Origin of the sequence: Pseudonocardia sp. EV170527-09, from assembly GCF_008369905.1 — a bacterium.
Taxonomy (GTDB): Bacteria; Actinomycetota; Actinomycetes; order Mycobacteriales; family Pseudonocardiaceae; genus Pseudonocardia.
Map to the genome: position 1 here is coordinate 1 of NZ_VRMC01000018.1, position 55,944 is coordinate 55,944.

The following is a 55,944-nucleotide window of genomic DNA, read 5'->3' on the forward strand; positions in this document are numbered from 1 at the left end:
TCCGCGGGAACTGCGCCAACAGAGCCCGCACCTGCGGCTCGACCGCATCAGCCAGCGAACCCCGCGGGCCCCGTTCCCGCCGCGGTGGGCCCGGCGCCCGCAGCGCCGAACGCACCGTGTTCCGCGCGACTCCCAGCCGGCGGGAGATCTCCTTGATCGGGACACCCTCCGCCCGATGCAGACGACGGATCTCGGACCAGTCCTCCACCGACAACACCCCCTCAGCGTCGCCCAGAAGGGGTCAATCCCAATCCGACGTCAGGGGGTCAGTCTCAGGCCGTCGTCGACAACCGCCCACTGCACCCCGACCACCACAGCCGCGGTCATCACGATCCGGGCGGCGTTGTTGCCGGTACGGCCGGCGTGGTGGATCGACTTCTGCACCTTGCGTCCGGCGCGGGCGCCGGCCGCCCATGACCACATCAGGACGAGCCCGGCCAGGACGCCGAGCGCGACGGCGATCGTCTGCCCGTTCACCGCTGCTCACCCCCGGCCGGGGTGGCGGGCCGGGGCCCGTTCGGCTCTACCATCGCGGACTCCTCACGTGCGTTCTGCTGGTGGGGGAGAGCCAGCCCGGCGGCTACATCCGCCAAGATCCCGTCGCCGGGCTGGTGCTCACTGCGGTTTCCGTTGCGGCGTGCCGGCTGCGGGCGCAGCTCGCCACGTTCGAGCGCGGCGATGTAGGCGTCCGCCGCGCGCTCATCGGCTCGTCTCGATGCCGCGTCCGCCTGGGCCACGTGCCGGTCGTCGACGTGGTCGCAGCGCCGGCACGTCCGCCACTCCCACCCGCAGCCCTCCCACGAGGACGGGTCCTGCCACGGCTCGCAGGTCGAGTGCTCCCACAACGACCCGTCGCAGGCGCACGCCCGCCACACCGGGGCGGGGCCGAAGTCGTGACCGAGCAGCCGGCACAGCGCCGGGTCGGCACACGCCGGGCACAGCAGCCGGCCGGACAGCCGGACCACCCAGCCGGCGGCGCGGGCCGCCGCCAGTCCGTCGGTCGTCGTCCGCACCTGGTCGGTGCCGGCCAGGGCCATCGCGCAGTCGTCGCAGCCGACGGTGATCCGCAGCGCGATCACGCCGCCTCACCCCCGTAGCTCGGCGCGGGCGCGGTGACCTGTGCAGCGCGGACCATCCGGGTCATGGCCCGGCGGGTGCTGCGCCGGCGCCGACGCTCGGCCAGCTCCACCAACGCCCCGTCCACCGGCGCCGGCCGCGGGATCGGGGCCGGACCCCACTCCTCGGCGATGACGCGGTCCCAGAACTCGTGCAGCGCCTCGCGCTGCTCGTCGGCCAGGGGCGCGGTGCAGTCGTCCAGTCCGGCGGTGTCGTGTCGATCCGTGTGCATGACGCTCCGATCCGTCTTAATACGGTTGATGTGGTTGCGACGGTAGAGCTGGACCGTCGCAACGTCAACCGCCGTCTTGAGACGGCGAGTAGCCTCGCCGGCATGGCTGCGCCCGACTCCGAGCCCGACGACGCCGAGCCGCGCCACGCGAGCCACCGCGTCGCCGAGCTGCTCGCCCGTGACATCGACGCCGGCACCTACGGGCCGGGGGAGCGGCTGCCCTCCTACCGGCAGATCGCGACCGACCACGACATCGCCGTGAACACCGCACAGGCGGCGGTGCGGCTCCTCGTCGCGTCCGGCCGGGCCGTCGTGCGCCCCAGCAGCGGCGCGTTCGTCGCCGACGAGCCGGCCGGGGCGACCCGAACCACCGCGGCGGACCGGCTCGAACTCGCCGCGCTGCGCGACCAGGTCCGCCGGGCCAAGGCCACGCTCAACGACGTCGAACGGGCCATCGGCGAGATGCTCGACCGGGCGCCGGCGTCGGGTTCGGACTCGGGTTCGTAGTGCTCGTCTCGGTGCCATGAACCGAGAATCGAGTCTCAGGACAAATGAGTCCAAGGACCCTCTGACCTACCCCGTGACCTGCTAGGACTACCAGGCATAAGCACTGGTCGGAGCCCGCGTCCGCGGGGCCGGCGCCCGAGAGGAAGGCGGAGAATTCTCGTGCCAGACGAGCCGTGGCTGTCGTCCCCCGCGTCATCGGAGCTGGAACTGAACACCGACCTGCTCGGCGAAGTCCTGCGCGAGTACCGCCGCACCAACAAGATCAACCAAGCTGATCTGGCCCAACTGCTGCACCTGGACCAGTCCTACGTCTCCAAGATCGAGACGGGCAAGCGTCGGGTTACCGACATCGAGATGCTGCTCCGCATCGCCCAGCAGCTCAACATCTCACCGGCCCGCCTCGGACTGTCGGACGAGCTGCTGCGGCCCGTGGCCGAGCCGTCGGACTCCCGGTTGGTCGGCGACGTCGACCCGGTCGCGGTGAGCCAGGAGAAGTGGCGCCGAACGCGCCGTGCGCTCAACCGGTCCCGCCGGGAGCTGGCCCAGCGGGCGGCCGACCTCTACCAACCCGACGTCCGGGTCGGGGATCTGACGTTCCTGGCGCTGCCGCAGTGGACGCCGAAGCGGCCGATTCCGCTCGACGACATCCGCCTGGAGTGGAGCGACACCCCGCCCCCAGTCAGCATCACCGGCAGCGAGCCGGAGGCAGCGGCCACGCTGCCGCTGAGGGCGCCGGGGAAGTCGTTCCCGCGCTACACCTCGGCCGTGCGCTACCTCGACCCGCCGAAGCTCTTCGAGAACCGCACCAGCTACCGCCTGCTCGACGTCGACCTGCGCGACGACCCGCGGATGACGTTCGGGCTCGCGGCCTACTTCGACAAGCTCGACCTCGCCGAAGCGATCGCGCACGAGATGGCCATTGCTGCCGAGCGAGCCGGGAAGAAGCTCGACTGGAGCGAGCTGCCGTTGCGGGGGCTCATCGGCGATCCGTTCGACATGGAACGGCGCTACATCATCCCGGCCATCGAGACGCTCACACTGCGTCGAAACCGGGAGACTGGTGAGGCGACGTTCCTGCTGCACTGGCGTGATCCGGCGAAGGTCGCGACCTCGGCTGGGATCTATGGGCTCATCCCGGCCGGAGAGTTCCAGCCGTCGACAGTCGCCACCCACGACCGTGAGAACGACTTCAGCCTGTGGCGCAGCATGGTGCGTGAGTACAGCGAGGAAGTTCTGGGGGATCCGGAGCGAGACGGCAGCTCAGGCGAACCGCTCATCTACGAGGACTGGCAGCTATATAGGGATCTCAAGCGCGCACGAACCGACCGGCGTGTCACGCCGTACTGCCTCGGGATTGGTCTAGACACCCTCACATTAACCGCCACCATCCTGACAGCCGTCGTGTTCGACCATGACGCGTTCGATGAGCTGTTCGGCGACGCCGTCTCAGTCAACTCCGAGGGCTCGCTCGTCAGCTCTTCGGAGGTCGTCAACGTGACCGACGGCCTAAGGTTCACTAAGGAGAACGTGACTCGGCTACTGCAAGACGAGCCGGTTGCGTCGCCAGGTGCCTGTATCCTGTGGCGGGCGTTCGAGTGGCGCGAGGCGCTACTTCGGTAGCCGACAAAGTCGCAAACCGTCGGGGCCTCCTCCTGCACTCAAGCGTGCACGACCAGAACACCGATCCTCTTTACCGAGGCTCTACGGTCGATGTGATCTGCTGTGCCTCAACACCCCTACCTAGCAGGCACCGGCGCCCAACGGGACGCCCGAAGGAGTAGTTCGAGCCATGTCGTTCGCGCACCCACTAGCGCTCTTGGGTATGGGCGTACCGCTTGTGCTAGCAATAGTCTATGCGGTAGTCGTTCGACGCCGTCGTAAGGACACACTTAGATTCACAGCGCTCGAAACCCTCGAATCAATTCTTCCGAAGAGGCGGACGCGGCTAGCAAGACATGCCCCAGCTGCCCTGTTGGTTACTTCACTCGCGATATTCTCAATTGCACTTGCCGGACCAACGGGGCAGGTCCAGGTACCGCGTAACAGCTCAGCGGTGGTACTTGTACTGGATGTTTCGTTGTCGATGAACGCGAAGGACGTCAAGCCAAGCAGAATTGAGGCCGCCAAAGTTGCAGCTAAGTCTTTCGTTGACCAGCTTCCCGCGGAGACCAATGTAGGACTAGTCTCCTTCGCTGGTTCAGCCGCAGTTCTCGTATCGCCCGGCACCGACCGATCAAGTATAATTCAAGCAATCGATAACCTGAGAACCTTAGAGGCTACTGCAACTGGTGAGGCGATATTTGCAAGCCTGCAATCTATCGAGGCATTCCGGCGATCTATTAAGTTCGCCGGAGATGCCCCCCCAGAGGGTGGTCGGATCGTTCTAATGAGCGATGGGGCCCTGACCGTACCGAGAATCGGAGGGGAGTCGGACCCAAGAGGCTCCTTCACGGCAGCACGTGAAGCTGCCCACCAGAACGTGCCAGTCGATACGATATCCTTCGGCACGAACTACGGCTCGATATCTTTGGATGGTCAAGAGCAGCCCGTTCCGGTCGACGATGCGTCAATGGAAGTGATCGCTCAACTATCGGGTGGAAAGTTCGCAACTGCTGGGAGCCTTGAAGAGCTACAGAAGGCGTACACAGCCCTGGTCGGCGAGGTTGGCTACGAAACCAAAATTCGAGATAGAAGCTACCCTTGGTTCGTAGGCGGAATTCTAGCCGTCGCTCTCGCGCTCGCCTTCGGGCTGCTTGCTAATCGCCGTATTCCGTGACGAGGTCAGCTTCCCGAAGTCCTTCCGCACTGCTCCAGAATGGATCTTATCTATGCAGATGGTTTACTTTCTGAAAGTGAAGACGTCTTCCGTGGCCGTGGCGCTGTGCCTTATAGCAGTGTTAGCTTCTGGTTGCACGTCCAGCGCAGTGCAGGGTGAGGCGCAGGTAGAACTCTCGCAAAGTAGCTGTGGAGCCAACGAACGAGGGGTCTCGCTATTTGAAGGTCGTGACAAGACCGGAGATTCCCTCTGTCTGGTGACGCAAGTGTATGACTACGATGGCTTGACTTTTAGAGGTTCCGGGAAGGCTGCGTCTTCTGCGTCATCCGCAACAAACAACTCACGTTACAGAGTTGCCCTGTGTGCGCGGGAAGATTTTGGTGCACCTTGTCTTGAGTTAGCACCAGGGGAGAGTCGTGATCTTCCTGCTGGTATCGAGGGGACGGTGAGGTCGCACCAGAATCTTGATCTGTAGCACCGCTCAAAGCGGCAAGGGAAATCTTGGTCTGCCTTGCCGTCAGCAAATGGGGCAGTATTCGCTAACATTCAAGAACCAGATCCCGTTAACGTTCTGGCAGTAGTAGCTGTCCCAGCTTCCATGCTGCAGTCCTTGCTTGCCGCGCGCTTCGCACAGAGCGGCTGTCGGGTGATGACTATGAACATAAGTGCCCTGGGCCATCGCCACGGATGATCCGATGAGCATTGCGGGGATCGTCAAGAAGCCCGCAAGGAGAACTGCAAGAATTCGTCGCATTTTTCCTCCGTTTTGATTCTGTCGAGAATGGGTAGATCATCCCATTCCACTAGTTTCGAGTCGCTTGGTCAAGAGGTTATCTCGTCGCTTCGGGGCCAGGCTGATCTTGTCTGCCTCATCGTCCACTTGGTCCGTCAGTACTGATGACCTGCAAGAACTCGCCGGATTTAGTGGAGCGACCAAGATCAAAATGTTGCTCCGAGGTCCGGCTGCATCATCGATTGTTGACCCATTTGGCCTAACGTCGCGTTGCTCGGGCTGTCGCTCATAGACGCTGATCATTGGGGCACCCGGCGACGAACCGACGATGGCGGCTCCCCAGACATCACATCTAGGGCGTGTCGCCTAACGGTCGGAGCCAGGTGGATCGCCTTCAGCGCGACCCCGCCGCGGTAGGTCAGAGCGAGCAGTCGTAACGGGTAGCCAGGCCGCGCCACTGCTTGACCTGGCAGAACCCGCGTTCGACGACGTTGCGGCCGCGGTAGGCGACCCGGCTGAACACCGGTGGTCGCCCGCCGCGGGAGCCGCGTCGTTTCCGGTGCCCCTGCTGGTCAGACGGTTCCAGGATGACCGCGACGATCCCACGCTGGCGCAGGTGGCCCCGGATGGCGCGGGAGGAGTAGGTCTTGTCGCCGCGGACCCGGTCGGGGCGGGTTCGTGGCCGTCCTGGGCCGGTGCGGTCGATCCGTAGACGACTCGTCAGGTGTCCGAGCATCGGGGCGTCACCGGCCTGGCCGGGGCCGACGAGGACGACCAGCGGGCGGCCGTGGCCGTCAACGAGCTGGTGGATCTTCGTGGACAGTCCGCCGCAGGAGCGGCCCAAGGCGTGATCGGGCGGCTCGGCGCGCAGATTCTTGTAGCTCGACCCTGCCCCCCTGCGTCCTGTTTTAGGGTCGCCGCGTGTTGGTGGGCACGGATGATCGTCGAGTCGACCGACACCGCCCAGTCCACCAGGCCCGCGGAGTCGGCATCGGCCAGCAGAACTGCGAGAACGTGGCCCCAGGTGCCGTCACCGACATAGCGGCGGTGGCGTTTCCACAGGGTCTGCCAGGGCCCGAACTCGGCTGGGACATCGCGCCAGGCCAGACCGCAGCGGTACCGTAGATGATCCCCTCGACCACCCGCCGGTGATCAGCGAACGGCCGCCCAGGCATCCCGTCCGACGAGGGCAACAACGGCTCTAGCCTGGCCCACTGGGCATCGGTCAAGACCGCACGACGCGACACCCGCAGATCATCCCGCAGCCCCGATCCACCCGATTAAGAGACACGCTCTAGCCCTCAGATAGGTCGGGCATGACCCCATCAATGGTTGCAGTCGTGGTTGCAGTCGGCAACGTCCCGCCGCTGCCGGGAGCTGCGCTAGAGTGGTACTGCCAGCACTTTTCTACGTGCGCGACCGTTCTTGAACCCGTATGTCCCGTCCTTGAAAGCGGGCGTCCGAAAGGACCGGGGGTTCGAATCCCCCCGCTTCCGCCACAGGTCAGACGATCACGACCGGTTCGCCCGGGCGGCGTCGCTGCCGTCCGCCTCCTGCCTCCCGCCCGTGGACCGCCGCGCGACCTGCCGCGGTACCGAGCCGCCCGGCGAAGTATCGGCAACGATGAGCGGATGAGGTACGGGACGCCGGGGAACGTGTTTCCGGACGGCGAAGTCGTGCGCCACGTCGAGCAGCTCCCGCACCAGCGGCCAGCTCGTCACCGGCTCCACCACCGCCACCCAGTGGTAGGCGGCGTAGACCGGGTGCGGGAACAGTACGTCGCGCGACGTCGGGTCGGTGCCCGGATCGGTCGGGAACAGCTCTCGGTAGCGGGCGGTCGGCAGCCCGATGTTGAGCCGGAACGCGCCGGGTCGGTCGAGGTCGGAGGCGGTGTCGTTCACGTCCGACCGCACGACGGTCGCCCAGCCCTGGCGGGGGCGCTGCTCGTAGTCGTGATCCGGGTCGTGGATCGCGAACGCGTCCCCGTTCCCCTCCACGATCCGGGTGCCGGGGAACCCGGCGAGTACGGCGATGACCTGGTCGGCGTCCATGCCGCCAGATGAGCACCTTTCCATGATCGTTCGTCCGGAAACAGTGTCCCAGGTCACACCTTCTCGGCGACGGTGGCGAGCAGGTCCAGTGACGCCCGCAGCCGGTCCGCGGTGGTGGCGCGGGCGCGCTTCTGGCGGAACGCGTCGTCCGGGTCGAGCCCGGTCCAGTCGTAGGTGCAGGTCACGCGGGTCGTGTCGTCGCCGACGGGCTCCAGCTCCCAGCGCCACAGGTGCCCGGGCGGCGGCTTCCCCGGCTCCGACGGCAGCCACGCGACCAGCCGCCCCTCGACGAACTCCACGATCCGGTTCTCCCGCATCGCGCCCTGGGTGAGCACCATGGAGAAGACGTCGCCGACGGCGCGGACCCGCTGCCCGTCCGCGGCCTCGGCGAGGTTGTCGTTGCCGTCCCAGGACGGCTGACGGGCGGGGTCGGCGATGAGCTCGAAGATCGTCGCGGGGTCGGCGGCGACGGTCCGGCTGCTGCGCACCACGGTGGGCGGGATGTCGTTCACGACCGCAGTGGACCACCGCCCGGCCGGGATCGGAAGATGTCGGACCCCGCTGTCACGATCGCGGACATGACCGACCGCGCCCACCCCCCGATGCAGGCCGACGCCCTCACCACGCTCACGGCCTGGCTCGACTTCTACCGCGCCACCCTGATCGGCAAGGTCGAGGGACTGACCGGCGAGCAGGTGCGGGAGGCGTCGGTGCCGCCGTCGTCGCTCACGCTGCTGGGGCTGGTCCGGCACCTGGCGTCCGTCGAGCGGAACTGGTTCCGCCAGGTCCTGGGCGGTGAGGATGTGCCGTTGCTGTACCCGCGGGAGCCCGGAACCGGCCATGACGGTGGCTTCGAGCTCGGGAGCGCGGACCTCCCCGAGGCCCGCGCGGCCTGGGAGGCCGAGGTCGCCCGGGCCCGCCGGGTCGTCGAGGAGGCCGGGCCGGACGGCACCGGGTCCCTCGGTGGGAACGCGGTGTCGGTGGTGTGGATCCTGACCCACGTGATCGCCGAGTACGCGCGCCACGTCGGGCACGCCGACCTGCTGCGGGAGCGGATCGACGGCAGCACCGGCGTATGAGGCCGCGTTCCGCGGAACGCGGGTCGTCGTAGGGCGGGGCCGTCGGACGGTGGAGTTCACCGTCCGACGGTGGCGATCGTCAGCAGAAGCCGCGGAACACCCGGTCGGGCTGCAGCTGCGCGTGATCGGCGAAGTCGGCGAACTCCATGTTCGCGGTCGACACGTTGTTCTCCACCGACCACAGATCCGCTGCGGCGATCCGGAGCGTTCGGCCGGGATCCTGCCGCAGGTCGGCCGCGACGATCGGGAAGCCGTCGTCGTGCAGGGTCCGCTCGTCGACGACGAACAGCAGCGGATGGTGGGCGGCGAGCCCGTCGTCGAGCGCGAACCCGACGACGCGGTCGGCGGTCCAGCCGCCGAAGAGATCCTCGGTGACGACGTCGAACGCGGCGAGGAAGGTCTCCTCGTCCGGATCCCGGGGCGCGATGATCCCGAGCAGCTCGTTCCAGGGGCCCTCACCCGAGTCGGTGCAGGTCCGCACCAGTGGCGGGAGGAACGTCACGGGGAACTCCACCCCGCCATCCTCCCGTGGTCGGATCAGGACGTGAGCACCGCACCCAGCGTCGATGGCCGCCGGTTCGCCGGCGTCAGCAACTCCGGCGACGGCGAGGTCGGCCGGGCCACCGTGTTCGACTACCACGAGTCCGACGGCCTGGTGTGGGCCGAGTACTCCGGTGGCGACGTCCGGCTCGGCCGCCTGGCCGGCACCCGCGAGGGCGACCGGCTGAGCTTCCGCTACGTGCACGTGTCCGTCGACGGCGCGTCCAGCTCGGGGCGGTGCGAGGCCCGCATCGAGGTCCTCGACGACGGCCGGCTCCGCTCGCACGAGAGCTGGGCCTGGGAGTCCCGGCCGGGCACGGGGGAGAGCGTCGTCGAGGAGGTCACGGGGCGAACGTGAGGGCATACCGCCCCACCGGGAACCGGGGTCGGCCTCCGGAACATCCCGGAGGGGGGAACCGGACACCTCGGGCATGCTGGACCCATGCTCCGCCTCATCCTGAACGTGGTCTGGCTGGTCCTCTCCGGCTTCTGGCTGTTCCTCGCCTACACGGCCGCCGGGATCGTCGCCTGCCTGCTGATCGTGACGATCCCGTTCGGCATCGCCTCGTTCCGGATCGGGCTCTACGCGCTGTGGCCGTTCGGCCGTGAGGCCGTGCGCGACCCGCGGGCCGGCGCGGCATCGGCGATCGGGAACGTCCTGTGGATCCTGCTGTTCGGCTGGTGGCTGGTGCTCGGCCACGTCGCGACCGCGATCGCGCTGGCCATCACGATCATCGGGCTGCCGCTGGCCTGGGCGAACCTGAAGCTGATCCCGGTGTCGCTGCTGCCGCTCGGGTCGCGGATCGTCGACACCGACGCCTACGTGCCCGGCTCCCGGGTCGCCGCGCAGGTCTAGCCGGCGTCGGTCAGGAACTCCACACCCGCCCGGGCCAGCAGACCGGGGTCGTGCACCCCGCACAGCTCGCGCGCGGAGTGCATCGACAGCACCGGGATGCCGACGTCGACCGTCCGGATGCCCAGCCGGGTCGCCATGATCGGCCCGACGGTCGACCCGCACGGCACCGTGTTCTTCGAGACGAACACCTGGCTCGGCACGTCCGCGGTGCGGCAGGCCCGCTTCCAGGCGGCTGCGCCCGGCGCGTCGGTGGCGTAGCGCTGAACCGCGTTGACCTTCAGCGACGGCCCCCGGTTCGGCACCGACAGGTGGTCCGGGTCGTGCTTGTCCAGGTGGTTGGGGTGCGCGGCGTGCGTGACGTCCACCGACAGGCAGCGCGACCGCGAGAACACCGCATGCCGCTCGTCGAACCCCCCGGCCAGCCGGGTCAGCACCGTCTCCAGCAGCGGTCCGGCGGCGCCGGTCGCACTGGCCGAGCCGATCTCCTCGTGGTCGAACCCGACGAACACCGGGACGGTGCCCGGGTCCCGCTCGACCGCGGTGAGCAGCGCGCTGATCCCGGCGTGCACCGAGGCCAGGTTGTCCAGCCGCGGGGCGGCGAGCAGCTCGTCGTCGCGACCCAGGGTGGCGGGCGGGGTGAGGTCGTAGGTGAACAGGTCGTGCGCCGCGACGTCCTCCGGGTCCTCGCCGACCCGCACGGCGAGGAACTCGACCAGGTCGCCGCCGTCCGGGTCGCCGAGACCCCAGATCGGGAGCAGGTGCCGCTGCGGGTCCAGGGTCAGGCCCTGGTTCACGCCGCGGTCGAGGTGGATCGCCAGCTGCGGGATGCGCAGCAGCGGCCGGTCCACCCGGACCGGGACGACGCGGCCGTCGTAGAGCGCCAGGCGCCCGGCGAGGCCGAGGTCGCGGTCGAGCCAGGAGTTCCACAGCGCGCCGCCGTAGACCTCCACCCCGACCTGGCGCCATCCGGCCACGCCGACGTCGGGGTTCGGCTTGACCTTGAACCCGGGCGAGTCGGTGTGCGCGGCGAAGATCCGCAGCGGGGCGCCCGGCCCGGACGCGGGCTGCCACCACGCCAGGATCGTGCCGTCGCGCACCAGGTAGCGCCCGCCCGGCCCGTCGGCCCACGGCTCGTCCTCGCGCTGCTCGGTGAAGCCCGCGGCGGACAGCCGGCGGACGGCCTCGGCCACCGCGTGGTACGGCGACGGGCTCGCGGTGAGGAACGAGGCGAGGTCACGTGCAGCGTCGGTCACGTGAGGCATCCTGGCAGTAATGACCAACGGGTTCGACGTGGTGGTGGTGGGCGCGGGATCCGCGGGGTGCACCCTCGCGGGCCGGCTCGCCGAGCGCGGGGTGCGCACGGCCCTGGTCGAGGCGGGTGCCGTCGTCGTCCCACCGGACTCGATCCCGATCGCGTCGCTCGCCGCGACCGCGCCCGGCCACGTCCTCAACTGGGCCTACCGGGCGACGCTGTGCCAGGGGCGGGAGTGCACCGTGCCGCGGGGACGCGTGCTGGGCGGCTCCGGTGCGATCAACGGTGGTTACTTCGTGCGCGCCGTCCCGGCGGACTTCGCGGACTGGGGCGTCCCCGGCTGGTCCTACGACGACGTCCTGCCGTACTACCGGCGGCTGGAGCGCGACGTCGACTTCTGCACTCCCGACCGGCACGGCGACGCGGGCCCACTGCGCATCTCGCGCCCCTCGGGCCGGCGCCGCGCCGCGACGACCGACCCGTTCCTGGCCGCCTGCCTCGCGCTCGGCCATCCCGAGGAGCCGGACAAGAACGCCGGCGGCCCGCCCGGCGCGGGCCCGATCCCGACCAACGCCGTCGACGGGCGCCGGGTCAGCGCCGCTGCCGCCTACCTGCCTCCGCCGTGGGGGTACGCGGAGTCGGCCGGGAGGAGCGCAGGCGCAGCGAGCGGCGGCACGGACACGCTGACCGTGTTCGGCGGAGCCCCGGCCGAGACCCTGGTGATCGAGGGTGGCCGGGTCACCGGGGTGCGCGTCGGCGGGCGCACCCTGCACGCCGCCGAGACCGTCGTGACCGCGGGCGCGGTCGGCACCCCGGCGCTGCTGCAGCGCTCCGGGATCGGCCCGGAGGACACACTGCGGGCCGCGGGTGTCGCCGTGGTGCACGAGCTGCCCGGGGTCGGACGCGGCTGGTCGGACCATCCCGCGGTGTTCCTGCCACTGCGCAGCGGCCTGCCCGACCCGCCCGCCGACGCCGTCGCCGCGCAGGCCGCGCTCCACCTCGACTCCGGTACCGACCCGGCCGGTGACCTGGAGATCCTGCTGTTCGCGCACCCGTTCGCGCCCGGCGGGCCCGCGCACCTGATGTGCGCGGTGCAGCGCCCGGACAGCCGCGGGATGCTCGCCATCACCTCCCCGGACCACGACGACCCGCCCCGGCTGGACTTCCGCTACCTGCGCACCACCTCCGACCGGCACCGGATGCGGGCCGCGGTGCGGATCGCCGCGGACATCCTGCGTGCCGCGGGCTGGGACCGAGCCGGCCCCGACGACGGCGGCCCCGCCGGCTGGGAGCTCGGCAACGACACCCGGCTCGACGGCTGGATCCGCGACCACCTGACGACCTCGGTGCACCTGTCCGGCAGCGCCCCGGCGGGTACCGGACCGGACGCCGTCGTCGACTCCGACCTGCGGGTGCACGGCCTGGGCGGGCTCCGGGTGGCGGACACCTCCGTCCTGCCCCGCGTGCCGCGGCGCGGGCCGGCCGCGACCGCGATCATGATCGGGGAGCGCGCCGCCGACCTGGTGTGCGGCACCGTGGGGGAACGCCGTGCATGACGAGGTCACCGTCCACATGACGGCACCGCCCGAGCGGATCTGGGAGCTGGTCTCCGACATCCGCAACACCGGCCGGTTCTCACCCGAGACCGTCGACGCGCAGTGGCTGGACGGCGAGACCGGCCCGGCCGTCGGCGTCCGGTTCCGCGGCAAGGTCGTCCGCAACGGCCGCGGACCGACCTACTGGTCGACGTGCGAGATCACCGCCTGCGAGCCGGGCCGCGAGTTCGGCTTCGTCGTGCTCCTGCCCGGTGACCGGCGGGTCATCCACTGGCACTACCGGTTCACCCCGGCCACCGCTCCGGACGGCACCGAGGGAACCGAGGTCACCGAGTCCTTCCGGATGGAGCCCTCGCCCGCCACCCGGGTCTACTGGGCGCTGCTGGGGTGGGCCCGCGGGCGCACCAACCGTGCGGGGATGCGGACGACCCTGGAACGGATCCGCGCGGTGGTGGAGGGTCCGCAGGCGTGATCCGTGTCGCCCGCGTCGCCGACGTCCCCGCCCTGCGTGAGATCGAGCGCGCGGCGGGGGAGCCGTTCCGGGCGATCGGGCTCGACGTCGTCGCCGACGACGATCCGCCACCGGCTGCGGTGCTGGCTGCCTACGTGGTGGCGGGGCGGGCCTGGGTGGCCCAGAGGAGCGCAGGCGGAACCGGGGACGGAGGGCCGCTGGTCGGCTACCTCATCGCCGATCTCGTCGACGGCTGCGCGCACGTCGAGCAGGTGTCGGTGCTGCCGTCGCAGCGCGGACGGCGGATCGGGGAGGGGCTGGTCGAGCACCTCGCCGGCTGGGCCCGGGACCGTGGGCTGCCCGCGCTGACCCTGACCACCTACCGGGACGTGCCGTGGAACGGCCCGTACTGGGCGCGGCTCGGCTTCCGTGAGCTGATCGCGCCCGGCCCGGAGCTGCGGGCGATCCGGGAGCACGAGGCCGCGCGCGGTCTCGACGTGTGGCCGCGGCTCGCGATGCGTCGCGAACTGGCCGGTTCCTGACGGTCCCCGGCCGTAGGGTCGGCTCCATGAGCAACCCGTTCCTCGCCCCGAGCGCGCTGCCGTGGGGTCTGCCCGACACCTCCCGGATCACCGACGAGCACTACCTGCCCGCGTTCGAGGCCGGGACGGCCGAGCAGCGCGGAGGTGGCGGCGATCGTCGCGGGAGAGGGCGAGCCCACCTTCGACGACACGATCGTCGCCCTGGAACGCTCCGGCGCCACGCTGGACCGGGTGGCGCGGTTGTTCTACACGCGTGTCTCGGCGGACTCCTCGCCCGCGGTGCGCGAGATCGAGGCCCACGTCGCGCCGATGCTCGCCGCGCACGCCGACGCGATCGCGCTGGACCCGGGGCTGTTCGCCCGGATCGACGCGTTGCACTCCCGTCGTCACGACCTCGGTCTCGACGCCGAGTCACTGCGGCTGCTGGAGCGCCACCACCGTGACATGGTGCGCGCCGGGGCCCGGCTCGGTCCCGACGAGCAGGCTCGGCTGCGGGAGCTGAACGCGGAGCTGTCCGGGCTGACGACCCGGTTCGGTGCGGCGCTGCTGGCGGGGGCGAACGCCGCAGCCGTGCACGTCACCGACCGGTCCCGGCTCGACGGCCTGTCCGAGGATGCGATCGCCGCCGCCGCGTCCGCCGCGGCCGAGCGCGACCACGCCGACGGCTGGCTGATCACCCTGGTCCTGCCGACCGCGCAGCCCGCGCTCGCGGTCCTGACCGACCGGTCGCTGCGCGAGGAGCTGTTCCGCGCCTCGACGACCCGCGGACAGGCCGGGGAGCACGACACCCGCGCCATCGTGCTGGCGATCGTGCGGCTGCGCGCCGAGCGGGCCGCGCTGCTCGGGTACCCCGACCACGCGTCGTACGTGATCGACGATGCCACCGCGGGGACGGCGGAGGCCGCGGTCGCGATGCTGGAGTCGCTGGTCCCCGCGGCGGTCGCCAACGCCGACCGGGAGGCCGCGGAGCTGGCCGGCGGCGTCGAGGGCGACCTGGAGCCGTGGGACTGGGCGTTCGAGGCGGAGCGGGTGCGCCGCGAGCGCTACGCCGTCGACGACGCGGCGCTGCGCCCGTACCTGGAGCTCGACCGGGTGCTCACCGACGGCGTGTTCCGCGCCGCGTCCGAGCTGTACGGGATCTCCTTCACCGAGCGCACCGACCTGCCCGCCTACCACCCGGACGTGCGGTGGTGGGAGGTCCGCGAGAGCAGCGCAGGCGGAACGAACGGCGACGGTGACGGCGAGCCGCTCGGGCTGTTCGGCGCCGACCTGTGGGCACGGCCGTCGAAGCGGGGCGGTGCGTGGATGAACTCGCTGGTCGACCAGTCGTCGCTGCTCGGGACGCGGCCGGTGGTGCTGAACACGCTGAACCTGAACAAGCCCCCGGCCGGGGAGCCCGCGCTGCTCACCCTCGACGAGGTCCGCACCCTGTTCCACGAGTTCGGGCACGCCCTGCACGGGCTGTTCTCCGAGGTCGAGTACCCGACGTTCTCCGGGACCTCGGTGCCGCGCGACTTCGTCGAGTTCCCCAGCCAGGTGAACGAGATGTGGCTGGAGGACCCGCAGGTCCTCACCTCGTTCGCCCGCCACCACGTGACCGGTGAGCCGCTGCCCGACGAGCTGCTGGCCGCGTCGCAGGCCGCGCGCGGGTACGGCGAGGGCTTCGCGACGACGGAGTACCTGGCCGCGTCGCTGCTGGACCAGGCGTGGCACCGGCTGTCCCCGGCCGAGGCCGCCGGGATCACCGACGTGCTCGCGTTCGAGCAGCAGGCGCTGGAGGCGGCCGGGGCCGCGCACCCGCTGGTCCCGCCGCGCTACCGCAGCACGTACTTCAACCACGTGTTCGGCGGCAGCGGGTACGCGGCGGCGTACTACTCCTACATCTGGGCCGAGGTGCTCGACGCCGACACCGTCGCCTGGTTCGGCGAGCACGGCGGCCTGCGCCGGGAGAACGGCGACCGGTTCCGTCGCGAGGTGTTGTCGCGTGGCGGCGCCGTCGACGCGATGGAGGCCTACCGCTCGTTCCGTGGCCGCGACCTGGAGATCGCGCCGCTGCTGGCGCGCCGCGGCCTGGCCGGCTGACCCGGCACACACGACCGCCCGCCGTCCGGTGGGGAGCGCCGGGCGGCGGGCGGTCGTGTGGGGAGTGCTACTTGTACTGACGCATCCAGGCGACGCGCATCTCCGACGGCTCCGGCGAGCCCCCGTCGGGGAAGTAGTCGAGCTGGATCGTGGCGTGCATCGGACCCGGGGGGAACGTGCTGGGGTCCTCGGAGCGGAACCATTCGACGCCGTCGATGTAGCCGACGATCGCGTCCGGGGTCCACTCCACGGCGTAGTTGTGCCACTGGGTGATGTCGATCTGCTTCTTGGCGTCCTTCTGCGAGTTCGAGCTGCCGTAGTGCAGGAAGAAGGACACGTCGTCGCTGGCGCTGGTGGTCTCGGCGAAGTCGATCTCGCCACCCTCCGGCCAGGACACCTCGCTCGGCCACAGCAGCAGCACCGGGTGGTACTGCTTGTCGCCCTTGGGGAACTGGGCGCGCATCTCCCACTTGCCGTACTTCTGCGGGGTGCCCCAGGCCATGCCGCCGGTGTTGCCCTGCGAGTCGCCGCGGATGACCAGGTTGCCGTTCTCCACCGAGATCGCGTCGGAGGTGCGCTTGCCCTGGCCGTCGTGGCCTTCGCCGTTGTAGGGCGACCAGTTGCTCCCGAGGGTGGACCCGAGGAACTCGTCGCCGCCGATGGCCTGCCAGCCCATCTTCAGCGCGGCCTGGATGCCGTCGCTGGCGACCTGGACGGCGCCGCCGATCGGACCGGCGGGGGCACCACCGGAACCGCCGGAGCTCGCGGCGGCCCGTGCCCGTTCGGCGGCCTCGCGACGGCGCTGTTCGGCACGACGCTCGGCGGCCTCCTGCGCGGCCAGTGCCTGGCCGATCTGGCCGGACGCGCCCTGCGCGGCGTCGCCGAGTGCGGAGCCGCCCCCGTTGGCCAGCACCGGTCCGGCCGACAGCGTGGTGTCCGACGCCGACCGGCGCGACGAGTCGTTGACCATCGCCGCGGACAGCGACGGGTCCTCGGTACCGGGCTGCAGCAGTGTCAGCACCATCGTCGCGGCGAGTACCGCGGCGGCGCCGACGCCCAGCGGGGCGAACCGGCGGATGCGGGAGCGGGTGGGACGTGAGCGGTCGATCGCGACGACCGAGCCCGTCCCCGACAACGAACCGGAGCCGTCCGGCTCGTGCAGCCCGGCGATGACCCCGCCGTCGACCTCGGTGCGTGGCGCGGGCACCTCGGCCTGCAGGGTCTCGGGCCCGCCGGGAACGAGAGAGGTCGAGGGGGAGGGGGCCCCGCCGAACAGCTCCACGCCGGACAGCCCCGCCGCCGACGACGACGCGACCCGCCGTGCGCGACGGCCCGGCGTCCGGGTGGCGGGCACGGCGTGCGCGCCCGTCCCGGTGGCCGTCGGGTCCACGGCGGCCGTCGCGTCCCCGGCCACCGCGGTGTCCCCGGTCGCCGCGTGCGCCCCGGTCCCGGTGACTGCGTGCGGCCCGGTCCTGGTGGCAGCGTGCGCCCCGGTTCCGGTGGCCGCGTGGGACCCGGTGCCGGTCGCGCGGCTACGCGGCGCCCACGGGCCGGGGTCGGCCGTGTCGGCCCAGGTGATCCGCCCGGCATCCGTCGCCGCGGCACCGGTGGGGGAGTCCGCCGTGACGGCGGCACCGGTGTCGTCGGAGTCGGAGCCGGAGCGGGCGTCGCGGTCGTCGTCGAGGACGCGGTGCCGCCCGGAGGCGCTCACCCGGTCCATGAGCTGAGTGGCCGCGGGTACGGCCGATCGGGCCGTGTCGTCCGCCGGGGCGGAGGACGCGGCATGCCTGCCCCGGGGAGACGGCACAGAGGGGGAGCTGTGCTCGGCGGCGAGTCGCGCGATCAGGTCGCGGGGGTCGACCTGATCAGCCGCAGCGGAACTCTTCCGTCGCATGAGGGGAGACTCTAGGTAGGGTGACCGAGTGTGAACACCCTCGCTGAGAAGGGTGGTTGCGTCTCCGCGCCGACAGGTCGCCGGAGAGCGCCGAAGAGCAAGATCCCGCCATTTCGGCAGTATTGCTGGGCCGAACAGAGCAACCACACTCTCAGCTTCACCCGTTCGGGCTACATGGTCACGGTATGTCGCACCGTTAGCCGATTGTGACGGGCTACCGGTCGCGGAACAGTGGCCGTGCCTCCCCGGTGCTCCCCGCACGACCTCCCCGCTCCCCGACCTCCGCAGGATCTGTGAACGATCACGCTCCCCCCGTCTCGCCGTCCCTCCCGATCCCCGCACCGCGTTCCGAGATGCGCGCGCTCTGCGTGCTGCTGGCGCTGCCGCCCTCGGCGGGCACCGCCTCGCTCGGCCGCGGGCTGCGTCAGGACCTCGCCGCGGAGGGCGTGGACCTCGTCGTCGTCGCCGACGGCATCGAGCTGCTGGACACCCTGCGCTCCCGCGGCGCGGACCTGCTCGTGCTCGACATGGAGCTGCCCGGCCCCGAACCCTCGGTGCTGCTGGGCGCCGTCCAGTCCGAGTCGCCACCGACCCCGGTGATCACCGTCGTGCCGCGCGACCGGCGGGCCGGGGTGATCGGCATGCTGCGCGGCGACCGCGACGACTTCCTGATCCGGCCGTTCGTCCCGGACGAGCTCGCGTCCCGGATCCGGCTCCGGCTGCGTGCCGCCGCGGGCCTGCCGGCGCCGACGGTGCTCGGGCACGGCGGCCTGTCCGTCGACGTCGACGCCGGACAGGTCTTCGTCGACGGCCGCCGGGTCGCGCTGTCGCCGACCGAGTACGCGCTGCTGCTCGCGCTGGCCGAACGGGCGGGCGAGCCGGTCGCGCTCGACGATCTGGGCCGGCGGGCCTGGACCGAACCGGTGTCGGCCAACCTGGTGCAGGTCTACGTGTCTACCTGCGGCGCAAGATCGGTCCCGAACGGATCAGGACCATCCGGGGGCTGGGCTACCAGCTGGACGGCTGAGCACCGGCTCTCAGGACCCGAAGGACGACGCGACGTCGAGGAGCATGTCGTTCTCCTCCGGCGTGGACACGGTGACCCGCACCCCGTCGTCGGCGAACGGGCGCACGATCACCTTCCGCTCGCCGCAGTGCGCCGCGAACGCCGCGGTCCGGTCCCCGAGCGGCAGCCACACGAAGTTGGCCTGGCTCTCCGGGACGGTGAACCCGGACCCACGCAGCCCGGCGGCCACCCGGTCCCGCTCCGCGACGACGGCGGCGCAGTCGGCGAGGATCTCCTCCCGGTGCTCCAGCGCGGCAACGGCACCCGCCTGGGCGATCGAGCTGACCCCGAACGGCGGCGCCACCTTGCGCAGCGCGGTCGCGATCTCGGTGGAGGTCAGGGCGTAGCCGACCCGCAGTCCCGCCAGCCGGTAGGCCTTGGAGAAGGTGCGCAGCACGACCAGGTTCGGGTGCTCGTCGAGCAGCGGCCGGCCGCTGACGGCGTCGGGGTCGGTGACGAACTCGGCGTAGGCCTCGTCGAGCGCCACCAGCACGTCCGGCGGCACGGCGCCCAGGAAGCGGACGAACTCGTCGCGGTGCACGGCCGGGCCGGTCGGGTTGTTCGGGCTGCACACGAACACCACCCGGGTCCGCTCGGTGACGGCGGCGGCCATCGCGTCGAGGTCGTGCCGGTAGGCGGCGTCCAGCGGGACGGTGCGGATCTCCGCCCCGCCGATCTGGGTCACGATCGGGTACGCCTCGAACGAACGCCAGGCGAACAGCACCTCGTCGCCGGGGCCCAGGCAGCCGATCTGCACGAGCTGCTGGCACAGCGTCACCGAGCCGCAGCCGACCGCGACCCGCTCCGGCGCGAGGTCGTACAGGTCGGCGATGCGGCCGGTCAGCTCGACGACGCCGAGGTCCGGATACCGGTTGCCACCTGCGGCGGCACGGGCCACGGCCGCCAGCACCGCCGGAGCGGGCGGCGCGGCCACCTCGTTGCTGGCGAGCTTGACCGCCCCGGGGACGGTGCGGCCCGGCACGTAGGCGGGCAGGGTGTCCAGATCGGGGCGGATGAGCGTCATGACGGCAACGGTATCCGTCGGGGGTCGAAACGCGGGCCGGTGCTCTGGTTGAGTGACGACATGACGACCACCGCTGTCCGGACCGAGGGCGTGCCGCTGACCGACGGGGGCGAGCTGCGCCTGACCGTGGCCGAACCCGACGGTGCCGCCCGCGGCGGGATCGTGGTGCTGCAGGAGGCGCGCGGGGTCACCGACTCGATCCGGCTGCTGGTCACCGGGCTCGCCGCGGACGGCTGGCTGGCCGTCGCGCCGCACCTCTACCGCGACGCGGACGCCGGTGGCGACCTCGCCGACGGCTCGGAGGCCGCGGTGGCCGAGCACGTCGGCAGCCTGGACCCGCGCCAGGTCATGGACGACTGCGACACAGCCTTCGGCTGGCTCGGCGACCAGGGCTTCGAGGCCGACCGGATGGGAGTGCTCGGCTTCGACCTCGGCGGCACGGTCGCGTTGCACGTGGCGGCGAACCGCACCCTCGGCGCGGCGATCACCGTCGCCGGCAGCGGGATCGAGTCCTCGCCGTGGTCCAGCCTGCCCGCGCTGGTGGAGACCGCGCCGGAGCTGACCTGCCCCTGGCTGGGCATCTACTCCGAGGCGTCGGACACCGACGCCGTCGCCCGGCTGCGCGACGCCGCCGCGTCCTCGGGGAAGGCGACCGACGTCGTCGTCTACCCGAGCACCGGCTACCGCTTCGACGACGACCCGGAGTCGGCCGCCGAGGCGTGGCAGCGGGTCCTCAACTGGTTCGACGCGCACCTGCGCTGACGAACGCCCCGGCCCGCGCGGCCACCCCGGCGACGACCGCGGCCCGCCGCGCGTCGTCGGCGTCCGGGAGTGTGCCGCGGGTCAGGAGCAGGTGGTAGAGCGGGGCGGAGACCGCCCGCACCACGGCGGCCGGATCGGTGCCGTCGGGCACCTCGCCGCGGGTCACGGCGTCGGTGACGCACGGCTCCCAGGCTGCGGTGCGGGCGTCGTAGAAGCCGCGCAGCGCCCGCGCCGTCCCCGCGTCGCCGACGGCGGCGCAGATCAGCGCGGTCAGCAGCCTGCCCTGCCGTGGGTCGGCCAGCGTGGCGCGGACGAGCTCGGCGTTGGCGAGCAGGTCGCCGTCGAGCGAGCCGGTGTCCGCGCGCGGTGCGGAGGTCTCGACCATGTCCGACACCATGTCCTCGAGCACCGCCGCGACGCTGCCCCAGCGCCGGTAGACCGTCGTCTTGCCGACCCCGGCCCGCCGCGCGAGCTCGGCCAGGTCCAGCCCGGTCGGCCCGAGCTCGATCAGTGCGTCGCCCGCCGCCGCCAGCACGGCCGACCGGACCCGCGCGGTCCGGCCCCCCGGTCTGCTCATCTCCGGTGCCACGGCGCCCACCCTAGCCCTTGACGGAACCAGAGTCCCGTTTGGCGTGCTAGGTTCAAACGGAACCACAGTTCCTTTAGAGGGGAGACGGTCATGGAGTACCGACGGTTGGGACGCAGTGGGCTGCAGGTCCCGGTGCTGAGCCTCGGCGCGGGCACCTTCGGCGGGAGCGGCGAGCTGTTCGGGGCGTGGGGATCGGTCGACGTCGCCGGCGCGCGCCGGATGGTCGACCGCTGCCTCGACGCCGGGGTGACCCTGTTCGACACCGCGGACGTCTACTCCGCGGGAGCCTCGGAGGAGGTGCTCGGCGCGGCCGTCGCGCACCGCCGCGACGAGGTGCTGATCTCGACCAAGGCGGGGCTGCCCACCGGCCCCGGCCCCAACGACGCCGGCACCTCCCGGCCGCGCCTGGTCCGGGCCGTCGAGGACGCCCTGCGCCGGCTGCGGACCGACCACATCGACCTGTTCCAGCTGCACGCCTACGACGCGGGCACCCCGCCCGAGGAGGTGCTCTCCACCCTCGACGAGCTGGTCCGCGCGGGGAAGGTGCGCTACACCGGCGTCTCCAACTTCCCCGGGCGACGGCTCGTGCGGGCCCTGGACCTCGCCGACCGGCACGGGTGGGCACGGCCCGTCGCCCACCAGGTCTACTACTCGCTGGTCGGGCGCGACTACGAGTGGGACCTGATGCCGCTGGGCCACGAGGAGGGGGTCGGCGCGCTGGTCTGGAGCCCGCTGGGCTGGGGGCGGCTGACCGGCCGGATCCGCCGGGGCGCCCCGCTGCCCGCGGGCAGCCGCCTGCACGCCACCGCCGAGGCGGGGCCGCCGGTGCCCGACGACCTGCTCCACGACGTCGTCGACGTGCTCGACGCGATCGCCGCCGAGACCGGCCGAACGGTGCCCCAGATCGCGCTGAACTGGCTCACCACCCGGCCGACGGTCAGCTCGGTGATCATCGGTGCCCGGGACCCGGAACAGCTGGAACAGAACCTCGGCGCCGTCGGGTGGCGCCTCGACGACGACCAGCTGGCCCGTCTGGACGCGGTGTCCCGCCGGCCCGCGCCGTACCCGCACTTCCCCTACGAGCGGCAGGAGGGCTTCGCCCGGCTCGCGCCGCCGATCGTCGGTGCGGCCTGACCGTCCCGGTGGGGCCGGACCACTGGTGCGTGGCAGGTGCCGTCGGGGATGCTCGGGTCATGTCGCCCGTGCCGTCACCGCAGACCGTCACCGACCCGGAGGTCCCCGAGCTCCTGTGGAGCCCGGACCCGACGCGGACCGGCGACACCGAGATCGTCCGCTTCGCCACCTGGGCACGTGACGAGCGGGGCGCCCCGCTGACCGACGTCACCGACTACGCGCAGCTGCACACCTGGTCGGTGACCGACCTGGAGGGCTTCTGGTCGGCCGTCGCCGAGTACTGCGGCGTGCTGTTCCACGACCGCCCGACGGCGACGCTCGGCTCGCGGGACATGCCGGGCGCGCAGTGGTTCCCGGGCGCGACGCTGAACTACGCCGAACACGCCCTGACCCCCGGCCCCGGCCGCGCCGACGACGACGTCGCCGTCGAGTTCGTCCGTGAGGACGGCCTGGAGCGCACCGTCACCCACGCCGAGCTGCGCGACCAGGTCGCCCGCGCCCGCGCCGGGCTCGTCCGGGCCGGGGTGGGCCGGGGCGACCGGGTCGTTGCACTCGCCCCGAACTGCGTCGAGACCCTGGTGGCGTTCCTGGCGGCGGCGAGCCTGGGCGCGATCTGGTCGTCGTGCTCGCCGGACTTCGGCGCCCGCGCCGTGCACGACCGCTTCGCCCAGATCGAGCCCGCCGTGCTCGTCGCCGTCGACGGCTACCGCTACAACGGCAAGGGCTTCGACGTCCGCGACAAGGTCGCCGATCTGCAGGGCCGGCTGCCGACGCTGCGTGCGACCGTCCTCGTGCCCTACCTCGACCCCGACGCCACCCTCGACGGCACGACGACCTGGGCCGAGTTCACCGCCGAGACCGGCCCGCTGGAGTTCACCCCCGTCGCGTTCGACCACCCGCTCTGGGTGCTCTACTCCTCCGGCACCACGGGCCTGCCGAAGGGCATCGTGCACGGCCACGGCGGGATCGTCGTCGAGCACCTCAAGGCGATGCGCCTGCAGCACGGGCTCGGGCCGGGGGACCGGTTCTTCTGGTTCACCACCACCGGCTGGATGATGTGGAACTTCCTGATCGGCGGCCTGCTCGTGGGTGCGACGGTCGTGATGTTCGACGGCAGCCCCGGACACCCGGACCTCGGCGCGCTGTGGGCACTCGCCGCGAAGCACCGGGTGGCGCTGTTCGGCGTCTCCGCCCCGTACGTGCAGTCCTGCATGAAGGCAGGTCTGCGTCCCGGCGAGGACCACGACCTCTCCGCGATGCGCGCGCTCGGCTCCACCGGCGCCCCGCTGTCGGTCGACGGCTTCCGCTGGATCGGCGAGGCTGCCGGGTCGCACATCCAGATCTGTTCGGTCTCCGGCGGCACCGACGTGTGTGCCGCGTTCCTCACCAGCGCCCCGACCGTGCCGGTCTGGCTGGGGGAGCTGTCCTGCGCGGCGCTCGGCGCCGACGTCCGGTCCTGGGCCGAGGACGGCACCGACCTGCTCGACGACGTCGGGGAGCTGGTCATCACCACGCCGACCCCGTCGATGCCGGTCACGTTCTGGAACGACCCGGACGGCACCCGGCTGCGCGAGTCCTACTACGAGGACTTCCCCGGCAACTGGCGCCACGGCGACTGGGTCCGCCGCACCCCGCGCGGCTCCTACGTCATCTACGGCCGCTCGGACTCCACCCTCAACCGCGGCGGGGTCCGGATGGGCACCGCGGACTTCTACGCCGTCGTCGAGAACGTGGAGGGCGTCGCCGACTCGCTGGTGATCGACACCACCGCGCTCGGCGCCCGCGAGGAGGGCACCCTGCTCTGCTTCCTGGTGCTCGACGACGGCACCACCCTCGACGACGTCGAGCCCACCCTGCGCACCCTGCTGCGCAAGGAGCTCTCGCCGCGGCACGTGCCGGACCGGTTCGTCGTCGTCGACGCGGTGCCGCGCACGCTGAACGGCAAGAAGTGCGAGGTGCCGGTGAAGAAGATCCTCTCCGGGACCGCACCGGAGAAGGCGGTGTCGGCCGGCGCGCTGCAGAACCCGGACGCGCTGACCCCGTTCGTGGCCCTCGCGGGAGCCTGACCTGCTCCGGACCGGGGTCCCTCGGTCAGGGGGACCCCGGTTCGGGAGGACCGGAACGCGCGTGTAGTGTTGTACTCGCTGGTGGCCGTCAGGCACCGGGGAGGCTTCGCCTAGTCTGGTCTATGGCGCCGCACTGCTAATGCGGTTTGGGGTAACCCCCCATCCCGGGTTCAAATCCCGGAGCCTCCGCACCGGCACGGCGGTCGATACACCGGTCGCCGGCCGACAACTGAAGATTGCTACGCTGGAGACAGCGACGCGCCCGTAGCTCAACGGATAGAGCATCTGACTACGGATCAGAAGGTTAGGGGTTCGAATCCCTTCGGGCGCACACGATCGGGCCCCGACCACCACTGGTGGTCGGGGCCCGATGTCGTTCCGGGGGAACCCGGTCAGTCCTTCGTGAAGGACTCCCCGACCTTTCTCGCCGGCCTGTTCCAGGGTGCTCTTGGCCTGCTGCGCCCCGGGTGGCGGGAGCGCTACGCGTCGGTGACCGCGACGTGTCGGCCGTCTCCCGGCGTCGGCGCAGGACTGTGAGAACGCCGGAACACGCCGTTACCCCCGGGAAACCGGGTCGCCCCCGTTCCGCGCCAGGCTCGGTCCGCGTTCCGGACGTCCCCGAGCCGAAGGAGGTGCGACGTGGCGTACTGGACCACCGACGACCGTACCGCGGCGGAGCAGGTCGGCCACCGGCGCGAGGTGCCACGGTCGCCCGGCGCACTCCTCCCGCCGGGACCTGGGTTCCGAGGCGCCTGCGGGATAGTGTCCTGGCTCACGGCACCGACGCCGGCGGAGCCGATGCGAGCTGTCGAGGAGGCCCCGAGTGCGCTACTGGACCACTGAGGACCGCCCGGCCGGTGAGCAGTTCAGCTACTGGCGCGAGGTGATCTGCGAGGCGTTCACCCCGCTCGCCGCGGAGCTGCCCGGCGCGCGGCGGACCGGCCGGGCCCATGCGCACGAGATCCGCAGCTGGGTGCGCTCCAGCAGGCTGACCGCCACCAACTGTGCCGAGGTGTCGTCGGCGACGCAGCTCATCACCCACGGCGCGGCCGAGGTGCGGCGCACCGTCACCGACCACGTGTTCGTGAACCTGCAGATCAGCGGTCACTGCGTGGGGACCCAGGCCGGGCGCCGCTGCGTCGTCGGGCCGGGCGGCTTCGCGCTGTTCGACACGACCCGCGAGTACGGGCTGGAGTTCGTCGCCGACGACCGGACCGAGGAGTGGCGCTGCGTCTCGTTCCGGGTGCCGCGCGCCCGGCTGCTGCCGCTGGTCGCCGACCTCGACGGCGCCACCGCGACGACCCACGACGGCGCCGCGCCCGGCATGGCCCGCATCGTCGCCTCCACCATGTTGTCCACCTGGAACGGCCTCGACGCGCTCGACCCGGCCGGCGCGGACGCCGCCGACACCGCGTTCACCACGCTGCTCGCCGCCGCGGCCGGCGGCTCCGACGAGCTGCGCGACACCGGGCGCGTGGACCTCGACGCGGGTCTGCGGGCCGCGGTCAACCGCTACCTGGCGGCGCACCTGCGGACCGGGGACACCTCGGCCGGCGCGGTCGCGGCCCGCTTCGGCATCTCGATCCGCAAGCTGCACCAGCTCTACGAGGGCACCGACCGCAGCTTCTCCCGCACCGTCATGGCCCTGCGCCTCGACGGGTGCACCCGCGAGCTCGCCGCACCGGCGCGGACCGGGACCCTCACCGAGCTCGCCGCCCGCTGGGGCTTCGCCGACCTGTCCCACCTCAACCGGGTCTTCCGCGCCCAGCACGGCTGCCTGCCGTCGGAGTACGTCGACCGCGGCCCGGACGGACCGTGCACGCCGGTACCGGCCGCCGTGCACACCGGTTCGATCCCGGGACGGGGTGTGACGGCCACCATCGCGTCGCGTCCCTGACCCCACGGTCGGGTCGGGGCCCGACCGGAAGGTATCCGACGATGACACTGGACTTCTCCCTCGACGCCGAGCAGCTGGCCCTGCGCGAGCAGGCCCGGCAGTTCGCCGACACCGTCCTGACCGGCGTCGAGCCGGCGATCGCCCCGCACCCGCAGCCCGCCGAGCGGTTCTACGCCATCGAGCCGTTCTACCGGCAGATGGTCGAGGCCGGGTTCGTCAAGGCGCTCATCCCGGCCGAGTACGGCGGCGGCCGGTTCACCTCGCTGCAGTTCGTGCTGGCCGTCGAGGAGCTGGCCCGCGTCGACGTCAACACCCCCACGGCGATCCTCGGCACCGGTCTCGGACTGTACCCGGTCGTCCACTTCGGCACCGAGGAGCAGAAGCAGCGCTGGCTGCCGGCCTTCTGCGGGACCGAGCCGAAGCTCGCCGCGATCGCCTACACCGAGGTCACCGGCGGCGCGAACTACGACTCGCCGGACCCGAAGGTCGGGGTGCAGACCTTCGCCCGGATCGAGGGCGACGAGATCGTCCTCAACGGGTCCAAGCACTACACCACCAACGCCTCGGGCTTCGACGGCCAGGGGGCCGACCTCATCGCGGTCGTCTGCCGCACCGACCCGGCACTGCCGCCGCAGGAGTCGCTCGCGGTCGTCATGGTCGAGCGGGGCACGCCCGGCGTGGAGATCACCGGCATGCTCGACACCATCGGGCACCGCGCCGCGAACTCGCCGCGCGTCGAGTTCCGCGACGTCCGCGTCCCGCTCTCGAACATGATCGGGGGCCCCGGCGACGGCATGGAGATCGTGAAGAGCGCGTTCACCTGGACCTGCGCGCCGATCGGCGCGGCCTGCGTCGGGCGGATGCGGGCGGCCTTCGACTACGCCTACGAGTTCGCGAGGACCGACAGCCGCTCCGGCCCGCACCCGGTCATCGAGTACCAGAACGCCGGGTACATGCTCGCCGACATCAAGATCCGCATCGAGGCGACCCGCTACCTGTCGTGGAAGGCGGCCGACCACTTCGACCGCACCGGGGGCAAGGACCGCGAGCTCGCGAACATCACGAAGATCTACGCCTCGGAGCGGTCGGTCGACGTCGTCTACGACGCGATGCGCCTGGTCGGGGTGGACGCCTACACCACCGAGACGCCGATCGCCGGGATCATGCAGGACGTCCTGTGCTTCCCCGTCTACGACGGCGGCAACATGGGCGTCCGCCGCCGGCACCTGCACGAGATGCTCATGGAGCCGAGCTACGACCCGCTGGCCTCGGCGGAGAACCGGCTCGCGACCGGCGCCTGACCGCCCGGGCTGGTCCCCGTGTCACGGGGGCCGGCCCGGTCGCGGGCTCAGGTGTGCGCGGCGACCGGGTCGTCGGCGGCCTCGGGCAGGATCTCGCCGTCCTCCAGCACGTTGGCACCCGGCACCTCGTGCAGGAAGATCGCCACATCGGTCTTCGCGTCCCCGGTGATCGCGCACCAGGCGTCGGCGATGCCGTGCAACAGCCGGGCCCGGACCTCCGGGGTGCAGCCGTCGCGGATCAGCCCGACCATCCGCGCGCCCTCCACCGGTTCCCCGGCCACGAAGACGCTGCCGGGCGGGACCTCGGTGAAGGTGCAGTGCACGTAGCGGGCGGGAGCGCCGGTGACCTCGCTGTGGACCCTCGTCACCGCCGCGGCGACCTCGGCACGGTGGGCCAGGGTCGCGTTCCCGGTGGGCGCGGTGAAGCGGTAGTAGGGCATCGTCGACCTCCATCGCGGGACCCGAGACGAGTTCGACCGTAACGAGGCGCATGCACGCCCGCAAGCTCGAAGGACTCGAAAAGTGTCCTAGTGTCGGGGCCCGTGAAGCACGATGAGCTCGGCGCCGCGTACTGCTCGGTGGCCCGCACCTGGGCGATCCTCGGCGAGCGGTGGACGATGATGGTCCTGCGCGAGTGCTTCCGCGGCGAGCGTCGCTACGACCACGTCCGCGACAAGCTCGGCCTGGGCAGCAACGTGCTCAACGACCGGCTGCGCGTGCTGGTGGAGGAGGGCGTGCTGGACCGCGTGCCCTACCAGGAGCGACCGGTCCGGCACGAGTACCGGCTCACGGCCAAGGGCGCCGAGCTGTACCCGGTGCTCGTGGCGCTGATGAACTGGGGCGACCGGCACGCCGTCGACGTCCCGCCGGTCCGGCTGGTGCACCGCGGCTGCGGGCATCCCGCCGAGCCCCGGCTCACCTGCGCGCACTGCGGCGAGCCGGTGGCGTGGCGGGACATGACCGCGGAGATGGAGCCCGGCGCCTGGTGAGCGGCTCGGTGCCGTCCGGTGCTGCCGGACCGGTGTCATCGGTGTCCCGGGTCGAGCAGGGCGTCGGCCGTCGCCGCGTCGCAGACCAGGGTGTGGACCAGCCCCCGAGCGCAGCACGGCGGCGGTGGCCGCGGCCCGCTCCGGGGCCCTGACCAGCGCGATCACCTCGGCCGCCGCCCGCAGGTCGGTCTCCCCGGCTGCGACCAGTTGGTGTGCCGGGCCGCTGGCGAGGATCCGGCCGGTGCGGTCGACCAGCAGCCCGACGACCTCGCCGACGGCGCCGCCCTCGGCCAGCCGTCGTCGCTCGGGGGCGGTCAGCACGTCGTACACGGTGGAGTGCCCGGCCAGCCATGCCCCGATCGCGACGACGGCGGTGTCCAGCGCGGCGCAGCGGGCCGGCGCGTCGGCGACGCCCGGCTGGGCCCGTACCGCACGGGCGGTGTCGGCGTCGGGCAGCAGCAGGGGCGCGTACGCGGCCCGCGACCGCGGGCTCGTCCGGGTCGCCATCGATCCCGGCCCGGACGTCGATGCGGCACGCTCGGGTGTCCCGGCGGGCGAACCCCTACCTGGCCGACCGGGTCCCGGCCCGCCCGCACCACGGCGCCGTCCGGTCCGGCGACGCAGGACAGCCCGCCGTAGGGCAGCGACCCCTCGGTGCCGCACCAGTTCGCGTAGGCCACGTACACCTGGTTCTCCCGGGCCCGGGCCGGTGCGTCTTGCGGTACCCGGCGAGCCGGTCGCCGTCCGGTCCGACGAGCGCGACCGCGTTGGCGACCCGGGCGCCGTCGCGTTGCGGGTAGCCGTAGAGCACCGCCGTCCCCGACGCCCTGGCGATGTCGGCGACCGCGGCCGCCGACGGCCCGTCGGCCGGTTCGGCGAGCTCCGCTACCGCCTCGGCACCGATGTCGTAGCCGGTCAGGAACATCTCCGGGGTGACGAGCAGGTCCGCGTCCGCGTCGGCGCAGGCGTCGGCGAGCCGGGCGAGGTTCCCGGCCACGTCCCGCGGCCGGGAGGCGGTCTGCAGCAGCGCGACGCGCATCAGTCCGGCAGCGTGGGCGGCGCGAGCTCGGCGAACCGGTCCCCGGGGCCGGGGTTGTCCGGCGGAGTGGCCCCGCCGAGGTGCGCGACGATCCCCCAGACCGCGTTCAGCGCGGTCTGCACCGCACCCTCCGCCCAGGCCGGGGTCCACGACACGTCGTCGCCCGCCATGAAGATCCCGCGCTCGGCCGCCGGCAGGTCGTCCTGCACGAAGTGGCAGTACATCCGCCGGTTGTAGCGGTAGTGGCCGGGCAGGGCGCCCTTGAACGCACCCAGGCTGTGCGGGTCGGACTCCCAGGTCACGGTGATCGGGTCGCCGATGACGTGCGCGCCGACGTCGACGTTCGGATAGATCTTGCGCAGGGCAGCCAGCGCGAGCTCCACCCGCTTCTCGACCGGGTACGGCAGCATCTTCAGCGAGTCGCTCATCCACGAGTACGACAGGCAGATCACCCCGGGCCGGTCCGGGCCGTTGTCGAACAGGTAGGTGCTCCGGGTGAGCCGGTCGGTCAGCGTCGTGCTCATGACCTCGCGGCCGGTGGCCGGGTCGACGTCGCGCCAGAACGGCCGGTCCACCATCACGAAGGTCTTGGTCGACTGCATGTACCGGGTGCGGTCCAGGGCCATCCACAGCTCCTGGCCGAACAGCGACTCGTCGGTGTCGATCTGGGTGGACAGGAGCCAGCTCTGGCAGGTGGTGAGCACCGCGGACACGTCGCGGGTGCCGCCGTAGACGTCGGTGACGCGGATCGTGTCCGCGTCGAGCCGGTGCAGCCGGGCGACGCCCGGGCGGGTCCCGCCCCCGTGCAGCGACGACAGGCTGGTCCCGGCGGGCCAGTGCACCAGGTCGTCGGGGGTGCGCGTCCACAGTCCCTGCGGCACCTGCTCCACTCCGCCGACGACCAGCAGCTGGTCGTCCTCGCAGCCGGTCAGCACCACCCGCAGGATCTCCAGCATCGAGTTCGGGAAGTCCGAGTCCCAGCCACCGGTCCCGAAGCCGACCTGGCCGAACGCCTCGCGGTGGGCGAAGGACAGGTCGGAGAACGCCTTCGACGTGGACACGAAGTCGTAGAAGGTGCGGTCGTCCCACACCTCGACCAGCTCCGCCCACAGCGCCCGGATGCGCGCGGTGTCGCGCTCGCGGATCGCCTGCTGCAGGTCGGTGAAGCCCGCGCCCTCCTCCAGCGCGCTCGCCCAGGCGTCGGCGACCTCGGTGAAGAACGGAGGTAGGTCGGCCAGGGTCCGGCCGTAGTACGTCCGCCCGTGCAGGTCGATCACCGTGCTGCCGGCGGCCTCGGTCAGCGGGTTGGGGAAGGGCGCGGTGTCCAGTCCCAGCAGGTCGACGTAGTGGTGGAACGCCGTCGACGAGCGCGGGAAGCGCATCCCACCCAGCTCGGCGACGATGCCGTCGGCCCCCTCGAACGGTTGCGAGCGCAGCCTTCCGCCCAGGTGGGAGGACTCGTACACGACCGGCCGCAGCCCGATGCGCATCAGCTCGTAGGCGGCGACGAGCCCGGCGATCCCGGCCCCGACGACCACGACCTCGGACCCCAGCCGGTCCGGTGGCATCCGGCCGAGACCGGCGGGGTGGGCCAGCCAGTCGTCGTAGGGGAAGGGGAAGTCCGGGCCGAACGCGGTGAGGGGTGGCTGCTCGGGGCTCATGGGTGGGCTCCTCGGGTCGTGTGCCGGGGGTCACCCGGCCCTACGACCCTAGTCAGGGCCCACCGGGGAATCAGCCCTTTCCGCGTCGCGAGCGCACGGCCCCGGTGACGATCCGCTGGTAGGTGGTCGGCAGCAGCCGCACCATGGAGTCGATGGCCCAGGCGTCCGGTCCGATGAGGACACGGCGCTGGTTGCGCCGCACGCCGTCGAGGATGGTCTTCGCGGCCCGGTCGGGGGTCGTGTTCAGCATCCGCTCGAACTCCGCGGTGGCCGCGGCGGCGGGCTTGCCGGTGGCGGTGGCGACGCTGTCGTCGACCCGGGCTGCCTTCGCGATGTTGGTGCGGATCCCGCCGGGGTGCACACAGGTCGCGGACACCGGGGAGCCGGTGAGCTCGAGGTCCTGGCGCAGCGACTCGGTGAACCCGCGGACCGCGTACTTGCTGGCGTTGTAGCCGCTCATCAGGGGCTGCGCGGCGACGCCGAAGATGCTCGACAGGTTGACGACGTGCCCCGCCCCGGCGGCCTCCAGGTGCGGCAGGAACGCCTTGGTCCCGTAGACCACGCCCCAGAAGTTGATGTCCATGATCCAGCGGTAGTCCTCCAGGGACAGGCCCCCGACGGTCCCGGACAGCGCGACCCCGGCGTTGTTCACGATCATGTGCACCGCGCCGTGGTCGGCGACGACGGCGTCGGCCCAGCCGTGGACGGCCTTCTCGTCGGCGACGTCGAGCTCGGCGGTGGTGACCCGCACCTGCGGCCCGGCGAGCGCGGCGGTCTCGGCGAGGCCCGCGGCGTCCCGGTCGGCCAGGGCGAGGTGGCAGCCGTCGCCCGCGAGGCGCAGGGCCAGCGCGCGCCCGATGCCGGACCCGGCTCCGGTGATCGCGGCGGTACGACCGGTGAAGGACTTCATCGTCGAGCTCCCCCTCCTACGGGTGTGCCGGAGACCCTAATCCGACGACGGCCGACTCCTCAGGTCCGGGTGATCGGCACCACCTACGGGACGCCCGATCCCATGGAACGGGACCGTTCCGTCTGCTAGCGTCGAATGAGACGGAACGGTTCCGTCTCGTTCACCTGGGAGGTTCCGATGAAGTTCCTCTACGACGACGAGTCCTTCTCCTTCGAGGCGCTGCGGGCCGCGGGATACGCCCCCTACGGCGGCGCCGAGCTGGGGGAGGTCCTGGTCACCTGCCGGGCGATCCCCGAGGGCGACGAGGTGGCGTGGTCCACCCAATGGGCCGCCACCGCTGCGCGGGTCGAGCGCATCGGGCGCGACGCGCTGGCCGCCGGTCACCGGGTCAGTGCCCGCGAGGCGCTGCTGCGGGCCTCGAACTACTACCGGACCGCGGACTTCTACCGCCGCGAGGACCCGGCCCGCGACCAGGAGTCCGTGCGGCTGCAGACCGCGTCGCGCCGGACCTTCGCCGACGCCGTCGCGCTGCTCGACACCCCGGCCCACGCCCTGGAGCTCCCCTACGAGGGCACCACGCTGCCTGCGTACCTGTTCACCGTCGACGGCTCGGGCATTCCGCGCCCGACCGTGATCTACCACGGCGGCTACGACTCCACCCTGGAGGAGGACTACTTCGCCCTCGCCGCCGGGGCGCTGCGGCGCGGCTACAACGTGCTCGCCTTCGACGGCCCCGGCCAGGGCAAGACCGTGCGCGCCGGGCTGCACTTCCGCCCCGACTGGGAGGCCGTGGTCACCCCGGTGGTCGACGTCGCGGTCACCCTGCCCGAGGTCGACACCGAGAAGATCGCCCTGGTCGGCACCAGTCTCGGTGGCTACCTCGCGGCCCGCGCCGCCGCCTTCGAGCACCGCCTCGCCGCCTGCGTGCTCCACGACGGCGTCTGGGACATGTACGAGACCGTGGCGGGCATGGCCGCCGCCGCAGCGGCCGCCGGCGGGATCGAGGCACTCGTGGCCGCGAGCACCTCGGCTCGCTGGCTGGTCGACAACGGGCGCTGGACCTACGGCGTGGCGACCTTCGACGACCTGCTCGAGGCCACCAGGGCCTACACCCTCGACGGCGTCGCCGACCGGATCACCTGCCCCACGCTGGTGCTCGAGGCCGAGAACGACCAGTTCTTCCGTGGCCAGCCACAGCGGGTCCACGACGCGCTGACCTGCCCCAAGGACCTCGTGGTGTTCCCGGAGGACGAGGGCGGCGGCGAACACTGTCACGAGGGCGCCACCCTGCGGTTCCACCAGGTCGCCTTCGACTGGCTCGACGGCGTCGTCGCTGACTAGTCCCATCGGGTGAACCTCGCGGCGCGCGACCGGTCTGGGCGCGCCACGGCCGAAAACGGTCCGGTCGCTCGGAATCTGCACTCTTCGTGACCGAATCATGCCTCCGGGAGGGGCATTCACCTGCGTGTTCGAGTGGCAGCGCCCCGGTTGATTTGCAGTGGACGTGACTTCTGTCGCACTATAAACAGTCAATGATGACCGTAAGTGAGGCGGATCCGAGGATCCGGGCGGTCGCAACCCGGGCGTCCCCACCTCGTTGCAGGGGAGAGCAACACACCCCGGGGTCGATGGTGACGTCGACACCGCCTCAACGAGGAGGAGGACGGTATGGGCGAGAGCACGAGCCGCGTGGCGTTCATGCGTCGCTGCGACACCGGCGGCCGCTGGCCCGGCCAGGGGCGCCGGATGCCGCGGGCCCAGTCCTCACGCGTCGTGGACCTGCTGTTGGCCGCACGCCGCCTCCTCGACGACGGTCGCCTCCCGCACCCCGAGCACGTCGTCGACCTGGGGTCGGCCCGCGTGGTGCTGCGGACGGTGTGGGCCGAGGCCATGTCCTCGCTCGGATCGGGCTCGGTCCCGTCCCCGGACCTGGTGAGCATGCTCGGTGAGGTCAAGGAGCTCGACGAGCAGCTCCTGCTCGACGAGCTCGCCCACTCCGACCGTGCGCTGCAGGGCGTCCGCACCGCGCTCGCGCAGCTCGGCGAGGCCCGCACCAGCACCACCCTGCTGGACACCGCCGCCTCCACCGCCTGCAGCCTCGGCTTCGACCGCTCGATCATCTCCCGGGTCGCGGACTCGCTGTGGATCCCCGAGCGCGTACACGTGGAACGCGACCCGGCCTGGGCCGAGGAGATCCTCACGCTGGGACGCTGTCACCCGCAGACCCTCGACGGCCGGATCGTCGAGACCGAGATGGTCCGGCGCCGCACGTCGCTGCTGGTCGACGAGGTGCAGGAACGCCCCGGCGTCAACCGGCCGATCGCCGACGCCTCGATGTCGCGCAGCTACTGCGCGGCGCCGATCCTCGTGCACGGCGTCGTCGCCGGGTTCGTCCACGCCGACTGCTACTACCAGCAGCGCAACGTCGACCCGCTCGACCGTCAGCTGCTCACCCTCTACGCACAGGGGCTCGGCCAGGCGCTGACCCGCACGATGGTCCTCGACGAGATGGACCAGATCCGCGCCGACGCCGACCGGCTCGCCCGTCGCATCACCGACGCCCGCGAGGGCGACCTCGGCGACGGCTGGTGGGGCCACGGCGAGAACGGCCGGGTCACCGAGGGGGCCCCGGGCGGCCAGACCGGTCCGCAGCGCAGCATCGTCGACGGGTTCCTGCGCTCCGCGCCGGTCGACCCGTCGCTCACCCGCCGCGAGGTCGAGGTCCTGCGGCTGATGGCCACCGGCGACACCAACGCCCGCATCGCCACCCGCCTGGTGATCTCCGAGGGCACGGTGAAGTCGCACGTCAAGCACATCCTGCGCAAGCTCGGCGCCGCGAACCGCGCCGAGGCCGTCTCGCACTGGCTGCGGGCCGAGCACGACCGGGCGGGCCGGATGCCCGCGGGTCCGGCCGGCTACCGGTGAGCGCTCGCGCGGGTTCGTCCCGCGGAGCGCTGCCCCCGCCGTTGCGGGAGTACCTGGGCCGGCTCGACGCGGCCACCCGCCACCTCACGTTCACCGCCCGCCAGGACCTGCGGTCCCACGTCTGGACCGAGCTGGCACGCACGGCGGGTCCCGCGCCGGCCGAGGAGCAGCTCGTCCGCGCTCTGGAACGCCTCGGCCCGCCCGAGGCCCTCGTGCCCTCCCCCGTGGGGGGTGCCCCGCGTGCCCCCCGCGACCCCGCGGTCGTGCACCTGCTCGGTTGTTCCCTGCTGACCGTGGGGGTGACCGGGCTGATCGGGCTGGTCCGGGTCTGGCGTTCGCCGACCTGGCCGGTCCGCGACGCGCTGACCGCCACCGTCCCGGTGGTGGCCGGTGCCGTCGCACTTCCCCTGGTGACCGGGATCCACCCGGTCGCCGGAGCACTGCTCGGCGGCCTCGGTGCGGGAGCCCCGACGGCCGCGCTCGTCCTCGGTGCGGTGCTGCTGATCCAGCGCCGGGCCCAGCGCAGGGAACTCCGTACGGAGCACGCCGCGGGGCCGGTCGCCGGTACCACCGATACCCCCAGGGGGAGGGTGATCCGCCCCCCACGGGAGGTGTGACCCCCACCTCCGCGGAGTGAGACTTCAGCTCGGTGGACCCGGACTGTTCCGGCCCCGCACTCGAAGGAGAGTTATGACCACGCCTGGGACCCTCACCCAGACGCCCGACGAGACCGTCGAGGTACCGCGCAGGACGGCGGGTTCCGGCGGGGCGGGCGTGCTGCGTCAGGTCGCCGACCCGTTCGTCACCGCGGGCGAGATGTGGCAGCTGATGGTCAAGGTGTTCGTCCTTGCCGTCCGCAAGCCGGTCGGCTTCTGGGCCGACACCCGCGACCAGTGCTTCGACATCCTCAAGCTCACCTGGCTCCCGATGTCGCTCGCGGCGTTCGGGTTCGGGTTCGGTGCGTCGGGGCTCACCGGCGGCGCCATCTTCTACACCTTCGGCATCCCGTACCGGCTCGGCGCGTTCTTCGAGTTCGCGTCGGTCCGCGAGTTCGCCCCGTTCATCAACGGGATGGTCGTCGCCGGTGTCGTCGGAACGGCCATCACGGCCGACCTCGGAGCCCGCCGCATCCGCGACGAGATCGACGCCATGGAGGTCCTCGGCGTCGACCCGATGCGGACGCTGGTGCTGCCGCGGGTCCTGGCCTGCACGATCATGACCGCCGTCCTGGACATCCTGGCGCTGGTCGTCGGTCTGGTCAGCGGCTACGTCGCGGCAGGTCCGATCTTCGACGCCAGCTACGCGGGCTACTACGGCTCCCTGTTCGACCTGCTCAACACGGTCGACCTCTGGGGCAGCGTCGTGAAGTGCGCGATCTACGGCCTGATCATCGGCGTCGTCTGCTGCTACGTCGGGCTCAACGCGAAGGGTGGTCCGATCGGCGTGGGGAAGGCGGTCAACCAGGCCGTCGTCATCTCCTTCGCCGGCATCTGGGTCATCAACTTCGTGTTCACGCTGACCATGCTCGGCCTGAACCCGCAGATGAGCGTCTACAAGTAAGGGAGGTGTCACGGACATGACGCAGCTCGACGACCGGGGACCGCAGCGCGACCCCGACCGCACCGAACTCCGGGCACCCGAGAAGCAGGGCGTGGACGTCAGCTTCTCCTCGATCACCGGGAAGCTGAAGACCGGCCTCACCGAGGCCGGCGACATCGGCCGGTTCACCGCCGACGTCGTCCGGGACTTCCCGGACATGTTCCGCCGCTACGTTCCCGAGGTGTTCCGCCAGGCGGGCATCCTGAATCTTCAGCTCCGCTCTGATCATCTGGTTCATGATGTTCATCATGGGCGGGCAGTGCGGCCTGGAGGCCAGCTACACGCTCAAGCAGATCGGCGCCCCGCTGTACTCCGCGGTGTTCGACGCCTACTGCGGCCTGCGCGAGCTCTCGGTCTACATGTGGGGCTGGATCCTCGCGGCGAAGGTCGGCTGCGGCTACGTGGCCGAGATCGGCTCCATGCGGATCTCCGACGAGATCGACGCCATGGAGGTCATGGGCATCAAGTCGAAGTCGTTCCTCGTCGGTACCCGGATCGCGGCCACCGTGATCGCCGTGCCGTTCATGTACTTCGTCGGCCTGGCCATCCTCTACGTGGCGATGTACCTGGTCACGGTGGTGAACCTCGGCGGTGTCTCACCGGGTGGGTTCCTCTACCTGTTCTGGCTGTACCAGAGCCCGTACGACATGTTCGCGGTGATGGTCAAGATCATGACCGAGTCCATCGTGATCGTCGGCGTGGGCCTCTACTACGGCTACAACGCCAGCGGCGGGCCGGTCGGCGTCGGCCGTGCCACCGCGAAGTCGATGATCATCAACCTGGTGCTGATCTCGGTCATCGGGACCATCGGCACGCTGGCCTTCTGGGGGCTCGAGACGAACTCTCCGATCGCCAACTGACCTCTCCGGGGTCGTGCCGCTCATCCCCGGCGGCCGGCCCCGGAGTTCCCCGGCCCGCCCCGACAACCCCCGAACCCCGACGAAAGCCCCCGCCACGGTCCCGGCCCTCCCCAGCCGGCCACGGTCCGGACCTCGCTCCCCGCCGCCCGGTCCGCCGCACCGCGCCCGCTCCCCGGGACCGAGGTGCCCGCTCGCAGTCCCGCCGGACGCGTCCCCCGCGTCCACGGTCCCCGGAAGCCTCCGGGGCCGCTCCCCTCAGCACGTGATCCGCGTGTCGGCTCCCCCGCGCCGGCACGCGCCAGGTCGTCCAGGAGGATCAGTGACCTCGCCGAACCAGCCCCGGTACACCGGACCGGGCTCCGAGTACCCCACCCAGCAGATTCCACCCGTCCACGACGGGGGGACCCAGGCCGCGGCCACCCGCGGACCCGGCTGGTCGACCGAGACCCGGGAGTTCCGGTACGGAACGGACCCGATCCTGCAGGTCGAGGGCCTCGCGAAGTCGTTCGGCAGCACCCAGATCCTGAAGAACATCAACTTCAACTTCCAGCACGACGCCATCACCACCGTGCTCGGCCCGTCGGGCACCGGCAAGTCGGTGCTCATCAAGCACCTGGTCGGGCTGCTCGCCCCGGACCGTGGCGCGGTCTACGTCGGCGGTGTCGACATCTGGTCGATGAGCGAGAACGAGCGCTACGACATGCGGACCCGGTTCGGCGTCTGCTGGCAGGACGGCGCGCTGTTCGGCTCCATGAACCTCTACGACAACGTCGCCTTCCCGCTCCGCAAGCACACGCGGATGTCGGAGAAGGAGGTCGAGAGGACGGTCATGACCGCACTCGACGAGGTCGGTCTGGCCAAGGCTGCGCACAAGGCGCCCAACGAGGTCTCCGGCGGCATGAAGAAGCGCGCCGGCTTCGCCCGCGCGCTGGTGATGAACCCCGACATCGTGCTGTTCGACGAGCCGGACTCCGGTCTCGACCCCGTCCGCACCTCGCTGCTCTGCGACATCATCATGGACGTCCACAACCAGCACGGCGGCACGTACCTGCTGGTCACTCACGACATCAAGACCGCCCGCAAGGTCAGCGACTACGTCGGACTGATCTGGAAGGGCGAGGTCGTCCACTACGGACCGGCGCACGAGGCCTTCGAGCACCAGGACCCGTTCGTCAAGCAGTTCCTCGCGGGGCAGTCCGCCGGCCCGCTCGGGATGGACTGAGCGATGAGCGGACTCCTCGGCAAGATCGCCGCCGGTCTGGTGGCGCTGCTCGTGGTCGGCGGTGTGTTCGTCGCCGTCGGCGGCACGCAGCCGTACACGGTCAGCGCGGTCCTGCCCGCCGGCAACCCCAACCTCATCCCCGGCGCACCGATCTACATCGACGGCTTCCAGGCGGGCGAGATCCGGTCCGTGCGGCCCGAGGAGGGCCACGCGGTCGTCGACTTCACCGTCGACGACGGACTGGCCCCGCTGCACGCCGGCGCGTTCGTCCACGTGCAGTGGAAGGCCGTCGTCGGTGAGCGCCTGCTGTTCGTGCAGGACGGCCCCAAGGACTACGCCGAGATCCCGAGCGGCGGCATGGTGCAGGGCGACTTCCCGAAGCCGACCGAGGTCGCGGACGTGCTCGCCGCCCTCGACGAGCCCACCCGGGCGCGGCTGACCAGCCTGGTCGGCACCCTGCAGAACACGGTCACCGGGCACGAGCAGGACCTCAACGCCACCGTCGACACCGCCGGACCGGCGCTCGCCGCGGTCGGCAACGTGCTGCGCGGCATCGGCACCGACGGTCCGGCGATCTCCAAGCTGGTCACCGACCTCAACGGCACGGTGGACACCCTGGCCAGGCGCCAGCAGGACCTCGGCTCGGTGGTCGACGAGCTGGGCACCAGCGCCCGGGCGACGGCCGCCCAGCGCGAGCAGCTCCGCTCCGCGCTGGCCAAGCTGCCCCCGACGCTGCGCACCGCCCAGGGCACCCTGAACAAGGTCCCCGGCGTCACCGACGAGGCCCTGCCGCTGCTGGAGGACCTGCGCCCGGCGACCGAGAAGCTGCCCGGCGTGTCCGAGCAGCTCGCCCCGCTGCTGCAGGACCTGCGGCCGCTGGTCGCCGACCTCAAGCCCACGCTCGAGGCGGCCTCGGCGCTGCTCGACCGCACCCCCGGCCTCCTCGACTCGTCGAACCGGGCGCTGCCGGGCCTCGCCGAGACCGCGGGCGGCTACGCGCCGGTGCTCGAGGCGCTGCGCCCCTACACCCCCGATGTCGTCGGATTCCTCTCCACCTGGGGATCCGCCGCGCAGAACTTCGACTCGAACGGCCGTTACATGCGGATCTTCGCGCAGGCCGGCCCCGCCACGCCGGTCATCTACCCGCCGGGCGTCACGCCGCCGGGGATCGTCCCGAACCTGAACCCGGCCCCTGGCTCCGCCGACCAGACCTCGGGCAACGGGGAGCAGGGGCCCGGCGCCCCGCTGCTGCCGCAGCTCGGTGACGCCAGCGGGGAGGGTCCGCGATGAGCCTCGGAGTCTCCCGCTGGCGGATCCTCGCCGTCGGCCTGGTCGCGCTGCTCGCGGGCACCGGTGCCGCCGCCGGCCTCTCCAACGCCGAGTCCGGCCGGATCCTGATCGCGGAGTTCGCCGACGTCAGCCCGATCCTCGCCGGCCAGCAGGTCAAGATCAACGGCGTCACGGTCGGGCAGGTCGGGCAGCTCCAGTTCGACCCGCAGCGCAAGGTCGCCGAGGTCCCGCTGCGTGTCGACGCCCGCGCCCTGCCGATCCACGCCGACGCGAAGGTGACCGTCGCCCCGGTGTCGCTGCTCGGGGAGCGCTTCCTCAACCTGAACACCGGCACCCCGGGCTCGCCCGAGCTGCCCATGAACCAGCCCATCGGGGTGGAGCGGACCGGCCAGGAGGCCGACCTGCAGAACATCCTCGACACCCTGGACGACCCGACGGCGGGTGCGCTCGCCGCACTGGTCACCACGCTGGGCCAGGGCACCGCGAACAACGGCGAGAACATCCGGAAGACCCTCGCCGCGCTCGCCCCGGCCATGAAGGACACCCACCAGCTCGTCGGCGTCCTGGCCGACCAGAACGAGCTGCTCGGCCGGGTCATCGACCAGGTCGAGCCGGTCACCGGTGCACTCGCCGTCGACCAGGGCAGGCGGCTCGACGGCCTGGTCGCCTCGACCACGTCGCTGCTCGACACCACCGCCGCCCGCGACGCGCAGCTGCGCGGCACCCTGCAGGAGCTCCCCGGCACCCTGGCCGCGGCCCGCGCCACCCTCGGCGAGCTCGCCGGCACGGCGCAGTCCACCGCGGTCACCCTGGGCAACCTGCGGCCGACCACCGACAACCTGGTGGACATCAGCCGCGAGCTGCAGCGCTTCGCCGACTCGGCGGACCCGGCGCTGGCATCGGCCGACCCGGTCCTGGACCGGGCGAGCGAGCTGCTCGACCAGGCCCGGCCGGTCGCCGCGGAGCTCCGGGCCGCGGGCCCGGACCTGCAGCGCACGGTCACCGGTGCCGAGCCGATCGTCCGGGAGCTCAACGGGAACCTCGGCAACGTGCTCGGCTTCATCCGGAACTGGGCGCTGACCACCAACCAGAAGGACGGGCTGTCCCACTACTTCCGGGCCAGCTACGTGCTCAACGGCGACCCGGTCACCGGTTTCCTGCCGGGCGGCGTGCCGGACTCCGCACCCGCGCCCGGACCGGACGCCAGCCCGAACCCGCAGGTGAACGAGCCCGCCCCGTCCCAGCCGGGACCGGGGACCGCGGCCCAGCCGGGCCAGGACTCCAACACCCTGCTGCAGAGCCAGCCCACCCCCGAGAGCAGCGCCACCGGGCTCAGCCCGGAGCAGGAGCAGGGCGCGCTCGGAACCCTGCTGGGAGGCCAGTGATGGCGAGTGCCAAGCCCAAGCGCGGCGCGCGCTTCCGATCCGGTGTGATCGGCCTGCTGATGTTCGTCGCGGCGGGGTTCTTCCTCTACGTCGCGCTGACCGCCCAGAAGGGTCTGCCCTTCGCCCAGCACGAGTTCCGCACCGCGGCCGTCTCGGACACCGGTGACCTCGCCGTCGGCAACGACGTCCGGGTCGGCCAGGTCCGCGTCGGACGCGTCGACGACATCACCCTCGCCGACGGCGTCCCGCAGGTCCGGATGCAGCTCGACGACGCCGCCACGAAGGTCTTCAAGGACGGCTCGGCCGCGGTGACCGGCCGGTCCGGTCTCGGTCAGCAGTACCTGGACCTCGACATCGGCACCGAGCAGGCCGGCGTCCTCGGCGAGGACGACGTGCTCCCGGTCCAGCGCTCCCGCGGTGCGGTGCAGCTGCTGGACCTGGCCACGGTCTTCGACCCGGCCACCCGGGACTCCACCCGCTCCGCGTTGGCGCAGCTCGGCAACGGTGCGGCCGGACACGGCCAGGACCTGGCGGACGTGGCGAAGGCCGGTCCGCAGATCCTGCCCTCGCTCGGTACGACCGCCCGGTCGCTGTCGGTCGACGGCGGCCGCGACCTGACCGGGATGCTGCAGTCGCTGGAGAGCCTGTCCTCGCGCTTCGCCGGCCGGGAGCAGGAGATCTCCTCGCTGGTCGGGCAGCTCGACACCACGTTCGCGGCGATCGACGCGGACAAGGGCACGGCGCTGGGGGACACCCTCGACATCGCCCCCGAGGCGCTGCCGGCCGCCCGCAAGGCCCTGGAGGACCTGCAGCAGCCGCTGGCGTCGACGAACTCGGCGATGACGCAGCTGCAGACCGGGACCCGTTCGCTCGGCGACGCCACCCCGGACCTGCGGGGCGTGCTGGTCGAGGCCCCGCAGCCGCTGGACAAGCTGCCCGGCGTCTCCGACTCGGCCGAGCCCGCGCTCGGCTCGCTGACCCCCGCCGTCGCCGACGCGCGCCCCGTCGCGCCGAAGGTGACCCAGGGAGTCGGCTTCGCGAACACCCCGCTGCAGGTCCTGGCGCCCTACGCGCCGGAGATCGCGCAGTGGTTCACCAGCGCCTCGTCCGGTCTGTCCGACGGCGACGCCGCGGGCCACCACCTGCGGTTCACCCTGATGGTCCGGCCGGAGTCCTTCGTCGGGGCGGCGGGTCTGCCCGACCCGACCGCGGCGAGCAATCCGTACCCGGCCCCCGGCCAGGCACCGAACGACGCATCGCTGGGCCTGCTGCCCGCCCCGGGCCCGTCCAACCGGACGCCCCAGGAGCAGCCCGGCCAGGGCGACAGCGCCGCCGGCGGCGGCCTTCTGGGAGGTAACCGATGACCGCCCCCGCACAGGGCACCGGCACGCCACGGCTGCGCCGACGGCTCCCGCTCTGGGTGGCCGCTCTCGCGGTCATCGGGATCATGCTGCTGTCGCTGGTCCTGGGCCTGCTCAAGCCGCAGGTCACGACGCTGCTCATGAAGCTGACCGGCGCCTCGACCCGCACCGTGCACTTCACCGCGAACCAGTTCCTCTTCGAGGACGTCTCGAAGGTGAAGGTCGCCGGTGTCGACTCCGGTGTCGTGAGCTCGGTCGACCCGGCGTCCGACGGCGGTGCGATCGTGACCGTCGTCGTCGACCCGGAGGTCGTGGACACCGTCGGCGACCAGCCGTCGGCACGGCTGCGACCCACCACCCTGCTTTCCGGCCTGTTCTACATCGACCTCGTCCCGGGCGGTGACCGCTCCGCGGAGTGGACCGAGCAGATCCCGGTGGACCGCACCCGGCTCCCCACCGAGGTCGACGACGTCGCCGAGCGCCTCCAGCCCGACGCCCTCGAGGGCGCGAAGGCCGCGGTCACCCAGTTCGACGAGACCCTCGGCAACGCCGGCGGCAACGAGGCGCTCCACGAGCTCCTCGCCACGGCGCCGGAGACCCTCGGCCCGGCCGCCGGGGTCGTCGAGTCGCTGCGCGGCACCCAGCCGGAGAAGGACCTGACCGAGGTCGTGCGGGGCCTGCAGCGCACCACCGGCACGCTGAACCGCGAGCCGGGACAGCTGGACGGCATCGTCGCGAACCTGCAGGACACCACGCAGGTCCTGGCCGAGACCTCCGGTCCGGTCGCCGACGCGGTCTCCAGACTGCCCGGCGTCCTCGACACCACCGACGCCGGCCTGAAGCGGCTGAACGTGTCGCTGGACAAGCTGCGCGACACCGCGGGCCCGGCCCGGCCCACCGTCCGGGAGCTGGACGAGCTCCTGGGCCGTGCCGAGCCGGTGCTGGCCGACGCCCGCCCGCTGGTGTCCGACCTGCGCGCGGCGCTGGTCGATGCCCGCCCGCTGGTCGAGGGCCTGGTCCCGGCCAGCGAGGGCGCGACGCGGGTCCTCGACGACCTGCCGGTGCCACTCGAGCGACTGGGCGGACCGGTCCTCGACTCGCTGAACACCCCGTTCGTCGGCGAGGGCCCGTACTCCGCGGTCGACAGCCGCGGTATCCCGCTCAAGGACGAGGTCGGTCACATGTTCTCGAACCTCAGCAGGACCGGCGCCTACGTCGACCCCAACGGGCACGCGGTGTCCTTCCACCCCGGGCCCGGCCTCGGCACCGTGCCCGGCCTGGGCTCGGTGAGCCTGGAGAACATGTTCCAGCAGATCTTCCACGGGACGGGTGGTCGGTGATGGCGGCAACTCCCACACCTGCGCCGGAGGCCCCCCGCGGGTTCCGGGCCAGGTTCCGGTCCGGCCTGGACCGCGTCCGCAACGAGCCCGGTCTGGGCCGGAACGTGATCGCCCTCGGCGTCGTGATGGTGCTCGGCCTGGTCTGCGGGGGCTACATCCTGTCCCAGCAGCGGTTCGTGCCGCCGTGGGCGAACGAGCGGATGGTCTACGCGACCTTCTCCGAGACCCCGGCGCTCGCCCCCGGCCGTGGCCAGGAGGTCCGGATGTCCGGCGTCCCGGTCGGCGACATCCGCTCCTCCGAGCTCACGCCGGAGGGCACCGCCCGGGTGCTCCTGGCGATCGACCGCGACGACTACGACGGCCCCGTCTACGACAACGCCACCGTGGTCCTGCGGCCGAAGAGCCCGCTCAACGAGATGTACATCGAGATGGACCCCGGCACCCCCGCCGGCAAGGTCCTCGACGACTACGGCGTGCTCCCCGTCGCCAACGCCAAGCCGCCGGTGCAGATCGACGCGGCACTGGCCCACCTGGACCAGAACGCGCTCGCCGCGGTGCAGTCGCTGCTGGAGGCGTCCGACGTCGCCCTCGCGACGGCGCCCCAGGACCTCCCGCAGGGCGTGCGTGCCACCACCGAGGTGGTCGACCGGCTCAAGCCGGTCGTCGACCAGCTCGACCGGCGCCGCGACAACCTGGCCCGCCTGGTCACCTCGATCGGCCAACTCTCCACCGCCGTCGGCGGCGACGAGAAGCGGCTCACCGCCCTGGCGAACTCGCTGTCGACCACGCTGAGGACGGTGTCCGCGCAGAGCCAGGCCCTGCGTGACTCGCTGAACCAGCTGCCCGGCGTCGTCGACAACCTGGGTGCGGCCACCGGCAATGTCCAGCAGCTCTCCGACCAGCTCGACCCGACCCTGGACAACGTCCGGGCCGCCTCGGAGCAGCTGCCGGGCGCGCTGGACCGGCTGACCGACACCGTCGACACGCTCCACACCACCGTGGACAAGGCCCGGCCGGTCGCCGAGAAGCTCAAGCCGGTCGCGGCGGACCTGCGCCCGTTCGTGAACGACCTGAACGGGACGCTGCCCGCGCTGAAGGAGATCTCCGGCCGGCTCGACCCGGTCACCGCGGGCCTCCAGCAGTACCTGCCGGACCTGAACGCCTTCGTCTACCAGACGTCGTCGGTCACCAGCCTGCGCGACGCCAACGGCGGCATCCTGCGCGGTCTGCTCCAGTTCGGCCCGACCACCATCCCGGCGCCCGGCGCCGACGAGCTCTCCCAGACGCCCCGGTAAGGAGGTGACCCCCGGATGAAGATCCCCCACTCCGCGCTCCCCGCGATCAGGACGACGATCCTGCTCGCCTTCACCGCGGCGTCGGCGTTCGTGTTCCTGTTCTTCTGGACCTCGGTCGGCGGCTACGTGCCCGGCTACACCCAGGAGCAGTACACGACGTCGTTCCACGTCGACAAGGTCAACAACCTGGTCCCGCAGTCCGACGTCACCCTGAACGGGGTGAAGGTCGGCAAGGTCCTGACCGTCGAGGCGACCCCGGACGGGCGCGCCGAGGTGGTCGTCAACCTGACCGACGAGAACGCCATCCCGCTGCACGAGGGCGTCACCGGCCGCATCAACTCGAAGACGCTGGTCGAGGAGACCTACGTGTCCCTCGTCGACGGCCGCGGTGCCGAGCTGCCCGACGGCAGCCGGCTCCCCGACGGCGCCGTGCAGTCCGCCGTCCTGCTCGACGACCTGATCCGGACGCTGCCCGACGACCGCCGCGTCGCGCTGGCCGCCACCCTGCAGTCGCTGGGTGCGGCCACGAAGGACACCCAGGCGGGAGTCGACGGGGCGCTGGCCGGCCTCGGCCGGCTCGGCCGCGAGGGCGGCACCGCCCTGGACGCGCTCGCCGCGCAGTCGAAGGACCTCGAGCAGCTCTCGCAGAACACCGCCGCGGTGCTCGCCGCGCTGGACGTGCAGCGCGGCCGCATCGCCGACCTGGTGACCGACGCCAACCTGGTCACCGAGGTCACCGCGAACAGCCGCACCGACCTGGAGAACACCGTCCGGGAGCTGCCGCCGACGCTGAAGGCCGCCCACGACGCCAGCGACGACCTGTCCCGGCTCGCCGGTGGGCTCGGCCCGGTCGCGGCGAACCTGGACCGGGCGGCGCCCGCCCTCGACGCGGCGCTGAACGAGCTCCCGGCGACCACCCGCGACCTGCGGGGGCTGCTGCCCTCGCTCGACGCGACACTGGGCAAGGCCCCGGTCACCCTGGACAAGGTCCCGCAGTTCTCCGACGACCTGCGGGCGCTGCTGCCCGAGGCCGACCGGGCGCTGCTCCAGCTCAACCCGATGCTGGAGTACCTGAAGCCCTACGGCGGCGACATCTACCAGTTCTTCACCAACTTCGGTGAGGCGGTGTCGCGCGGCGACGCCAACGGCACGCTCCTGCGCGTGATGCTGGTGTTCCACGCCCAGTCGTTCGCGGGCAGCCCCGTCCCGCTCAACGGGATCCCGCCGCTGGACGACAACAACCCGTACCCGCGGCCGGGCACGCAGAACAACCCGCAGGACGACGCGCCCCCGCCGCAGGTGGCCGATCCCGGGCCGGCGAACCAGTCGCCGCCGCCCGGGCCGGCCCCCACCGTCGGGCCGCAGCCCACGGGGGAGGCCGCCGAGGGCGACCAGCCCCCGGCGCCGGCGCCGTCCGGTGGTGGACTCCTGGGGCTCGGCGGATGATCCGCCGCCTCCGCACGACCCTCGACGGGCGTGGCGCCGCATCCGCGGCGTCGCGCCCGTCGGGGCGTTCCGCCCTGGTCTGGATCGTGCTGCTGGCCCTGGTGGCGCTGACCGCCGCCGGCGTGTCCCGGGTGAAGGTCGAGACCGGGGTCGAGTCGTTCCTGCCGTCGTCGGACCCGTCGGTGCAGCGCTACACCGAGCTCGCCCGCTCCTTCGGCGGCGACCCGATCGTCGTGCTGCTGCGCGCCCCGCAGGCCCCCGGCCTGCTCGACCGGGACGTGCTGCCGCACGTCCTCGGTCTCGAGGGGCAGCTGTCGCAGCTGCCCGACGTCGCCTCGGTCTACGGCCCGGCGACGACGCTGAACCAGCTGGCGTCGCAGTCGCAGAAGCTGCTCGCCGAGCTCACCGGCCGTCGCGACGGGCTGCAGCGCGCCGCGGCGATCACCGCTCGGAAGCGCGGCGAGGACCCGGCCGCTGCCGCGAACGCCGCCGTCGCGGCGTTCGACGCCCGGTACGGCCCGCTGATCGTGCAGGGCCTGCCGGTGGGGCTGCCGACCCTGCGCAACCAGCGCTTCATCGACCACTCGATCATGGGTTCGGGCGGTGAGCCGCGCCCGCAGTGGCGCTACGTCGTGCCCGACAACCGATCGCTGGCCGTCCTGGTCCGTCCCCGCGAGGGGCTCGACCAGGCCGGGACCGAGCAGCTCGTCGCCGCGGTGAACGACACCGTCGCCCGGGCGCAGCTGCCCGCCGAGGCCACCGTCTCCGGCGTCCGGCCATCACCGCCTCGCTCGGCGTCGCGGTGGACCGGGAGGCGCCGGTGCTGGGCGCGGTCGCGGTCGTCGCGATCGGGCTCTGCCTGTTCCTGGTGCCCTGGACCCGGCGGCGGCGACGGTTGATCCCGCTCGCGGTGACCCTCGCCGCGACCGCGGCGACGCTGGCTGTGCTGGGCTGGATCGGCCGCCCCGTCTCGCTCGGAGTGGTCGCGTTCCTGCCGGTCCTGGTGGGGCTGGGCAGCTACTACCCGACCTACTTCGCCCGCGGGGCACGGCCACGCACGGTCGTCGTCGTCGCGGCGGGGACGGCGGCCGGGTTCGGTGCGCTGCTGCTCTCGCCGCTGCCGTTCGTGCGGGACCTCGGGTCGACCCTGGCCCTGGGCGTCGCGTTCGCGGTGGCGCTGGGCTGGTTCGTCTACCGGCCCGGTGGCTGGGCCGGCCCGGACCGGCCCGCCGACCCCGGCGCGACGACGGGCACCGACGCGCCGGCCGAGCCCGGTGCCGGGCCGGTGGCCCGCCCTGGCCGGTCGCGGCTGGTCGCCGTCGTGCTGGCCGGGCTGGTCGCGGTCGGCGGCTGGGCCACGCTTCCCTTCCTGCCCCTGCAGACCAGCGTCGACGCGTTGTCGGCCGGGCTGCCCGCCGTCTCCGACGCCACCCGGGTCGAGCAGATCCTGGGCTCCGGCGGCGAGCTCGCGGTCGTCCTGCGGTCCACCGACGGGAAGGGCGACGTGCTCACCCCGCAGGCGTGGACGTGGATGACGACGGCCCAGCAGTCGATCGTGCGGCTGCACGGCGACCAGGCGCGGCCCGCGCTCTCGGCGCCCACGCTGCTGTCGTTCCTCGGCCCCACCCCGGACCAGGAGCAGATCCGGGCCGGTGTCCGGCTGCTGCCGCCGTACCTCACCGGCGCGGTGCTGCGGCCCGACGGCCAGGTCGCGGTGCTGTCCTTCGGTGTCCGGCTCGACGACCTCGACCGGCTCCGCGAGCTGACCGACGCGATCACCGCCGAGCTGCCCTCGGCCCCGCCCGGCTTCGTCGCCGAGGTCTCCGGGCTGCCCGCCGTCGCGGTGCAGGGCTACGAGCTCGTCTCCACCGACCGCTACCTCGCCGGCACCGCCGGTCTGGTCGCCGCGGCGCTGGTGCTCGGGGTCGGGCTGCGGCACCGGCGCGACGCGCTGCGCGCCGCACTGGCCGCCGTGCTGGCGACCGGCGCGAACCTGTTCCTGCTCTGGGGGTTCGGCATCCCGCTGAACCCGCTCACCGTCGCGCTCGGGTCGCTCACCGCCGCCGTCGGCTGCGAGTTCACCGTGATGACCTGCGACGCCGTCCGCACACGCGACCCGCGCCTGCGGACCGCGGTGACCCTCGCCGCCCTCACCTCGGGCACCGGGTTCGCCGTGCTGGCGTTGTCCGACCTCGCACTCATGCGCGAGTTCGGGCTGCTCCTGGCCTTGTCCGTACGGCTATCCTACCTGGCCGCACGGGTCGTGGTGCGGGCGTTCCCGCCCGCGCACGGCACGGCCGAACCCGCGCGGAGTACCCCCGCCCGGGAGAAGCTCGTTGGAGTGATGTGATGCGAGTCAAGTCCACACTGGCGTGGATCGCCGGCGCCGCCCTCGACCGGGTCCGGACCACCTGGACCGGCCGGATCGTGGCGGGAGTCCTCGTCCTCGCTCTCGTCGCCGGGGTCGGCGGCGGGGTCTGGTGGAAGATGCAGCAGGTCCCCGACGGCGCGGCGCTGGCCGTCGGCGACCGGGTCGTGACCGTCACCGACCTCGACGACCGGGTGCAGACCCTGCGTGCGCTCTACGGCGTCCAGCCGCCGGTCGAGGACCCGGTGAAGATGGACGGCTTCCGCCGCGACGCGGCCAAGGCCGTCGCGCTGAGCATGGTGCTGGAGGACCGGGCGACCGAGCTGGGCGTCGGCGTCGCGGACGCGAAGGTCCGCCAGACCCTCGACCAGTACATCACCCAGCAGCTCGGCAACGGCCCCGGTGCGCGCGACGACTTCGTGAAGGTCCTCGGCAACGTCGGCACCACGAGGACAAGGTGATGAACGAGGTCCGTCAGCAGATGGTCGTCGGGGAGCTGTTCGACAAGGTCACCAAGGACGTGACCGTCACCGACGACGACCTGCGTGCCGAGTTCCCGCGCTACGCCCAGCGGCTCGGGACCCCGGAGAAGCGCGAGCTGTCCAACATCGTCGTCGCCAGCAAGGAGGCCGCCGACAAGATCGCGGCCGACCTGCGGGGCGGCGCCGACTTCGCGACCGTCGCGCGGGCCACCACGATCGACAACGCCACCCGCGCGAACGGCGGCGCACTGGGCCCGATCAGCGCCGACCAGCTACAGCCCGACTACGCGAAGGCCGCCTTCGGCGGCCCGGCCGGCCAGGTGTTCGGCCCGGTGCAGAACCAGTTCGGCTGGAACGTCGGCCGGTCAGGGGCGGTGACCCCGGGCGTCCCGGCGAACTTCGACCAGGTCAAGGACCGACTCCGCGAGCTGGTGCTGTTCGACCGCCGGATCAGCCTCTGGGGTCAGTGGATGACCGATTCGCTGGCGAACGGCGACGTCCGCTACGCCGACGACTACCGCCCCGCCGACCCGGACACCGCGCCCACCGGTGCGGGCCCGGGACTGCCCTCGGGCACGCCGCAGACGGTCCCGCCCGCGACGGGCGGCGGCGGGTGAGTCCCGCCTGGACCGTCCTGACCTTCGCGGGTCTCGGCGTCCTGCTCGCCCTCATGGGGTGGGCGGGACGCCGGCACGCGGCGGGCCTCGGCGCCGTCCCGGGGATGCCCGCCGAGCTGCAGCGGCACCGGGTGGCGGTCATCCGCCGCGGTGCCACGGCCTGCCTCGTGGTCGGCGTCGCGTTCGTCCTGGTCGGGGTGCTGGCACCGCTGCTGTGAGGCTCAGCGGGTCATCAGCGGGTCAGCAGCAGGAACAGGCAGTACGAGGTGACCAGCGCCAGCACCACCAGCGCGGGCACCACCAGCCTCGGGTCGAGCTCGACGGTCCGGGAGCGCCGGCGCGGCCCCTCCAGCTCGGCGCGGGTCGCGTCCGGGTCGGGCGGGCCGAGGAGGTCCGAGATCCGGAAGCGGTGGTCGAGGTCGGAGGCGGGGTCGACGCCGTGCAGCAGCTCCGAGGGCGGCCCGCAGGCCACGATCCGGCCGTGGCACAGGATCGCGACGACGTCGGCAAGCTCCCGGGCCAGCGCGACGTCGTGCGTGGTGACCAGCACCGTCGCCCCCGACCGCTCCTGCTGCTCGCGGACCGCCGCGACCAGCGTGTCCGCGTGCGCGGCGTCCAGCCCGGTCTCCAGCTCGTCGAGGACCAGGACCGGCGCCTCCACGGCGAGGGTGCGGGCGATCGCGAGCCGCTTGCGTCCGTGGGCCGGCAGCTCCGCGGGGAGCGCGTCGGCCCGGTCGTGCAGCCGCATCTCGCGCAGCCGGTGCATCGCGACGCGCTCGACCCGCTCCGCGGACAGACCGCGGCCCTCGAGGGCGTAGGTCAGGTTGTCGTAGGCCGACAGGGATCCGAACAGCGACGACTCGAACACCGACGGGCCGCCGAACAGCACGCTCATGCCGCGGCGCAGGCGTCGCAGCTCGGTCTCGCCGGCCGCGTGCACGTCGACACCGCCGACGGTGACGGTGCCCCGGCCCGGCGCGACGAGCCCGGCGAGGTGGCGCACCAGGGTGGTCTTGCCCGAGCCGGACGGGCCCATCAGCACCGTCACGGTGCCGGGCGCCAGGTGCAGCCCGAGCCGGAACAGCACCGGGGTGTCGTCGATCATCGTCGTCACGTCGGTGAAGTCGACCGCAGGCCCGCGGGGCGGCCTGCCGCCGGACACGGGACCCGTCATCGCACCAGTGGACGCCCCCGGGCTCCGGAGGCTCGTCTCCCGGCCGTGGTGACTCCCTCTCCCGTAGTGGGTGTCCCTGCGCGCGGAGGGGGTCGTACGCCCGGGCGGTCCCCCTGGCCTGCGGGCATGATCGAGCAGGTGCGGAGCCGGTCCACGATGCCGTGGGCCCTCGTCCTGTCGGCCGCCGCGTGGATGCCGACCGCGGTGCTGCTCCTCGCGGCGGACGCCGCCTTGGCGCTGCACCGCCGCGTCGCCCGTTACCCCGCGGTCGTCCTGTCCGTTGTGTCGGTGGTGCTCCTCGCCGTGGCGGGGCGCTGGGAGACGATCCCGGCGATGGCCCTGCTGGTGGTCGGGACCGTCCCGCTGCTGACGCCCTCCGCGCTGCGACACCTGCGCTGAGCGACCGAAGGGAGACCTCGTGGCCGTCCCGGGGTTCGACTGGTTCTCCGACCGCGTGGACTGGGTCAGCCTGGTCCGCGGCGCCTCGCTGGCGTTCAGCGTGCTCGTGATCGGCGGGCTCGCCGCGCCGCTGGGCTCGCAGCTCCCGGTCGTCGGGCCGGCCTGGCTGATCATCACCGCGGTCGTCGCGTTCGTGCTGGCGGGCTACCGGATCGGCGACGCCGTCGACCCGCGGGTGCACGGCGCCGGCGCGGCCGTCGCCGGGTACCTGCTCGTGCTGCCGCTGGTGGTGCTCGGCACCGGTGGGCTCGACCCGACCCAGCTCGTCCTCACCCTGCTCACCGCCGTGGTCATGGGCGCGATCGCCGGGCATCTCGCGGGCCGGAACCGGGACCGCCGCACCGTGTGACGACGCGGCCGGCCGGCGACGGCGCCGCACCCGAGCGGGGGAGGAACCACCCTCTCGGGAGGGATGTCGGGTCACACAGCGTGCCGACACGATGCGGGCTGCGACGGCGGGCCCCGCCCGGCGCCGCTCCACCCACTCTCGAAGGGGAGAGCAGCTCGTGTTCCCAGGGACCCATGCGCGCACCCGGCCCGACCACCCGGCCGTGGTCCAGCCCGAGACCGGCGCCACCACGACCTATGCCGAGCTCGACGACCGCTCGCGCCGGATCGCCCACGTCCTGCGCGACGCCGGGCTGCGCCGCGGCGACCACGTCGCCTTCCTCTCCGACAACGCCCCCGAGGTCTTCGAGATCTACTGGGCGGCGATGCGATCGGGCCTGTACATCACCGGCATCAACCACCACCTCGCCGCGGACGAGGCCGCCTACATCGTGAACGACTGCGGTGCCCGGGTGCTGTTCGTCTCGGCCGCGAAGCGCGAGCTCGCCGAGGCGCTCGTGGAGCGGACCCCCGGCGTGGAGCGCCGCTTCGCTTTCGGGGGAGCGGTCGAGGGCCACGAGTCCCTCGGCGCCGCGATGGAGCTCGCCGCCGACGGGCCGCTGCCCGAGCAGCCCCGCGGCGCGGACATGCTCTACTCCTCGGGCACCACCGGACGCCCCAAGGGCATCAAGCCCGCGCTGCCGACGATCCAGGTCGACGAGCCCGGTGACCTCTACACCGCGGTGTTCGGCCCGATGTACGGCTTCGGTGAGGGCACCGTCTACTACTCGCCGGCGCCGGTGTACCACGCTGCGCCGCTGCGCTTCGGCGGCATCGTGCACGCCCTCGGCGGGACCGTGGTGATGGCGCAGAAGTTCGACGCCGAGGCCGCGCTGGCGCACATCGCGCACCACCGGGTGACCCACGGCCAGTTCGTCCCGACGATGTTCGTCCGGATGCTCAAGCTCCCCGACGCCGTCCGGACGTCCTACGACGTCTCCTCGCTGCGGGTGGCCGTGCACGCCGCCGCGCCGTGCCCGGTCGACGTCAAGCAGAAGATGATCGACTGGTGGGGCCCGGTCCTGTACGAGTACTACTCCTCGACCGAGGGCAACGGTGTCACCTTCATCGACCCGGCGGCGTGGGCGGACAAGCCCGGCTCGGTCGGCAAGGCAGGCCTCGGCGTCATCCACGTCTGCGACGACGACGGCCGCGAGCTGCCGACCGGTGAGGTCGGCACCGTCTACTTCGAGCGCGACATACCGCCGTTCGAGTACCACGACGACCCGGAGAAGACCCGTGCCGGCCGCCACCCCGAGCACGACAACTGGTCCACCACCGGCGACGTCGGCTACCTCGACCCCGACGGCTTCCTGTTCCTCACCGACCGCAAGGCATTCATGATCATCTCCGGTGGGGTGAACATCTACCCGCAGGAGGTCGAGGACGTCCTCACCCTGCACCCCGAGGTCTACGACGTCGCCGTCATCGGCGTGCCGGACCCGGAGATGGGCGAGCAGGTCAAGGCGGTCGTGCAGACCCCCGACGGCGTCGAGGGCTCGCCCGAGCTGGCGGCCGAGCTCCTCGAGTTCGTCCGCGAGCGGATCGCCCGCTACAAGGTCCCGCGCAGCGTGGACTTCACCCACGAGCTGCCCCGCAGCGCCACCGGCAAGCTCGTCAAGGGCGAGCTACGCGCGCGGTACACGGAGCCGGCCACCGCCTGACGGCCCACGGCGGTCACTCCCCGGGGCAGCCGGTCTCACACCGTGCCTCCGTAGGGAGTACGGAACCACCCCCCGGGGAGCGATGTGACCCCCCTCGCTCCCCGGCCACCATCTGATCCGACGGCAGCGCCCGGCCCCCGGACGTCTGCCCCTGCACTCAACGAGGAGATCACCATGGGCTTCTTCGCCGACAGCAACGAGGTCGACACCTACATCGGCGGCGTCTTCCGCGCGGCCAACGACCACCCCGAGTCCGGCCCGAAGATGCGTGCCGCCGGCATCAACCTCCGCGTGCTCTACACCGACCCGGACACCGAGATGTGGGTCAAGATGCGTGAGCCGGCGATGGAGGTCCACACCGGCGCCGACGACGACAAGGCCGACATCACCCTGATGATGCGCGCCGACACCGGCGACAAGTTCTGGCGCGGCGAGTACAACCTCGCCGTCGGTCTCGCCAAGGGCGAGGTCAAGGCCAAGGGCCCGGTCAACAAGATCCTGAAGCTGGTCCCGCTGACCAAACCGATGTTCCCGATGTACCGCGAGCTGGTCGCCGAGAAGGACGCGACCGCGAACGCCTGACCGCCCCGTCCCAGAGCAGAGGAAGGACGCCGATCCGATGGCGACCATGAAGGCGGTCGTGCTCCGCGAGCCGCACAAGATCGAGGTCATGGAGGTCCCGAAGCCGGAGATCACCGACCCCGGTGACGTCCTGCTACGGGTCGACCTCACGGCGATCTGCGGGACCGACCTGCACCCCTACGAGGGGCGCATCGTGATCGAGGACGACGTGGTGCTCGGCCACGAGTTCCTCGGCACCGTCGAGGCCGTCGGATCCGCGGTCAACCTCGTCTCCGAGGGCGACCGCGCCGTCGCCTCCTGCGTCGTGAGCTGCGGCAACTGCTACAACTGCCGCCGCAACCGGCCGGGCCAGTGCTTCGGCACGATGATCTTCGGGCTCGGGGTGACCTTCGGCAGCCTGTCCGGCGGCCAGGCCGAGTACGTGATCGTGCCGAACGCCGACCGCACGCTGCGCAAGCTCTCCGACGAGGGCAAGGGCAACGACGAGGACAAACTGTTCGTCGGCGACATCATGGCGACCGGCTACGAGGCCGTCCGCAAGTTCATCCAGCCCGGCGACACCGTCGCGGTGGTCGGTGCCGGCCCGGTCGGGCTGTGCGCCGCGATGTCGGCGAACGTGCTCGGCGCCGCGCAGACGATCGTGGTGGACAAGGTCCCGGCCCGCCTCAAGGAGGCGGAGGCCATCGGTGCCGTCCCGGTGAACGCCGACGAGACCGACCCGGCCGACGCCGTGCAGGACCTCACCGACTGGCGGGGCGCCGACGTCGTGATCGACGCCGTCGGGCACCCGTCGGCGCTGCTGTCGGCCTGCACCCTGGTCCGCTCCGGTGGCGCGATCTCGATCCCCGGTGTGTACACCGAGGACAGCATCGAGCTGCCCTTCGGCGACCTGTACCTGAAGGGCGTCACCATCGCCCAGGGCGTCGCGAACATCACGAACTACATGGACGAGACGCTGGCGCTCATCGCGGCGGGCAAGCTCGACCCGAGCCGGTTCATCTCGCACCGCATGCCGATGTCGCAGGCGACCGAGGCGTACCGGATGTTCGAGGAGCGCGAAGCCACCAAGATCGTCCTGGACCCGACCGCATGACCGCCGGGACGACCGTCCGCCACTTCCCGATGCGGATCGGTGGCGAGGACGTGGACTCGAACGACCGTCTCGAGATCCGTGACCCGCAGAACGGTGAGCTGGTCGCCACCGCGGCCTCCGGTGGCGCGTCGGTGATCGACGCGGCCGTCGACGCGGCCCAGGCCGCCTTCGAGGACGGCGGCTGGTCGCGAGCCACCCCGGCGCACCGTGCCTCGGTGATGCGCGCGATCGCCGACCGGCTCGGCGAGCGGCTCGACGAGATGGTCGAGCTGGAGATCATGGCCAACGGC

Annotated in this window: 53 protein-coding genes, 3 tRNA genes and 6 pseudogenes (1 of these 62 only partly in view); 43 read left to right on the top strand and 19 right to left on the bottom strand. The window is 72.2% G+C overall.

Annotation, left to right across the window (positions count from 1 at the left end; all coding sequences use genetic code 11):
• The 4 genes from FVA95_RS07585 to FVA95_RS07600 all read right to left on the bottom strand — a co-directional run.
• Positions 1-217: sigma factor-like helix-turn-helix DNA-binding protein (locus FVA95_RS07585; protein WP_193564260.1), on the bottom strand; the 217-nt coding region annotated here is incomplete at its 3' end.
• A 41-nt stretch (positions 218-258) separates the two neighbouring features.
• Entirely contained in the window at positions 259-477 is a 219-nt protein-coding gene (locus FVA95_RS07590; RefSeq protein WP_149663569.1) for a hypothetical protein, read from the bottom strand.
• Positions 474-1,079: a hypothetical protein gene (locus FVA95_RS07595; RefSeq protein ID WP_149663570.1), complete on the bottom strand. Its 606-nt coding sequence runs from the start codon at positions 1,077-1,079 to the stop codon at positions 474-476. The genes FVA95_RS07590 and FVA95_RS07595 overlap by 4 nt, the downstream gene beginning before the upstream one ends.
• On the bottom strand, positions 1,076-1,348 hold the full coding sequence (locus FVA95_RS07600; RefSeq protein ID WP_149663571.1) for a hypothetical protein: 273 nt from the start codon (positions 1,346-1,348) through the stop codon (positions 1,076-1,078). The genes FVA95_RS07595 and FVA95_RS07600 overlap by 4 nt, the downstream gene beginning before the upstream one ends.
• Before the next feature lie 102 nt (positions 1,349-1,450).
• Here FVA95_RS07600 and FVA95_RS07605 point away from each other — a divergent pair, with 102 nt between their 5' ends.
• The 3 genes from FVA95_RS07605 (at position 1,451) to FVA95_RS07615 (ending at position 4,631) form a co-directional block, all read left to right on the top strand.
• Complete coding sequence (locus FVA95_RS07605) at positions 1,451-1,855, top strand: GntR family transcriptional regulator (protein WP_075300299.1); 405 nt, start codon at positions 1,451-1,453, stop codon at positions 1,853-1,855.
• 159 nt (positions 1,856-2,014) lie between these two features.
• The gene (locus tag FVA95_RS07610) at positions 2,015-3,475 is read left to right on the top strand and encodes a helix-turn-helix domain-containing protein (RefSeq protein WP_149663572.1); all 1,461 of its coding nucleotides are present in this window, start codon (positions 2,015-2,017) and stop codon (positions 3,473-3,475) included.
• Between the two features lie 169 nt (positions 3,476-3,644).
• Positions 3,645-4,631, top strand: coding sequence for a VWA domain-containing protein (locus FVA95_RS07615; RefSeq protein ID WP_149663573.1), 987 nt, complete (start codon positions 3,645-3,647; stop codon positions 4,629-4,631).
• A 1,032-nt stretch (positions 4,632-5,663) separates the two neighbouring features.
• Here FVA95_RS07615 and FVA95_RS07620 read toward each other — a convergent pair.
• Positions 5,664-6,611: pseudogene (locus FVA95_RS07620) on the bottom strand (IS5 family transposase).
• Between the two features lie 125 nt (positions 6,612-6,736).
• On the opposite strand from FVA95_RS07620, the gene FVA95_RS07625 reads away from it, so the two are divergent.
• Positions 6,737-6,863: transfer RNA gene (locus tag FVA95_RS07625), tRNA-Ser, on the top strand.
• A 12-nt stretch (positions 6,864-6,875) separates the two neighbouring features.
• On the opposite strand, the gene FVA95_RS07630 is transcribed toward FVA95_RS07625, so the two are convergent.
• Together FVA95_RS07630 and FVA95_RS07635 are read right to left on the bottom strand one after the other, a co-directional pair.
• The gene (locus FVA95_RS07630) at positions 6,876-7,415 is read right to left on the bottom strand and encodes a DUF6194 family protein (protein WP_193564319.1); all 540 of its coding nucleotides are present in this window, start codon (positions 7,413-7,415) and stop codon (positions 6,876-6,878) included.
• Between the two features lie 53 nt (positions 7,416-7,468).
• A complete protein-coding gene (locus FVA95_RS07635) occupies positions 7,469-7,927 on the bottom strand; it encodes an SRPBCC family protein (protein ID WP_149663574.1) in 459 nt (152 codons plus the stop codon).
• 36 nt (positions 7,928-7,963) lie between these two features.
• On the opposite strand from FVA95_RS07635, the gene FVA95_RS07640 reads away from it, so the two are divergent.
• A complete protein-coding gene (locus tag FVA95_RS07640) occupies positions 7,964-8,494 on the top strand; it encodes a DinB family protein (protein WP_240051332.1) in 531 nt (176 codons plus the stop codon).
• A 79-nt stretch (positions 8,495-8,573) separates the two neighbouring features.
• On the opposite strand, the gene FVA95_RS07645 is transcribed toward FVA95_RS07640, so the two are convergent.
• Positions 8,574-9,008, bottom strand: coding sequence for a hypothetical protein (locus tag FVA95_RS07645; RefSeq protein ID WP_149663575.1), 435 nt, complete (start codon positions 9,006-9,008; stop codon positions 8,574-8,576).
• A gap of 30 nt (positions 9,009-9,038) precedes the next feature.
• Between FVA95_RS07645 and FVA95_RS07650 the strand changes: the two genes are divergently transcribed.
• Positions 9,039-9,392, top strand: a complete 354-nt coding sequence (locus FVA95_RS07650; protein ID WP_149663576.1) for a hypothetical protein — start codon at positions 9,039-9,041, stop codon at positions 9,390-9,392.
• Between the two features lie 84 nt (positions 9,393-9,476).
• Entirely contained in the window at positions 9,477-9,890 is a 414-nt protein-coding gene (locus FVA95_RS07655) for a YccF domain-containing protein (protein ID WP_149663577.1), read from the top strand.
• Here FVA95_RS07655 and FVA95_RS07660 read toward each other — a convergent pair.
• Positions 9,887-11,143 carry a M18 family aminopeptidase gene (locus FVA95_RS07660; RefSeq protein WP_205015790.1) on the bottom strand — a complete coding sequence of 419 codons (1,257 nt, stop codon included), beginning with the start codon at positions 11,141-11,143 and terminating at the stop codon, positions 9,887-9,889. The genes FVA95_RS07655 and FVA95_RS07660 overlap by 4 nt on opposite strands.
• Before the next feature lie 19 nt (positions 11,144-11,162).
• Between FVA95_RS07660 and FVA95_RS07665 the strand changes: the two genes are divergently transcribed.
• The 4 genes and pseudogenes from FVA95_RS07665 (at position 11,163) to FVA95_RS07680 (ending at position 15,773) form a co-directional block, all read left to right on the top strand.
• Positions 11,163-12,698 carry a GMC family oxidoreductase gene (locus FVA95_RS07665; RefSeq protein ID WP_240051333.1) on the top strand — a complete coding sequence of 512 codons (1,536 nt, stop codon included), beginning with the start codon at positions 11,163-11,165 and terminating at the stop codon, positions 12,696-12,698.
• Positions 12,699-12,714: 16 nt separating this feature from the next.
• Positions 12,715-13,170: an SRPBCC family protein gene (locus tag FVA95_RS07670; RefSeq protein WP_149663579.1), complete on the top strand. Its 456-nt coding sequence runs from the start codon at positions 12,715-12,717 to the stop codon at positions 13,168-13,170.
• On the top strand, positions 13,167-13,691 hold the full coding sequence (locus FVA95_RS07675; RefSeq protein WP_149663580.1) for a GNAT family N-acetyltransferase: 525 nt from the start codon (positions 13,167-13,169) through the stop codon (positions 13,689-13,691). The genes FVA95_RS07670 and FVA95_RS07675 overlap by 4 nt, the downstream gene beginning before the upstream one ends.
• A 26-nt stretch (positions 13,692-13,717) precedes the next feature.
• Positions 13,718-15,773: pseudogene (locus FVA95_RS07680) on the top strand (M3 family metallopeptidase).
• 67 nt (positions 15,774-15,840) lie between these two features.
• Here FVA95_RS07680 and FVA95_RS33650 read toward each other — a convergent pair.
• Positions 15,841-17,484: a family 16 glycosylhydrolase gene (locus FVA95_RS33650; RefSeq protein WP_149663581.1), complete on the bottom strand. Its 1,644-nt coding sequence runs from the start codon at positions 17,482-17,484 to the stop codon at positions 15,841-15,843.
• Between the two features lie 536 nt (positions 17,485-18,020).
• On the opposite strand from FVA95_RS33650, the pseudogene FVA95_RS33830 reads away from it, so the two are divergent.
• Positions 18,021-18,320, top strand: a pseudogene (locus FVA95_RS33830) (DNA-binding response regulator); the annotation flags it as partial.
• Positions 18,321-18,704: 384 nt separating this feature from the next.
• Here the strand turns inward: FVA95_RS33830 and hisC are convergent.
• Positions 18,705-19,757 carry a histidinol-phosphate transaminase gene (gene hisC / locus FVA95_RS07695; protein WP_149663582.1) on the bottom strand — a complete coding sequence of 351 codons (1,053 nt, stop codon included), beginning with the start codon at positions 19,755-19,757 and terminating at the stop codon, positions 18,705-18,707.
• A 60-nt stretch (positions 19,758-19,817) separates the two neighbouring features.
• On the opposite strand from hisC, the gene FVA95_RS07700 reads away from it, so the two are divergent.
• Positions 19,818-20,519 (top strand): dienelactone hydrolase family protein, encoded by a 702-nt coding sequence (locus FVA95_RS07700; protein ID WP_075309056.1) that lies wholly within the window; start codon positions 19,818-19,820, stop codon positions 20,517-20,519.
• On the opposite strand, the gene FVA95_RS07705 is transcribed toward FVA95_RS07700, so the two are convergent.
• Positions 20,491-21,108, bottom strand: a complete 618-nt coding sequence (locus tag FVA95_RS07705) for a TetR/AcrR family transcriptional regulator (RefSeq protein WP_205015791.1) — start codon at positions 21,106-21,108, stop codon at positions 20,491-20,493. The two genes, FVA95_RS07700 and FVA95_RS07705, sit on opposite strands and share 29 nt — an antisense overlap.
• A gap of 90 nt (positions 21,109-21,198) precedes the next feature.
• On the opposite strand from FVA95_RS07705, the gene FVA95_RS07710 reads away from it, so the two are divergent.
• The 6 genes from FVA95_RS07710 to FVA95_RS07735 all read left to right on the top strand — a co-directional run bounded on the left by FVA95_RS07710 (position 21,199) and on the right by FVA95_RS07735 (position 27,506).
• Entirely contained in the window at positions 21,199-22,242 is a 1,044-nt protein-coding gene (locus FVA95_RS07710; RefSeq protein WP_149663583.1) for an aldo/keto reductase, read from the top strand.
• Between the two features lie 59 nt (positions 22,243-22,301).
• The gene (locus FVA95_RS07715) at positions 22,302-24,308 is read left to right on the top strand and encodes an acetoacetate--CoA ligase (protein WP_149663584.1); all 2,007 of its coding nucleotides are present in this window, start codon (positions 22,302-22,304) and stop codon (positions 24,306-24,308) included.
• A gap of 99 nt (positions 24,309-24,407) precedes the next feature.
• Positions 24,408-24,497 (top strand) — tRNA-Ser (locus tag FVA95_RS07720).
• A 69-nt stretch (positions 24,498-24,566) separates the two neighbouring features.
• Positions 24,567-24,639, top strand: a tRNA-Arg gene (locus FVA95_RS07725).
• A gap of 492 nt (positions 24,640-25,131) precedes the next feature.
• Positions 25,132-26,205 (top strand): helix-turn-helix domain-containing protein, encoded by a 1,074-nt coding sequence (locus FVA95_RS07730; RefSeq protein ID WP_149663585.1) that lies wholly within the window; start codon positions 25,132-25,134, stop codon positions 26,203-26,205.
• Between the two features lie 41 nt (positions 26,206-26,246).
• A complete protein-coding gene (locus tag FVA95_RS07735) occupies positions 26,247-27,506 on the top strand; it encodes an acyl-CoA dehydrogenase family protein (RefSeq protein WP_149663586.1) in 1,260 nt (419 codons plus the stop codon).
• A gap of 47 nt (positions 27,507-27,553) precedes the next feature.
• Here the strand turns inward: FVA95_RS07735 and FVA95_RS07740 are convergent, their stop codons facing one another.
• Positions 27,554-27,946 (bottom strand): tautomerase family protein, encoded by a 393-nt coding sequence (locus tag FVA95_RS07740; RefSeq protein ID WP_149663587.1) that lies wholly within the window; start codon positions 27,944-27,946, stop codon positions 27,554-27,556.
• A 102-nt stretch (positions 27,947-28,048) separates the two neighbouring features.
• On the opposite strand from FVA95_RS07740, the gene FVA95_RS07745 reads away from it, so the two are divergent.
• Complete coding sequence (locus FVA95_RS07745; RefSeq protein ID WP_149663588.1) at positions 28,049-28,495, top strand: helix-turn-helix domain-containing protein; 447 nt, start codon at positions 28,049-28,051, stop codon at positions 28,493-28,495.
• A gap of 162 nt (positions 28,496-28,657) precedes the next feature.
• Here the strand turns inward: FVA95_RS07745 and FVA95_RS33835 are convergent.
• The 5 genes and pseudogenes from FVA95_RS33835 to FVA95_RS07765 all read right to left on the bottom strand — a co-directional run.
• Positions 28,658-29,002 (bottom strand): annotated as a pseudogene (locus FVA95_RS33835) (sugar-binding domain-containing protein); the annotation flags it as partial.
• Positions 29,003-29,118: 116 nt separating this feature from the next.
• A pseudogene (locus tag FVA95_RS33840) lies at positions 29,119-29,181 on the bottom strand (hypothetical protein); the annotation flags it as partial.
• A 38-nt stretch (positions 29,182-29,219) separates the two neighbouring features.
• Positions 29,220-29,534: pseudogene (locus FVA95_RS07755) on the bottom strand (nitrilase-related carbon-nitrogen hydrolase); the annotation flags it as partial.
• Positions 29,534-31,195, bottom strand: a complete 1,662-nt coding sequence (locus tag FVA95_RS07760) for an NAD(P)/FAD-dependent oxidoreductase (protein ID WP_149663589.1) — start codon at positions 31,193-31,195, stop codon at positions 29,534-29,536. The gene FVA95_RS07760 and the pseudogene FVA95_RS07755, both read right to left, overlap by 1 nt.
• Positions 31,196-31,265: 70 nt before the next feature.
• Positions 31,266-32,105 carry an SDR family oxidoreductase gene (locus FVA95_RS07765; RefSeq protein WP_149663590.1) on the bottom strand — a complete coding sequence of 280 codons (840 nt, stop codon included), beginning with the start codon at positions 32,103-32,105 and terminating at the stop codon, positions 31,266-31,268.
• Positions 32,106-32,282: 177 nt separating this feature from the next.
• Here FVA95_RS07765 and FVA95_RS07770 point away from each other — a divergent pair, with 177 nt between their 5' ends.
• From FVA95_RS07770 to FVA95_RS07850, 17 genes are all read left to right on the top strand, one after another.
• Positions 32,283-33,446, top strand: coding sequence for a S9 family peptidase (locus FVA95_RS07770; RefSeq protein WP_149663591.1), 1,164 nt, complete (start codon positions 32,283-32,285; stop codon positions 33,444-33,446).
• Between the two features lie 327 nt (positions 33,447-33,773).
• A complete protein-coding gene (locus FVA95_RS32730) occupies positions 33,774-35,030 on the top strand; it encodes a LuxR C-terminal-related transcriptional regulator (protein ID WP_240051334.1) in 1,257 nt (418 codons plus the stop codon).
• Positions 35,027-35,647, top strand: coding sequence for a hypothetical protein (locus tag FVA95_RS07780; RefSeq protein ID WP_149663592.1), 621 nt, complete (start codon positions 35,027-35,029; stop codon positions 35,645-35,647). Before FVA95_RS32730 ends, FVA95_RS07780 begins: the two co-directional genes overlap by 4 nt.
• Before the next feature lie 73 nt (positions 35,648-35,720).
• Complete coding sequence (locus FVA95_RS07785; protein WP_240051335.1) at positions 35,721-36,590, top strand: ABC transporter permease; 870 nt, start codon at positions 35,721-35,723, stop codon at positions 36,588-36,590.
• 275 nt (positions 36,591-36,865) lie between these two features.
• A complete protein-coding gene (locus FVA95_RS07790) occupies positions 36,866-37,489 on the top strand; it encodes an ABC transporter permease (protein ID WP_240051336.1) in 624 nt (207 codons plus the stop codon).
• Between the two features lie 475 nt (positions 37,490-37,964).
• The gene (locus FVA95_RS07795) at positions 37,965-38,711 is read left to right on the top strand and encodes an ABC transporter ATP-binding protein (RefSeq protein ID WP_240051339.1); all 747 of its coding nucleotides are present in this window, start codon (positions 37,965-37,967) and stop codon (positions 38,709-38,711) included.
• 3 nt (positions 38,712-38,714) lie between these two features.
• Positions 38,715-40,001 carry an MlaD family protein gene (locus FVA95_RS07800; protein ID WP_193564320.1) on the top strand — a complete coding sequence of 429 codons (1,287 nt, stop codon included), beginning with the start codon at positions 38,715-38,717 and terminating at the stop codon, positions 39,999-40,001.
• Complete coding sequence (locus FVA95_RS07805; RefSeq protein ID WP_149663593.1) at positions 39,998-41,386, top strand: MlaD family protein; 1,389 nt, start codon at positions 39,998-40,000, stop codon at positions 41,384-41,386. The genes FVA95_RS07800 and FVA95_RS07805 overlap by 4 nt, the downstream gene beginning before the upstream one ends.
• Positions 41,386-42,750, top strand: coding sequence for an MlaD family protein (locus FVA95_RS07810; RefSeq protein ID WP_149663594.1), 1,365 nt, complete (start codon positions 41,386-41,388; stop codon positions 42,748-42,750). Before FVA95_RS07805 ends, FVA95_RS07810 begins: the two co-directional genes overlap by 1 nt.
• Positions 42,747-44,087, top strand: a complete 1,341-nt coding sequence (locus FVA95_RS07815; protein WP_149663595.1) for an MlaD family protein — start codon at positions 42,747-42,749, stop codon at positions 44,085-44,087. The genes FVA95_RS07810 and FVA95_RS07815 overlap by 4 nt, the downstream gene beginning before the upstream one ends.
• Complete coding sequence (locus FVA95_RS07820) at positions 44,087-45,382, top strand: MlaD family protein (RefSeq protein WP_149663596.1); 1,296 nt, start codon at positions 44,087-44,089, stop codon at positions 45,380-45,382. Before FVA95_RS07815 ends, FVA95_RS07820 begins: the two co-directional genes overlap by 1 nt.
• A gap of 15 nt (positions 45,383-45,397) precedes the next feature.
• Positions 45,398-46,828 (top strand): MlaD family protein, encoded by a 1,431-nt coding sequence (locus tag FVA95_RS07825; protein WP_149663597.1) that lies wholly within the window; start codon positions 45,398-45,400, stop codon positions 46,826-46,828.
• Entirely contained in the window at positions 46,825-47,727 is a 903-nt protein-coding gene (locus FVA95_RS07830) for a hypothetical protein (protein ID WP_149663598.1), read from the top strand. The genes FVA95_RS07825 and FVA95_RS07830 overlap by 4 nt, the downstream gene beginning before the upstream one ends.
• Positions 47,649-49,178, top strand: a complete 1,530-nt coding sequence (locus FVA95_RS07835) for a hypothetical protein (protein WP_149663599.1) — start codon at positions 47,649-47,651, stop codon at positions 49,176-49,178. The genes FVA95_RS07830 and FVA95_RS07835 overlap by 79 nt, the downstream gene beginning before the upstream one ends.
• Positions 49,178-49,657: a SurA N-terminal domain-containing protein gene (locus tag FVA95_RS07840; protein WP_149663600.1), complete on the top strand. Its 480-nt coding sequence runs from the start codon at positions 49,178-49,180 to the stop codon at positions 49,655-49,657. The genes FVA95_RS07835 and FVA95_RS07840 overlap by 1 nt, the downstream gene beginning before the upstream one ends.
• Positions 49,657-50,295, top strand: coding sequence for a peptidyl-prolyl cis-trans isomerase (locus FVA95_RS07845; protein WP_149663601.1), 639 nt, complete (start codon positions 49,657-49,659; stop codon positions 50,293-50,295). The genes FVA95_RS07840 and FVA95_RS07845 overlap by 1 nt, the downstream gene beginning before the upstream one ends.
• Positions 50,292-50,513 carry a hypothetical protein gene (locus FVA95_RS07850; protein WP_149663602.1) on the top strand — a complete coding sequence of 74 codons (222 nt, stop codon included), beginning with the start codon at positions 50,292-50,294 and terminating at the stop codon, positions 50,511-50,513. The genes FVA95_RS07845 and FVA95_RS07850 overlap by 4 nt, the downstream gene beginning before the upstream one ends.
• Before the next feature lie 14 nt (positions 50,514-50,527).
• Here the strand turns inward: FVA95_RS07850 and FVA95_RS07855 are convergent, their stop codons facing one another.
• A complete protein-coding gene (locus FVA95_RS07855; RefSeq protein ID WP_149663603.1) occupies positions 50,528-51,469 on the bottom strand; it encodes an ABC transporter ATP-binding protein in 942 nt (313 codons plus the stop codon).
• 126 nt (positions 51,470-51,595) lie between these two features.
• Between FVA95_RS07855 and FVA95_RS07860 the strand changes: the two genes are divergently transcribed.
• The 6 genes from FVA95_RS07860 to FVA95_RS07885 form a co-directional block, all read left to right on the top strand.
• On the top strand, positions 51,596-51,868 hold the full coding sequence (locus tag FVA95_RS07860; RefSeq protein WP_149663604.1) for a hypothetical protein: 273 nt from the start codon (positions 51,596-51,598) through the stop codon (positions 51,866-51,868).
• Positions 51,869-51,887: 19 nt separating this feature from the next.
• A complete protein-coding gene (locus tag FVA95_RS07865; RefSeq protein ID WP_149663605.1) occupies positions 51,888-52,277 on the top strand; it encodes a hypothetical protein in 390 nt (129 codons plus the stop codon).
• 157 nt (positions 52,278-52,434) lie between these two features.
• Positions 52,435-53,979 (top strand): acyl-CoA synthetase, encoded by a 1,545-nt coding sequence (locus FVA95_RS07870; protein ID WP_149663606.1) that lies wholly within the window; start codon positions 52,435-52,437, stop codon positions 53,977-53,979.
• A 174-nt stretch (positions 53,980-54,153) separates the two neighbouring features.
• Positions 54,154-54,561 (top strand): SCP2 sterol-binding domain-containing protein, encoded by a 408-nt coding sequence (locus FVA95_RS07875; RefSeq protein ID WP_075308978.1) that lies wholly within the window; start codon positions 54,154-54,156, stop codon positions 54,559-54,561.
• A 37-nt stretch (positions 54,562-54,598) separates the two neighbouring features.
• Positions 54,599-55,654, top strand: coding sequence for an alcohol dehydrogenase catalytic domain-containing protein (locus FVA95_RS07880; RefSeq protein ID WP_083695465.1), 1,056 nt, complete (start codon positions 54,599-54,601; stop codon positions 55,652-55,654).
• Positions 55,651-55,944, top strand: the beginning of a protein-coding gene (locus tag FVA95_RS07885; protein ID WP_149663607.1) for an aldehyde dehydrogenase. 1,230 nt of this gene lie beyond the right edge of the window; only the first 294 of its 1,524 coding nucleotides appear in the window; it begins with the start codon at positions 55,651-55,653; the stop codon falls past the right edge of the window. The genes FVA95_RS07880 and FVA95_RS07885 overlap by 4 nt, the downstream gene beginning before the upstream one ends.

Excerpts from the sequence above, each read along its gene's own strand:
- FVA95_RS07815 (WP_149663595.1), top strand. The coding sequence starts at position 42,747 with ATGACCGCCCCCGCACAGGGCACCGGCACGCCACGGCTGCGCCGACGG.
- FVA95_RS07630 (WP_193564319.1), bottom strand. The coding sequence starts at position 7,415 with ATGGACGCCGACCAGGTCATCGCCGTACTCGCCGGGTTCCCCGGCACC.
- FVA95_RS07655 (WP_149663577.1), top strand. The coding sequence starts at position 9,477 with ATGCTCCGCCTCATCCTGAACGTGGTCTGGCTGGTCCTCTCCGGCTTC.
- FVA95_RS07710 (WP_149663583.1), top strand. The coding sequence starts at position 21,199 with ATGGAGTACCGACGGTTGGGACGCAGTGGGCTGCAGGTCCCGGTGCTG.
- FVA95_RS07605 (WP_075300299.1), top strand. The coding sequence starts at position 1,451 with ATGGCTGCGCCCGACTCCGAGCCCGACGACGCCGAGCCGCGCCACGCG.
- FVA95_RS07600 (WP_149663571.1), bottom strand. The coding sequence starts at position 1,348 with ATGCACACGGATCGACACGACACCGCCGGACTGGACGACTGCACCGCG.
- FVA95_RS07820 (WP_149663596.1), top strand. The coding sequence starts at position 44,087 with ATGGCGGCAACTCCCACACCTGCGCCGGAGGCCCCCCGCGGGTTCCGG.
- FVA95_RS07770 (WP_149663591.1), top strand. The coding sequence starts at position 32,283 with ATGAAGTTCCTCTACGACGACGAGTCCTTCTCCTTCGAGGCGCTGCGG.
- FVA95_RS07640 (WP_240051332.1), top strand. The coding sequence starts at position 7,964 with ATGTCGGACCCCGCTGTCACGATCGCGGACATGACCGACCGCGCCCAC.
- FVA95_RS07740 (WP_149663587.1), bottom strand. The coding sequence starts at position 27,946 with ATGCCCTACTACCGCTTCACCGCGCCCACCGGGAACGCGACCCTGGCC.
- FVA95_RS07810 (WP_149663594.1), top strand. The coding sequence starts at position 41,386 with ATGGCGAGTGCCAAGCCCAAGCGCGGCGCGCGCTTCCGATCCGGTGTG.
- hisC (WP_149663582.1), bottom strand. The coding sequence starts at position 19,757 with ATGACGCTCATCCGCCCCGATCTGGACACCCTGCCCGCCTACGTGCCG.
- FVA95_RS07735 (WP_149663586.1), top strand. The coding sequence starts at position 26,247 with ATGACACTGGACTTCTCCCTCGACGCCGAGCAGCTGGCCCTGCGCGAG.
- FVA95_RS07760 (WP_149663589.1), bottom strand. The coding sequence starts at position 31,195 with ATGAGCCCCGAGCAGCCACCCCTCACCGCGTTCGGCCCGGACTTCCCC.
- FVA95_RS07785 (WP_240051335.1), top strand. The coding sequence starts at position 35,721 with ATGACCACGCCTGGGACCCTCACCCAGACGCCCGACGAGACCGTCGAG.
- FVA95_RS07715 (WP_149663584.1), top strand. The coding sequence starts at position 22,302 with ATGTCGCCCGTGCCGTCACCGCAGACCGTCACCGACCCGGAGGTCCCC.
- FVA95_RS07790 (WP_240051336.1), top strand. The coding sequence starts at position 36,866 with ATGATGTTCATCATGGGCGGGCAGTGCGGCCTGGAGGCCAGCTACACG.
- FVA95_RS07855 (WP_149663603.1), bottom strand. The coding sequence starts at position 51,469 with ATGACGGGTCCCGTGTCCGGCGGCAGGCCGCCCCGCGGGCCTGCGGTC.
- FVA95_RS07615 (WP_149663573.1), top strand. The coding sequence starts at position 3,645 with ATGTCGTTCGCGCACCCACTAGCGCTCTTGGGTATGGGCGTACCGCTT.
- FVA95_RS07830 (WP_149663598.1), top strand. The coding sequence starts at position 46,825 with ATGATCCGCCGCCTCCGCACGACCCTCGACGGGCGTGGCGCCGCATCC.
- FVA95_RS07765 (WP_149663590.1), bottom strand. The coding sequence starts at position 32,105 with ATGAAGTCCTTCACCGGTCGTACCGCCGCGATCACCGGAGCCGGGTCC.
- FVA95_RS07840 (WP_149663600.1), top strand. The coding sequence starts at position 49,178 with ATGCGAGTCAAGTCCACACTGGCGTGGATCGCCGGCGCCGCCCTCGAC.
- FVA95_RS32730 (WP_240051334.1), top strand. The coding sequence starts at position 33,774 with ATGGGCGAGAGCACGAGCCGCGTGGCGTTCATGCGTCGCTGCGACACC.
- FVA95_RS07880 (WP_083695465.1), top strand. The coding sequence starts at position 54,599 with ATGGCGACCATGAAGGCGGTCGTGCTCCGCGAGCCGCACAAGATCGAG.
- FVA95_RS07845 (WP_149663601.1), top strand. The coding sequence starts at position 49,657 with ATGAACGAGGTCCGTCAGCAGATGGTCGTCGGGGAGCTGTTCGACAAG.
- FVA95_RS07860 (WP_149663604.1), top strand. The coding sequence starts at position 51,596 with ATGATCGAGCAGGTGCGGAGCCGGTCCACGATGCCGTGGGCCCTCGTC.
- FVA95_RS07800 (WP_193564320.1), top strand. The coding sequence starts at position 38,715 with ATGAGCGGACTCCTCGGCAAGATCGCCGCCGGTCTGGTGGCGCTGCTC.
- FVA95_RS07670 (WP_149663579.1), top strand. The coding sequence starts at position 12,715 with ATGACGGCACCGCCCGAGCGGATCTGGGAGCTGGTCTCCGACATCCGC.
- FVA95_RS07805 (WP_149663593.1), top strand. The coding sequence starts at position 39,998 with ATGAGCCTCGGAGTCTCCCGCTGGCGGATCCTCGCCGTCGGCCTGGTC.
- FVA95_RS07825 (WP_149663597.1), top strand. The coding sequence starts at position 45,398 with ATGAAGATCCCCCACTCCGCGCTCCCCGCGATCAGGACGACGATCCTG.
- FVA95_RS07875 (WP_075308978.1), top strand. The coding sequence starts at position 54,154 with ATGGGCTTCTTCGCCGACAGCAACGAGGTCGACACCTACATCGGCGGC.
- FVA95_RS07665 (WP_240051333.1), top strand. The coding sequence starts at position 11,163 with ATGACCAACGGGTTCGACGTGGTGGTGGTGGGCGCGGGATCCGCGGGG.
- FVA95_RS07700 (WP_075309056.1), top strand. The coding sequence starts at position 19,818 with ATGACGACCACCGCTGTCCGGACCGAGGGCGTGCCGCTGACCGACGGG.